The sequence below is a fragment of the Brumimicrobium glaciale genome (assembly GCF_004152935.1).
Classification (GTDB): domain Bacteria; phylum Bacteroidota; class Bacteroidia; order Flavobacteriales_D; family Crocinitomicaceae; genus Brumimicrobium; species Brumimicrobium glaciale.
The window spans coordinates 346,029-394,738 of sequence record NZ_SETE01000006.1; the positions used below are offsets into that span (position 1 = coordinate 346,029).

Annotated in this window: 35 protein-coding genes, 4 tRNA genes and 3 rRNA genes (1 of these 42 only partly in view); 28 read left to right on the plus strand and 14 right to left on the minus strand. The window is 35.1% G+C overall.

What is annotated here, in order from left to right; genetic code table 11:
• The 13 genes from ERX46_RS14965 to ERX46_RS15025 all read left to right on the plus strand — a co-directional run.
• On the plus strand, nt 1–1,200 hold the 3' portion of the coding sequence (locus ERX46_RS14965) for a bifunctional folylpolyglutamate synthase/dihydrofolate synthase (protein ID WP_130094671.1). 3 nt of this gene lie to the left of the window's left edge; the window shows 1,200 of its 1,203 coding nt (coding positions 4–1,203); its start codon lies off the left edge, out of view; it ends in the stop codon at nt 1,198–1,200.
• 94 nt (nt 1,201–1,294) lie between these two features.
• Nucleotides 1,295–1,369, plus strand: a tRNA-Val gene (locus tag ERX46_RS14970).
• An 83-nt stretch (nt 1,370–1,452) separates the two neighbouring features.
• A tRNA-Val gene (locus ERX46_RS14975) sits at nt 1,453–1,527 on the plus strand.
• 502 nt (nt 1,528–2,029) lie between these two features.
• Entirely contained in the window at nt 2,030–4,759 is a 2,730-nt protein-coding gene (locus ERX46_RS14980) for a GEVED domain-containing protein (RefSeq protein ID WP_130094672.1), read from the plus strand.
• 838 nt (nt 4,760–5,597) lie between these two features.
• Nucleotides 5,598–6,419 (plus strand): alpha/beta fold hydrolase, encoded by an 822-nt coding sequence (locus tag ERX46_RS14985; RefSeq protein WP_130094673.1) that lies wholly within the window; start codon nt 5,598–5,600, stop codon nt 6,417–6,419.
• Nucleotides 6,416–7,141, plus strand: coding sequence for a LuxR C-terminal-related transcriptional regulator (locus ERX46_RS14990; protein ID WP_130094674.1), 726 nt, complete (start codon nt 6,416–6,418; stop codon nt 7,139–7,141). The genes ERX46_RS14985 and ERX46_RS14990 overlap by 4 nt, the downstream gene beginning before the upstream one ends.
• A 1,279-nt stretch (nt 7,142–8,420) precedes the next feature.
• Nucleotides 8,421–9,940, plus strand: a 16S ribosomal RNA gene (locus tag ERX46_RS14995).
• A gap of 103 nt (nt 9,941–10,043) precedes the next feature.
• Nucleotides 10,044–10,117, plus strand: a tRNA-Ile gene (locus ERX46_RS15000).
• A gap of 141 nt (nt 10,118–10,258) precedes the next feature.
• Nucleotides 10,259–10,332 (plus strand) — tRNA-Ala (locus ERX46_RS15005).
• Nucleotides 10,333–10,561: 229 nt separating this feature from the next.
• Nucleotides 10,562–13,449: ribosomal RNA gene (locus ERX46_RS15010) — 23S ribosomal RNA — on the plus strand.
• A 231-nt stretch (nt 13,450–13,680) separates the two neighbouring features.
• A 5S ribosomal RNA gene (gene rrf / locus ERX46_RS15015) occupies nt 13,681–13,794 on the plus strand.
• The 16S, 23S and 5S rRNA genes sit together here with 2 tRNA genes alongside, the layout of an rRNA operon.
• A 1,210-nt stretch (nt 13,795–15,004) precedes the next feature.
• The gene (locus tag ERX46_RS15020; protein WP_130094675.1) at nt 15,005–16,810 is read left to right on the plus strand and encodes an HYR domain-containing protein; all 1,806 of its coding nucleotides are present in this window, start codon (nt 15,005–15,007) and stop codon (nt 16,808–16,810) included.
• Between the two features lie 475 nt (nt 16,811–17,285).
• Nucleotides 17,286–17,708 carry a hypothetical protein gene (locus ERX46_RS15025; protein ID WP_130094676.1) on the plus strand — a complete coding sequence of 141 codons (423 nt, stop codon included), beginning with the start codon at nt 17,286–17,288 and terminating at the stop codon, nt 17,706–17,708.
• Nucleotides 17,709–18,027: 319 nt separating this feature from the next.
• On the opposite strand, the gene ERX46_RS15030 is transcribed toward ERX46_RS15025, so the two are convergent.
• The 3 genes from ERX46_RS15030 to ERX46_RS15040 all read right to left on the minus strand — a co-directional run bounded on the left by ERX46_RS15030 (nt 18,028) and on the right by ERX46_RS15040 (nt 24,032).
• The gene (locus ERX46_RS15030; RefSeq protein ID WP_130094677.1) at nt 18,028–18,732 is read right to left on the minus strand and encodes an SDR family oxidoreductase; all 705 of its coding nucleotides are present in this window, start codon (nt 18,730–18,732) and stop codon (nt 18,028–18,030) included.
• Nucleotides 18,733–19,064: 332 nt separating this feature from the next.
• Complete coding sequence (sucD, locus tag ERX46_RS15035; RefSeq protein WP_130094678.1) at nt 19,065–19,934, minus strand: succinate--CoA ligase subunit alpha; 870 nt, start codon at nt 19,932–19,934, stop codon at nt 19,065–19,067.
• 642 nt (nt 19,935–20,576) lie between these two features.
• The gene (locus ERX46_RS15040) at nt 20,577–24,032 is read right to left on the minus strand and encodes a S8 family serine peptidase (RefSeq protein ID WP_130094679.1); all 3,456 of its coding nucleotides are present in this window, start codon (nt 24,030–24,032) and stop codon (nt 20,577–20,579) included.
• A 529-nt stretch (nt 24,033–24,561) separates the two neighbouring features.
• Here ERX46_RS15040 and ERX46_RS15045 point away from each other — a divergent pair.
• From ERX46_RS15045 to ERX46_RS15090, 10 genes are all read left to right on the plus strand, one after another.
• Entirely contained in the window at nt 24,562–25,509 is a 948-nt protein-coding gene (locus tag ERX46_RS15045; RefSeq protein ID WP_130094715.1) for a glycosyltransferase family 2 protein, read from the plus strand.
• Between the two features lie 2 nt (nt 25,510–25,511).
• On the plus strand, nt 25,512–26,054 hold the full coding sequence (locus ERX46_RS15050) for a D-glycero-alpha-D-manno-heptose-1,7-bisphosphate 7-phosphatase (protein ID WP_130094680.1): 543 nt from the start codon (nt 25,512–25,514) through the stop codon (nt 26,052–26,054).
• Complete coding sequence (locus tag ERX46_RS15055) at nt 26,038–26,814, plus strand: toxin-antitoxin system YwqK family antitoxin (RefSeq protein WP_130094681.1); 777 nt, start codon at nt 26,038–26,040, stop codon at nt 26,812–26,814. Before ERX46_RS15050 ends, ERX46_RS15055 begins: the two co-directional genes overlap by 17 nt.
• A gap of 36 nt (nt 26,815–26,850) precedes the next feature.
• Nucleotides 26,851–27,522, plus strand: coding sequence for a hypothetical protein (locus tag ERX46_RS15060; protein WP_130094682.1), 672 nt, complete (start codon nt 26,851–26,853; stop codon nt 27,520–27,522).
• A 392-nt stretch (nt 27,523–27,914) separates the two neighbouring features.
• Complete coding sequence (rpmB, locus tag ERX46_RS15065) at nt 27,915–28,151, plus strand: 50S ribosomal protein L28 (RefSeq protein WP_130094683.1); 237 nt, start codon at nt 27,915–27,917, stop codon at nt 28,149–28,151.
• A 40-nt stretch (nt 28,152–28,191) separates the two neighbouring features.
• Entirely contained in the window at nt 28,192–28,374 is a 183-nt protein-coding gene (rpmG, locus tag ERX46_RS15070; protein WP_130094684.1) for a 50S ribosomal protein L33, read from the plus strand.
• A 7-nt stretch (nt 28,375–28,381) separates the two neighbouring features.
• Nucleotides 28,382–28,537 (plus strand): DUF4295 domain-containing protein, encoded by a 156-nt coding sequence (locus ERX46_RS15075; protein WP_130094685.1) that lies wholly within the window; start codon nt 28,382–28,384, stop codon nt 28,535–28,537.
• 79 nt (nt 28,538–28,616) lie between these two features.
• A complete protein-coding gene (ftsY, locus tag ERX46_RS15080) occupies nt 28,617–29,573 on the plus strand; it encodes a signal recognition particle-docking protein FtsY (RefSeq protein WP_130094686.1) in 957 nt (318 codons plus the stop codon).
• Between the two features lie 81 nt (nt 29,574–29,654).
• Nucleotides 29,655–31,085, plus strand: a complete 1,431-nt coding sequence (locus tag ERX46_RS15085; protein ID WP_130094687.1) for an FKBP-type peptidyl-prolyl cis-trans isomerase — start codon at nt 29,655–29,657, stop codon at nt 31,083–31,085.
• Between the two features lie 21 nt (nt 31,086–31,106).
• A complete protein-coding gene (locus tag ERX46_RS15090; protein ID WP_130094688.1) occupies nt 31,107–32,042 on the plus strand; it encodes a 1-aminocyclopropane-1-carboxylate deaminase/D-cysteine desulfhydrase in 936 nt (311 codons plus the stop codon).
• A gap of 601 nt (nt 32,043–32,643) precedes the next feature.
• Here the strand turns inward: ERX46_RS15090 and ERX46_RS15095 are convergent.
• The gene (locus ERX46_RS15095; RefSeq protein WP_130094689.1) at nt 32,644–33,057 is read right to left on the minus strand and encodes a hypothetical protein; all 414 of its coding nucleotides are present in this window, start codon (nt 33,055–33,057) and stop codon (nt 32,644–32,646) included.
• Between the two features lie 183 nt (nt 33,058–33,240).
• A complete protein-coding gene (locus ERX46_RS15100) occupies nt 33,241–33,675 on the minus strand; it encodes a peptidylprolyl isomerase (protein ID WP_130094690.1) in 435 nt (144 codons plus the stop codon).
• A 585-nt stretch (nt 33,676–34,260) separates the two neighbouring features.
• Here ERX46_RS15100 and bshC point away from each other — a divergent pair.
• Nucleotides 34,261–35,847 carry a bacillithiol biosynthesis cysteine-adding enzyme BshC gene (bshC, locus tag ERX46_RS15105; protein ID WP_165366249.1) on the plus strand — a complete coding sequence of 529 codons (1,587 nt, stop codon included), beginning with the start codon at nt 34,261–34,263 and terminating at the stop codon, nt 35,845–35,847.
• A 1,872-nt stretch (nt 35,848–37,719) separates the two neighbouring features.
• Here bshC and ERX46_RS15110 read toward each other — a convergent pair.
• From ERX46_RS15110 to htpG, 6 genes are all read right to left on the minus strand, one after another.
• Nucleotides 37,720–38,151: a tetratricopeptide repeat protein gene (locus ERX46_RS15110; RefSeq protein ID WP_130094716.1), complete on the minus strand. Its 432-nt coding sequence runs from the start codon at nt 38,149–38,151 to the stop codon at nt 37,720–37,722.
• 130 nt (nt 38,152–38,281) lie between these two features.
• Complete coding sequence (locus tag ERX46_RS15115; RefSeq protein ID WP_130094692.1) at nt 38,282–38,740, minus strand: tetratricopeptide repeat protein; 459 nt, start codon at nt 38,738–38,740, stop codon at nt 38,282–38,284.
• A gap of 96 nt (nt 38,741–38,836) precedes the next feature.
• On the minus strand, nt 38,837–39,262 hold the full coding sequence (locus tag ERX46_RS15120) for a hypothetical protein (RefSeq protein ID WP_130094693.1): 426 nt from the start codon (nt 39,260–39,262) through the stop codon (nt 38,837–38,839).
• Entirely contained in the window at nt 39,259–39,867 is a 609-nt protein-coding gene (locus tag ERX46_RS15125; RefSeq protein ID WP_130094694.1) for a hypothetical protein, read from the minus strand. Before ERX46_RS15125 ends, ERX46_RS15120 begins: the two co-directional genes overlap by 4 nt.
• Nucleotides 39,868–40,069: 202 nt before the next feature.
• On the minus strand, nt 40,070–40,873 hold the full coding sequence (locus ERX46_RS15130; protein ID WP_130094695.1) for a TerB family tellurite resistance protein: 804 nt from the start codon (nt 40,871–40,873) through the stop codon (nt 40,070–40,072).
• A 46-nt stretch (nt 40,874–40,919) separates the two neighbouring features.
• Nucleotides 40,920–42,806: a molecular chaperone HtpG gene (gene htpG / locus ERX46_RS15135; RefSeq protein WP_130094696.1), complete on the minus strand. Its 1,887-nt coding sequence runs from the start codon at nt 42,804–42,806 to the stop codon at nt 40,920–40,922.
• A 388-nt stretch (nt 42,807–43,194) separates the two neighbouring features.
• Here htpG and ERX46_RS15140 point away from each other — a divergent pair, with 388 nt between their 5' ends.
• Nucleotides 43,195–43,770 (plus strand): REP-associated tyrosine transposase, encoded by a 576-nt coding sequence (locus ERX46_RS15140; RefSeq protein WP_130094697.1) that lies wholly within the window; start codon nt 43,195–43,197, stop codon nt 43,768–43,770.
• A 233-nt stretch (nt 43,771–44,003) separates the two neighbouring features.
• Here the strand turns inward: ERX46_RS15140 and ERX46_RS15145 are convergent, their stop codons facing one another.
• The gene (locus ERX46_RS15145) at nt 44,004–44,753 is read right to left on the minus strand and encodes a thioredoxin family protein (protein WP_130094698.1); all 750 of its coding nucleotides are present in this window, start codon (nt 44,751–44,753) and stop codon (nt 44,004–44,006) included.
• Between the two features lie 734 nt (nt 44,754–45,487).
• On the opposite strand from ERX46_RS15145, the gene ERX46_RS15150 reads away from it, so the two are divergent.
• The 3 genes from ERX46_RS15150 to ERX46_RS15160 all read left to right on the plus strand — a co-directional run bounded on the left by ERX46_RS15150 (nt 45,488) and on the right by ERX46_RS15160 (nt 46,912).
• The gene (locus ERX46_RS15150; protein ID WP_130094699.1) at nt 45,488–45,796 is read left to right on the plus strand and encodes a hypothetical protein; all 309 of its coding nucleotides are present in this window, start codon (nt 45,488–45,490) and stop codon (nt 45,794–45,796) included.
• A 266-nt stretch (nt 45,797–46,062) separates the two neighbouring features.
• Nucleotides 46,063–46,302 (plus strand): hypothetical protein, encoded by a 240-nt coding sequence (locus tag ERX46_RS15155; RefSeq protein ID WP_130094700.1) that lies wholly within the window; start codon nt 46,063–46,065, stop codon nt 46,300–46,302.
• Nucleotides 46,303–46,672: 370 nt separating this feature from the next.
• On the plus strand, nt 46,673–46,912 hold the full coding sequence (locus tag ERX46_RS15160) for a hypothetical protein (protein WP_130094701.1): 240 nt from the start codon (nt 46,673–46,675) through the stop codon (nt 46,910–46,912).
• Nucleotides 46,913–47,450: 538 nt separating this feature from the next.
• Here ERX46_RS15160 and ERX46_RS15165 read toward each other — a convergent pair.
• Both ERX46_RS15165 and ERX46_RS15170 read right to left on the minus strand, forming a co-directional pair.
• Nucleotides 47,451–47,807, minus strand: a complete 357-nt coding sequence (locus ERX46_RS15165; protein ID WP_130094702.1) for a helix-turn-helix domain-containing protein — start codon at nt 47,805–47,807, stop codon at nt 47,451–47,453.
• A 5-nt stretch (nt 47,808–47,812) separates the two neighbouring features.
• Nucleotides 47,813–48,106, minus strand: a complete 294-nt coding sequence (locus ERX46_RS15170) for a type II toxin-antitoxin system HigB family toxin (protein ID WP_130094703.1) — start codon at nt 48,104–48,106, stop codon at nt 47,813–47,815.
• Between the last annotated feature and the right edge of the window lie 604 nt (nt 48,107–48,710).

The window sequence follows — 48,710 nt, forward strand, 5'->3', positions numbered from 1 at the left end:
ACATCTTCTCAATACACTGAAAAAGTTGATTGGCTATTTAATCAATTTCCAGTTTTTCAAAAAGTAGGCGTTTCAGCGTATAAACCAACGCTTGACAATACTTTATCTTTAATCCAATTCTTCAATGTTCCCATTGATCAAATGAAGTTTGTGCATGTAGCAGGAACGAATGGAAAAGGAACAACTTGTTCTGTTATTGCAAGTGCATTGACAGCTTCTGGAAAGAAAGTAGGATTATTCACCTCTCCACACATCAAAGATTTTAGAGAAAGAATTCGTGTCAATGGCGCAATGATTTCTGAAGAAAAAGTCGTTGATTATATAAACCGCATCCAAAATACAAATTTTGAATTCTCTCCATCGTTCTTCGAGATGACTTGGGTTATGGCTTTGGCTTATTTCTATGAACAGAAATGTGACATTGTTGTGGTAGAAACTGGGTTAGGAGGAAGGTTAGACGCTACGAATGTTATTGCGCCTGAATTATCTGTGATTACAAACATTGGATTAGATCACGTCGCGATTCTAGGAGACACAAGAGAGAAAATCGCTTCGGAAAAAGCTGGAATTATAAAACAGAATGTTCCAGTGATAATTGGAGAAAGCGATGACGAGATTTCCCATGTATTTATTGAAGCAGCAGAAAGTAAGCAAGCGCCTATTTCTTTTATGTCAGAGCACTTAGGAGAGAATACTTTTGAAGTCAATAAAAGATTAGCTTTTGAAGCTGTAGACTTCCTGTTGAAAGGGAATCCTGATTTAGCATTAATCAAATCGCTAGCGGTAAAAGATTTATATCAGAATACAGGGTTGTATGGACGAAATCAGATTTACAGCGAACAGCCTTTAGTTATATTAGATGCTGCGCATAATACGATGGGAATTCAGAGATTTATCCTAGACATTCAAAAAAGGTACAGTGATAAAAACGTTCGTGTTTTGTATGGAGCATCAAATGATAAAGATTTGTTTGAAATCTCAAACCTATTCCCACAAGAATGGGAGTATTATATAACCGAGTTCAATAGTCAAAGAACGACCAAAATCGAAGCTTTTAAGGCGATTGAAAAGATAACTCAACTAAAAATTAGATATTTTTCAGATGCAAAAGAAGCGTTTTTACAAGCTAAGAAACTTGATTATGAAATAGATATGCTGATTGTGTTCGGGAGTTTCTTTTTACTAGAAGAAATAATATAATTATTTTTTCAATAAAACACAATTAAATTTAAATATTGTACTTATATTTGCACCCGCTAAGAGATTTAACGAAGTCTCATTATTAGAATGAAAAGGGCCCTTAGCTCAGTTGGTTTAGAGCACCTGCCTTACAAGCAGGGGGTCACTGGTTCGAATCCAGTAGGGCCCACTTAAGAAATCTTGTTATTAGATTTCAATTTACTTAAACCCTTATTATTTTAATATTAGCTTTATAATACACCTACATTAGTAGGGCCCTTAGCTCAGTTGGTTTAGAGCACCTGCCTTACAAGCAGGGGGTCACTGGTTCGAATCCAGTAGGGCCCACAAGACAAAAAGCTTCACAGAAATGTGAGGCTTTTTTGCGTTTTACGACAGTTGGTTTAGAGCATCCCGACGAAGTAGGGAGGATCACTGGTTCGAATCCTTTAGGATCCGCAATTCGAAAAGCTTCACAGAAATGTTAGGTTTTTTGCGTTTACCATCCATGAAGTTTATATCACTTCAAATAATTAAGAAACTTTTCGAGTTTTTGTAGATGCCATTATTGTTATAAGATATTATAGAATTACTTTCATCAAAGTGTATTGATTTGTGATTTTTATTTAGAATAGGTTTAATCAAAAAGCCTCTAGAAAAGATTTTCACGGCAAATGGTTTTTTAATAGAAATCTGTTTAAGAATTAATATTACTTAATGCTGTTTGTTGTAGTAAATCATCTTAATCTATATGTGTGCCCTCTTTGTCTCCCTTTTGTCCCACCCCTGTTTACTGTGTTCATGGGTTTTATAATTAATTTTGTATAAATTATTAATAAAATCATATAAGATGCACAAAACTTTACTTGTTTTTTCAATACTATGGGTAAGCCTTTTTGGCTTTTCTCAATGTCCTCCACTTATTGGAAATGATGGAGATCATGGTGAGAACTTCACCATAACTAATGCAATTGGAAATTTCGTAGACAATAATAACACTGTAATCGCAGGAAGTTATTATGATTTATATAATACTTATGCAGTATTGCAAGATGCTGGTGCTTCGTTTGATTTCTCAGTTGATTTTAAGGGAACAACTGTTGATTACGCAGTATGGATAGACTGGAATCAAGACGGAACTTTTGATCTTTCAGAGCAAGTTTTTTATCAATTTTATCCTTCTTCAGTCCCAAATCCAATTATTACTGGATCAATTACAATTCCAACAGGAACTTTAGTTGGAGATTACCGTATGCGGGTAAGAGGAGCTTTTACTAATGGTGCTGGTGCAATAGATCCATGTAATACTTACGCTTGGGGAGAAAGTAGAGATTATAAATTAATTCTACCTACACCTTGTACTGGAGCACCAATTGCTGGGACTGTTACAGATATTTTAATATGTGAAGATGTAGCTTTTAATTTATCTACGAATGGTGCAACGTCTGGAAATTCAGGGTTAACTTACCAATGGGAAGAATCGCTTGATCAAACAACGTGGACTGATATTGCGGGTGCGACTAATGCAACATACGCAATGACTAGTGGTATTTCAATTACTACTTTTTATAGACTAAAAGTAACGTGTGCTAATGGAGCAACAACAACTACTTCAAATATATTAGAGGTAACATTACAATCTGCAAATCAGTGCTATTGTATTCCTGGAGGAAATCAAACAGGTCGATATATTAGCAGTTTTTCAACTACTGGAGGTTTGCAACAAATTAGTAATCCAAATTCTGGACAATCTGTAAATGTTTATGGAGATTTTACAAACTTGGTTGCGGAACAAATACATGGACAAGATGTTTCTTTTTCAGCTATTATTCAAGGAGGTTCAGCCGGAGGTAAAGTCTGGGTAGATTGGAATCAAAACGGGAGCTTTGAAGCTAGCGAAGTTGTATATGTAAGTAGTAGTTATCAATTTTCTCAGAGTGGTACTTTTACTGTACCAATGACTGCTGCCGTCGGAACTACGAGAATGAGAGTTGTAAGTGACTGGGGTACACAAACAGCTAATGTTGATCCTTGTGAAACTGGATATACGAATGGAGAATTTGAAGATTATACTTTTGAAGTGACCGCTCTTTCTAGTTGCTCTGGAACTCCAGATGCTGGAACAGTTGTTGACTTTTCAGTTTGTGCTGGAGAAGATTTTAATTTAACTACGACTGGAGCAAGTGCTGGAGAATCAGGACTTACCTATCAATGGCAAGAATCTCCTGATGGTTTAACATGGGTTGATATTGTAGGTGCAAATGCTATTACTTATACCGTTACTGGTGGTGTTTCTCAAGAAACTCAATATCAATTAATAGTGACATGTGCTAACAGTCTACAAATAGCAACTTCTGGAGCGATAATAGTGTCATTGAATCCTATTATTGATTGTTACTGTGTTCCAGTATTTACAGGTACTTGTAATGCCGATCAAGTAGATGATTTTGTTTTGGTAGGAGAAAATTCTACTTCGATTAGTGACCTAGGAACGGGATGTGCTCCAGCTGATGCTTATGACGATAGAACAACACTATTTACACCAGTTGATTTAGAGAAGGGCGTTTCTTATAATGTAGGAGTTAAAACAAATTCAAATTCAAATAATGCTGCAATTTGGATAGACTTTAACGATGATGGAAGCTTTGATGTTTCAGAAGGAGTTGGAACTGGAGCTCTTATAAGTGGAGTTTTAGAAGATGTAAACATCAATATTCCTTTGGCAGCGGCTATGGGTGTTCATAGAATGAGAGTTATTGTTGCTTTCAATGAAACTCCATCTGACGCTTGTGGTACTTATTCTTGGGGTGAAACACATGATTACCTTGTAAACATTGTCCAGGTTGGTGGTTTTGATTGTTCAACTTTCACATCAAATATCAGTGGAGATACAGATATTTGTGAAGGAGGAACCTCAACGCTTTCTGCAACTGCTTCAGCAGCAATTGACAATGTTGTGTGGGGAGGCGGTGAAACAGGAACTGATTTAATTGTTTCTGATGCTGGAGTCTATACTGCAACTGTAACTAGTGTAGATGGGTGTATCGAAACAGCATCTTTTGAGGTCATGAATGTTAATCCATTGCCGACAGTTAATGGAATCGATGTTGTTTATAACGGAGGAGGTTCTTATACTTTTTCACCAGTTGGTGCTACAAACGCAACAGACTATACTTGGGACTTTGAAGGCGGAGGAACTTCGAATGATCAAAGCCCAACCCGAGTTTATGCGGCAGAAGGGACGTATTTGGTTATTTTAACTGTATCTAACGCTTGTGGTGGAGATTCTACTGAAGTAACAGTTGTTTACGACTTAACTGGAGTTGATGAAAATGATTTAATTAGTCTTAAATTGTTCCCGAATCCAGCTGATGCTTACATTAATATTGTAAACGGAAGTTCATTCGATATGGAATCAATCTTAGTAATTAGTCCAATTGGAAAAGTAGTTTTCAACGATAAAGTAAACGGTTACAACTATCAATTAGATGTTACTCAATTTACGACTGGTTTATACCATGTGAACATTACCCTAAACAACGGAAATGTAGTTCAGCGTAAAATTGCAGTGATTAAATAATAAGATATTTAGTCTTTTAAAAAGGGCTGATCGGGAGATTAGCCCTTTTTTGTTAGCCATACTTAAATTATAATTTTAAGATTCAAATCTCCTATAATCGTTTTGATGAGGAGTTTTAAGTGAAGATAAGAGCGCCTAGAGCAAGGTAGAATTGAAGGAAGTCTCAAACAAATTTAGGTGTTATTAACAGGAGCTTTATATAATGCTAGCCGTTAGCTTGAGTTTTCAATAGACACCGAAAACCAATACCTAAACTTACAATCTGGATTTTAAGTAAATAAGAAGCTTAATTAAGAGTAATGCAGTTTGTAATGAGAAGGAATTCGATTTTAGTTAGATACTTAATCAATTCCAATAAATGTATCACAGGACTTTGAAGTCTTTCGTTTTGCAAAAAAAAAAATAAATTATCTCAACGAATTCGGGAGGTTAACTGTTGCGAATCAGATTTGGCTTATGGAATTGATCAGCTTTAAAGGAGTGTGAAGCTTTTTGCGTTTAAGGATATTTACAATTTGGCCATTATTCCGTTCCAACAGAATTTTATTTACTCTTTTTTAAATAATGATCGGTGCGTGTGGAAGTGATGGTTTGCAGCCGTCTACAGGAATCCACACAAACAAAACCCAATTCCATTATCAAACAATCACCGTTCACAATCATTCCAATAACCATTTCAATTAAATTAAACATTTTTTGAATAAAATACATGTTAAAGGATTGAATTATTTATCTTTAGAGAATAAGTATCTTTGGAATCTATTGATTCTGTGTGTATTGCTAGTCATTCTTTTAGAAGTCTAGTATTTGCATATTTCAGCAACATTATTACAACATTATGAAAGCGAATTCTCTTAAAGTAGTAGGACACACCATCTCCTTTTTTGATGTAAACCCTGATGAAAAAACGACACTCCTTTTTATTCATGGAAACTCAATGTCGAAACAGCTTTTTCAGAATCAATTAAAAAGTAAGGTATTCTGCAATTTTAGAATGATTTCTTTTGATTTAATCGGTTTCGGTGAATCATCACATTCAAATCAGCCTTCAGAAGAGTACAACGTTCCATATTACGCTGAATTAACCAGTCATTTCATTAAAAAGCTGAATCTTGAAAACGTATTCTTAATCGGACATTCATTAGGAGGACACATTGCTGTTGAGTTTTCAGGCCGATATGAGGATGAGATAAAGGGGTTTCTTGCAGTTGCGACTCCTCCTCTTGGTATTCCAGCTGATATTCCAGCTGCATTTCTTCCCAATCCAGTAGCCAATTTATTATTCAAAGCAGCGCTTACTAAAGACGAGGTAATTGAATTCTCAAATAATGTAGCCAATTCTATTCATCAAGATATAGTTGTTGCTTCCATTGATTCTTCTCATCCAATTGTCCGTGAAAAAATAGGGGAGTCTATTATCAATCAAAACTACTTAGATGAAATAGCAGTGTTGAATGATATTGAAATGCCTTACGCACTTGTTCTTGGATCCAAGGATAAACTTTGTAATCAAGATTATTTTAAAAAATATCCTTTCAATAATCAGTGGCGCGGTAAGTTGAATATAATTAAACGAGGCTCACATAATCCATTTATAGATCAACCAGACGAAATCAATGAGGTTATCCTTGCATTCTTAAAAGAAAATAGCGTTCTATGAATTCAGAATTATTAAATTTTTTCAGGAAAATAAAAGGTGACGTTAATCCAGTTGATTTTTCGTCTGATGATATTCAAAAATTTGATGCTATTCCAATTCTGAATACACAATGCTTATATGTCTATGATTTTCCTCGAAATAAAATCGTTTACTGCAGGAATACTCATGTTTTAGGATTTAATAATGAAGAGTTCACCATTGATCACTCATCGAATTATCATCCAGACGATAGGGTCTTAGTAAATGTAGTAACACAATCCTCTGTTAAACATGGCGTTGAACATAATATGATGAATCATAACTGTTGTCTTGAACTTACTTTTAGATTAAAAAGGAAAGATGGTACGTATGCACAAGTTTTAAAACAAACGACTATTTATCATTTAGATGATAATCAGCGAATGTCTACAAACATTACTATTTTAAGTGATATCAGCTTTATTCAAACTCCAGGGTATGTAAATTGGTCTTTTAAAATGAATAACTTAAACAGTGACTTTTTTGAAGATAAAATCTGTGGAGATATAAAAAACATCTTTTCAAAAAAGGAGTTAGAGTTAATCCCTTGCTTTGTTAGAGGAGCCTCAAGCAAAGAAATAGCTGATCAGTTTTTTATTAGTAAGCATACCGTAGATACACACAGAAGGAATATCAAAAGTAAATCTGGTTGTAAAAGCATGTACGATTTACTGACCTTTTCGAGCCGGAATAAGTTGATCTAGTTTTGTTGTCTTTCTATTTTGGGGCATACATTATTAATTTACTCACTTTTAAGTATTGACAGTACTGCTATTCCTTAGTATTTTTGTGTAAAATCGTATACACTTATGGAATTCAATTGTACTTGTTTCAATTATAGTTGTTCTTGAAAAATATATTTTACTTTTAATAAGCATAGATTTCCTTTATCTACTCCCTAACCACCATGTAGGAAGTTTTCGAATTTATCAAGGGTGTCTGATTGTTAAGGGTGCGTTTGTATGCCCTTGGTATCTTTGAGAATTACGTATGGTTTATTTATGCTATGTATCAGCGCTTATCTTATCTACGATTTAGTTGTGAAAACTTGATTTTCCTCTGGGTTATGTGGTTCTATTTGTTAGAGTAGTTAGTATTCTATTCATTGGTATGCCTAGCCTTCAATTAAATCATTGTCCCCAATACATTTTGATTTCACTCCTTTAGAATTAATTAGTGATTTCAGAAAGCTCAATCTTTCCAAGGTGTATAACTGCTTTATTGTATTAATCTTACTACAAATACTTAATTGTATTGCAATTTATGACGTTGTTTGCGAGAATTAGTGTTTTAGCTACCTATACCTTATATATAGGTCAGTATTTTTCTATACTCTAACTATTAAAGTCTATTCTCAATAAATCCAAAAATAATGAAAGATTCAAAGAGTAGGTTTTAAGAGACTTAAGAATTAATTTAAAAATAGTTTAATATTACTTTAATAAAAGTCGGTTTAATGAAAAAAAGCTCAGTACATTTGCCCACCGCAAACGAGCGGCGAATAGGTTAAAAAGGAATTTTACTTCGGATTAACATTGAAAGAAAAAAGATTTAATTTATTATTGACAATTACTTGTTAATGTAAAAAGTCTAAGTATCTTTGCACCCCGCAAACGAGCAGGGAAAAATTTGAAAGCCTTTTAGTACTAACAAATAGAGTTAGAAAAAGTTTTAAAATAAATTTAAATAAAGCTTGTCAGTTAAAATAAAGCAAGTAACTTTGCACCCCGCAAACGAGTTGGGAAATCATTTAACAAGCAAGGAAAACTTTTTAAAATTACTTTAAAATAAAGCTTGCAGGTTAAAATTAATTACTAATTTTGTCGACCCGAAACAAACGTGTTAAGGGAACCAAAATTTGAGAAGTAGATAGAGTTATTGAGTTAACGATTTACAACAATGAAGTTCTTTGATAGATTGAGAAATAAGGAAACAGCGAAATAAACAAAATTAATGAGCCACAACAAATATTCAAAGTCTTTTACAACGGAGAGTTTGATCCTGGCTCAGGATGAACGCTAGCGGCAGGCCTAACACATGCAAGTCGAGGGGTAACATTGAGCTTGCTCAGATGACGACCGGCGCACGGGTGAGTAACGCGTATGCAACCTACCTTCTACAGGGGGATAGCCCGGAGAAATCCGGATTAATACCCCATACGATTATTGAGACACAAGTTTCAGTAAAGAAAGCTTCGGCGGTAGAAGATGGGCATGCGTTCTATTAGTTAGTTGGTAAGGTAACGGCTTACCAAGACCGCGATAGATAGGGGGCCTGAGAGGGTGACCCCCCACACTGGTACTGAGACACGGACCAGACTCCTACGGGAGGCAGCAGTGAGGAATATTGGACAATGGAGGCAACTCTGATCCAGCCATGCCGCGTGCAGGAAGAATGCCCTATGGGTTGTAAACTGCTTTTATTTAGGAAGAATCGCAAGTACGTGTACTTGTTTGACGGTACTAAACGAATAAGGACCGGCTAACTCCGTGCCAGCAGCCGCGGTAATACGGAGGGTCCAAGCGTTATCCGGAATCATTGGGTTTAAAGGGTCCGCAGGCGGGCTATTAAGTCAGTGGTGAAATCTCTTGGCTTAACCAAGAAATTGCCATTGAAACTACTAGTCTTGAATTCGGTCGAAGTGGGCGGAATGTGTCATGTAGCGGTGAAATGCATAGATATGACACAGAACACCGATAGCGAAGGCAGCTCACTAGGCCTGAATTGACGCTCAGGGACGAAAGCGTGGGGAGCGAACAGGATTAGATACCCTGGTAGTCCACGCCGTAAACGATCATTACTCGATATCAGCGATATACAGTTGGTGTCTAAGCGAAAGTGATAAGTAATGCACCTGGGGAGTACGATCGCAAGGTTGAAACTCAAAGGAATTGACGGGGGCCCGCACAAGCGGTGGAGCATGTGGTTTAATTCGATGATACGCGAGGAACCTTACCAGGGCTTAAATGCATTATGACAGGGGTGGAAACACCTTTTTCTTCGGACATTTTGCAAGGTGCTGCATGGCTGTCGTCAGCTCGTGCCGTGAGGTGTTGGGTTAAGTCCCGCAACGAGCGCAACCCCTATCTTTAGTTGCTAGCAGGTAATGCTGAGGACTCTAGAGAAACTGCCAGCGCAAGCTGTGAGGAAGGCGGGGACGACGTCAAGTCATCACGGCCCTTACGTCCTGGGCTACACACGTGCTACAATGGTCGGTACAGAGGGCAGCTACCACGTGAGTGGATGCGAATCTCGAAAGCCGATCTCAGTTCGGATTGGAGTCTGCAACTCGACTCCATGAAGCTGGAATCGCTAGTAATCGCGCATCAGCCATGGCGCGGTGAATACGTTCCCGGGCCTTGTACACACCGCCCGTCAAGCCATGGAAGCTGGGGGTACCTGAAGTCGGTAACCGCAAGGAGCTGCCTAGGGTAAATCTGGTAACTGGGGCTAAGTCGTAACAAGGTAGCCGTACCGGAAGGTGCGGCTGGAACATCTCCTTTCTAGAGGGCCATTGACGAGTTTTTTCGTTGTTTTCCATTTCTTAATCATTAAATATCTCTCCCACCACGTGGAGCAAAGCAATTGAGGTGGGATTATTAATTTAGTCCCGTAGCTCAGTTGGTTAGAGCACTACACTGATAATGTAGGGGTCAGCAGTTCAAATCTGCTCGGGACTACTATATTAGAGTGAAGGTAGAGAGTTATAAAGTTCAAAGTTATAAAGTAGAAAGTTTTTTTATTTAAATAAAAAATACTTTTACACTTTAAAAACTTTTTAACTTGATAACTCTTCAACTTGAAAACTCACCCTTTAAAATGGGGGATTAGCTCAGCTGGCTAGAGCGCCTGCCTTGCACGCAGGAGGTCAACGGTTCGACTCCGTTATTCTCCACTTATTTCTCAAACTGTCATAAATTTTATGATAATTAGAGTAAGGAGCACAAAAAAGACGGTCTATGGCCGTGGGTTTTACATATTTTCATCAAACGAGATGAGAATTATTAATTAAAAGAGGTATTTACAATTTTTATGAAGGTTATAAGCATTGATTTGCTGTAATTAACAATAAAAGTTCTTTGAAATGTTGGAATTGATTGAAATAGTAATAGAATAAAGAAAACTAATAAGTTATTAAGGGCACACAGGGAATGCCTTGGATTTGAGAGGCTATGAAAGACGTGATACGCTGCGATAAGCTACGGGGAGAAGCAAATATTTATTGATCCGTAGATTTCTGAATGGGGAAACCCGTTATGTTGAAGACATAACATCTGTCGTAAGATAGAAGCTAACCTGGAGAACTGAAACATCTAAGTACCCAGAGGAAGAGAAAACAATAGTGATTTTGAGAGTAGCGGCGAGCGAAATCGAAATAGCCCAAACCAGAGTTGTTTCGGCAGCTTTGGGGTTGTAGGACTACAATGTGGACTTATGTATTATAATTGAATAGAGTTGGAAAGCTCAACCGTAGAGGGTGATAGTCCCGTAAATGAAATAGTATATATACCTAGTAGTATCCTGAGTAGGGCGGGACATGTGAAATCCTGTCTGAATCTACCAGAACCATCTGGTAAGGCTAAATACTCCTCAAATACCGATAGTGAACCAGTACCGTGAGGGAAAGGTGAAAAGAACCCTGAATAAGGGAGTGAAAAAGATCCTGAAACTGTGTGCCTACAAGCGGTCGGAGCCTTCGGGTGACGGCGTGCCTTTTGCATAATGATCCTACGAGTTACTCCTCATTAGCAAGGTTAAGGTTCTCAGAACCGTAGCCGAAGCGAAAGCAAGTCTGAATAGGGCGATTTAGTTAATGGGGGTAGACGCGAAACCTTGTGATCTATCCATGGTCAGGTTGAAGTTCCGGTAACACGGAATGGAGGACCGAACTGATATACGTTGAAAAGTGTTCAGATGAACTGTGGATAGGGGTGAAAGGCCAATCAAACTAGGAAATAGCTCGTACTCCCCGAAATGCATTTAGGTGCAGCGTTCAGGTTGAGTCTTATAGAGGTAGAGCTACTGATTGGGCTAGGGGGCTTCACCGCCTACCAAACCCAGACAAACTCCGAATGCTATAAGATATACTGAGCAGTGAGGGCATGGGTGCTAAGGTCCATGTCCGAGAGGGAAAGAACCCAGACCATCGGCTAAGGTCCCAAAATATACGCTAAGTTGAACTAACGTGGTTCGATTGCATTGACAGCTAGGATGTTGGCTTGGAAGCAGCCATTCATTTAAAGAGTGCGTAACAGCTCACTAGTCGAGCGATCGAGCGTGGATAATAATCGGGCATAAGCGTATTACCGAAGCTGTGGATTTGTTAATTAAATTTAACGAGTGGTAGGGGAGCATTCTATATGCGTTGAATGTGTACTTTGAGGTATGCTGGAGCGTATAGAAAAGCAAATGTAGGAATGAGTAACGATAAAGCAGGCGAGAAACCTGCTCACCGATAGACTAAGGTTTCCTGAGCGACGCTAATCGGCTCAGGGTTAGTCGGGACCTAACGCGAACCCGAGAGGGGTAGTGGATGGACAATGGGTTAATATTCCCATACTAATTGTAACTGCGATGGGGTGACGGAGTGATGAAAGATCTGCGAACTGACGGAATAGTTCGTTAAAGCGTGTAGCTATATTTTGTATAGGCAAATCCGTACAGAATGGCGAATGTGATAGTACTACAAGTCTACGGATGAGTAGATAATGATCCTAAGTGCTTCCAAGAAAAACCTCTAAGCTTCAGGTTACAATTACTCGTACCGCAAACCGACACAGGTAGTCAAGGAGAGAATCCTAAGGTGCTCGAGTGAATCATGGCTAAGGAACTAGGCAAAATCGTCTCGTAACTTCGGGAGAAGAGACGCCACTCTTCGGAGTGGCCGCAGTGAATAGGCCCAGGCGACTGTTTATCAAAAACACATGGCTTTGCGAAAACGAAAGTTGAAGTATAAGGCCTGACACCTGCCCGGTGCCGGAAGGTTAAGAGGAGATGTCATCCGCAAGGAGAAGCATTGAATTGAAGCCCCGGTAAACGGCGGCCGTAACTATAACGGTCCTAAGGTAGCGAAATTCCTTGTCGGGTAAGTTCCGACCTGCACGAATGGTGCAACGATCTGGGCACTGTCTCAGCCATGAGCTCGGTGAAATTGTAGTATCGGTGAAGATGCCGATTACCCGCAACGGGACGGAAAGACCCCGTGAACCTTTACTATAGCTTCACATTGACATTGGACACTTTATGTGTAGGATAGGTGGGAGACTTTGATGCTGCGTCGCTAGGCGTAGAGTAGTCGTTGTTGAAATACCACCCTTAAATTGTCTGGTGTCTAACCTGTTTTTAATGGGGACATTGTGTGGTGGGTAGTTTGACTGGGGTGGTCGCCTCCAAAAGAGTAACGGAGGCTCCTAAAGGTACCCTCAACACGGTTGGTAATCGTGTGTAGAGTGTAATGGCATAAGGGTGCTTGACTGAGAGACCTACAAGTCGATCAGGTAGGAAACTAGAGCATAGTGATCCGGTGGTTCCGCATGGAAGGGCCATCGCTCAAAGGATAAAAGGTACTCCGGGGATAACAGGCTTATCACTCCCAAGAGCTCATATCGACGGAGTGGTTTGGCACCTCGATGTCGGCTCGTCACATCCTGGGGCTGGAGAAGGTCCCAAGGGTTGGGCTGTTCGCCCATTAAAGTGGCACGCGAGCTGGGTTCAGAACGTCGTGAGACAGTTCGGTCCCTATCTGTTGTGGGCGTTAGATTTTTGAGAGGACCTTCCTCTAGTACGAGAGGACCGGGGAGGACATACCTCTGGTGTACCTGTTGTGGCGCCAGCTGCATCGCAGGGTAGCTACGTATGGATGAGATAAGCGCTGAAAGCATCTAAGCACGAAACTCACCTCAAGATGAGAAATCTTTTAAGGGCCGTGGAAGACTACCACGTTGATAGGCTATAGGTGTAAAGACAGTAATGTCAAAGCCAAGTAGTACTAATAACCCGTAAACTTATAGTTATCTACTGTTACTATTTCAATCACCCAATATTTTCTTTCTAGATGTTAGACTTCTAGACATTAGATATTAGACAAAAAACGTAAATGTTTTTGATCTATTATCAATGTTCTAAAAGCTATACTCTAGTTTATAGACTTAAGAAATTAAGGAGATAGACTAACAACAAAAGATAAAACAAGCCTCGCTTGTCTAATGTCTTTTGTCTTATAAGTCTAAAATCTCCAATGATTTTCGGTGTCTATTGCAGCAGGGTCCACCTCTTCCCATTCCGAACAGAGAAGTTAAGACTGCTTGCGCTGATGGTACTGCCCTTTTAAGGGTGGGAGAGTAAGACGACGCCACTTTTAATAAAAAACCTCATACATTAACTTGTGTGAGGTTTTTTTTTGGTTAAAAGTTTTTTTAATCTCGAGCAGATTGTTCTGTCCGTCAGGTGACGGAGGAGGGAATAAGATGCCGCCACTTTTAATAAAGAACCTCATACATTAACTTGTGTGTGTTTTTTTTTGGTTAAAGTTTTTTTTAATCTTGAGTATATTGTTCTGTCCGTCGGGTGACGGATGGGAGAGTAAGATGCCGCCACTTTTAATAAAGAACCTCATACATTAACTTGTGTGAGGTTTTTTTTGTTGGCGGCTGAGCGGAGCCGAAGACCCAACAAATATTGAAAATGTTAAGGTTGGCTTATTCATCGGTAAATATTTATTAAATTCTCAACCAATCTTTCGAACACCCCGAATATCGATTTACCGATCACTATTGTAATATATTAATACTACCAAAATTTCATTTTCAAAAATCTAATTCCCTTTTTTTGTAAACTAAATTATCTTTCAATTAAGCAGTATTTTTAAAGATTTAGAAGAAAATAATCAAGTATTTATAGACTTAAAGTTTCATTTTGTCGACTTCTATGCAATACTGAGTGAAGAAAGGTTTTCAGTATCACGTATTTTTCACCTTTCTTAATGAAAAGAATCTAATCTTTATAATTTTCTTTTGTGGCTATATATGGTAAGGCTAATTAGAAATTGTTCAATGCAAGAATATCTTTGTGTTAAATCGTGCTATATATGTGTCATTCCATATTTATCTGATAAAGAATTGAACTTAAATAAGTTTAGCATTCGATATATGATGAGAGAATTAGTTTAAACGATAAGTGTAGAATTGAAATATTTCTCATCAACCCTAACTATAAAAATAGTGTCATTCCAATGAGCACAGCGGCGAGGAATCTTTTTTGCTTATTTGAAGTGTCAATATCATTCAAAATTCATATTATCCATATAAAAGGGAACACAGTTTAATACCTTCGTGTAAGAATTATAATAAAAATTGCACAATTTCAAATATAATCAGGATTAAGGATTTGAATTTATCTGTACAAAATCATATCGAACTATAAATCTAAATATCGTTAAAAATGTAATTTTTGTTAAAGTCATTAAATTAATTTTACCTTTAACTATAAATAATTTAGAAAGCTGAAAGGGTTCTTGCTTTTTGAAATAATAATAAAAACTAATCTTTAGGACTCAACTACTAGAAACTATGAAAAACTTAACATTAAAATTAGCGTTAGGAATTGCTGTAAGCTTTTTCACGTTGAAGTCAAATGCTCAATGCCCAACAATTTTATGTCCATCGGACACCACATTAACGAATGATTTAGGACAATGTGGCGCAGTATTTAATTATACGACTCCGATTGGAGCTGATCCTTGTGCTAGTCAACAAAGTATTACATTTACAAACTGCGGAGCCTCAGGAATGTTTGGACCAACCCAATTACAAGTTAATACAGAGTACAGCGGAGGAGCACTTAGTGGACAGGTGACTGTTAATACCCAAGGTGTTCAGGAATGGACAGTCCCAACTACTGGATCTTATACTATTGAAGTTGCTGGTGCTAAAGGTGGTGATGCAAATGCAACATATCAAGGTGGACTCGGTGCATCAATGATTGGAGATTTATTTTTAACAGCGGGCGATCAATTAGAAATAATTGTGGGTCATAAAGGACAGGATGTTGTCTATGCTGGTGGCGGCGGAGGTAGTGCTGTTTCGTTAAACAATAGTCCACTTATCGTTTCAGGTGGTGGCGGTGGCGGTAATAGCGTAACTAATAATAATAGTGGTTACGACGCTGTAACTGGAATAGATGGTGTTGCTTCTTTTACAGCAGGTGGAATTGGTGGAAATGGATCAGATGGAGGTTTCGCTCAAGGTGGTGCCGGTTATTTTTCTAACGGTCAGAATTTAGGACTTGTGGGAGATATAGTTCCTCAATCATTTCAAAATGGAGCAGTTGGAGGTGATGGATATCAACAAAGTTATTGGGGAAGTTTCGGTGGTGGTGGTTCTGGTTTTGGCGGCGGCGGCGGTGGCGGAGGTTACTCAGGAGGAAGCGGAGGTACTTATAATTGTTGTACTTCAGTTGAAGCTTCTGGTGGAGGAGGTGGTTCTTTTAATTCTGGAATCAATCAATTAAATACTGCTGCCGCAAACTCAAGTAATGGTTACGTTACAATTACTTGGGTAGGTTCTGCTGCAAGCACTATTCAAACAGGCGGTTTAGCTAGTGGTTCTGTATTTCCTGTAGGAATAACAACTAATACTTTTGAAGCAAGTGACGGAAGTGGTAACACTATACAATGTTCATTTGATGTTATTATTGTGGATGGAGAATCTCCTGAGCCAGACTCTTCATCATTAGTAGATTTGGAATCAGAATGTGAATTCACTTCATTAGTAGATCCAACAGCAACAGATAACTGCGATGGAACTATAGTTGGAATACACAATGCAACGTTCCCAATAACATCTACCACAACAGTGATGTGGACGTTTGTAGATGCTGTTGGAAATACGACTACCCAAACACAAGAAGTTATAATCTCAGGTCTAAATGTTGATGTAACAGTTAACGATCCTATTTTAATAGCTGATAACTCCAAAACTGGAACGACCTACCAATGGTTAGATTGTGATAATGGAAACGCTGTAATCGCTGGAGCAACTAGTCAATCGTTCACCCCAGATATGAATGGAAATTATGCTGTGGTTATCACTTTAGGTTCTTGTGCAGATACAAGCGTTTGTAAAAAAGTAACTACAGTAAGTTTAAATCAGTTATCATTGTCTGGATTTGAATTGTATCCAAATCCAAACAATGGTCAATTCACAGTGACATCTGTAGAATTTGTAGAAAGCTATTCTGTTGTTGATGGAAGTGGGAGAAAAGTTTTAGACGGAAATCCTAGAGCAACTTCATTTGAAGTTAATTTAGATGTTTTCGACACTGGAATATATTATTTACATGTAAATCAAAAAGTTTTAAAAGTGATTAGAAAATAAATTTCAATTGATAAAATTTTAAACATCCCTGTATGATTTTCATATAGGGATGTTTTACATTAAAGATTTACCATAATAGTAAACAGTTTATTCCTATCGTTTATATCTTTTTGACTGACAACAGTTGATTATCGTGGAATCTTTTAAAATGTAATACAATTTATATTTCAAGAACATTTCAATTGTCGCACTAGATTCAGCTTGTACAGGACAAGAGAAATATTTGGATAAATTCTATTTATATCAAAGTGAGATGAAAACAAGATATCTCAGAAATTAATTTGTGAAGATTATTTATCGTGAACAAGTTCCTCGACGCATTGACTTCTCATAAAACGAAGTCGAATCTCAAAATGCTCTCCAATTTCAGCCAATACACTTTATTAATCATCTATTATGTATTGTTGTTTACCTAAAGGCTTTCTAATATAAACAATAACCTGCTTTTGATTGTCTTATAAATAAATAACAGATTATGCTTTATACCACATCAATCCGTAATAAAGAAGAAGAGAAAGAGATAAATTCATTAGTTGGATCACGTTATAATGTCATTGATATGTTCTATCGTAAAATTGGCGCAATAGGATGTTCTAGAATGGAAGTACTTGAATACAGTAAGCTTTTCAATGGTATTATGGATAGACGCAAACAAGCGGTTTTTGCAAATATTGCTTTAAGGCCTAATGGAATCATTGTTGTGGTTAATATTAGATTAAGTGATTACTCCTGGGTTATTCCATACCATTATCTCTCTATTTTTAAAACCGATATACTCGTAATACATGGTCAAGGTGAGTTTCTTAAATTGAAAATTACAGGAGATCAAAACAAGAAGTTTATTGCAAAGGTTTTGAAGTTGAAGAATGAACAGTCTAGTCAGGATTATTATGGATGATTCGTCAGCCTGTGGTGGAAACATCAAATGGTCAAATTGGTTGTGAATTGATTTCAGATTCCTACATTTATGTTGTGACTCACATTTTTTTTGTCAATTTTGGGCTGCTATCAATTCACAATAAGGATTATTCCGTTGTGAAAACATTTAAGCTGCCTCGACTTTCTTCGGGGCATTTTTTTGCCTAAAACTTTTTTTTTGAAAATTAAAATATAATTTCTCCACCTTTATTTTCCCAACCAAAAAAAAGCCAAACTACTTTCATAGTCTGGCTTCATCAAATAGGGGAGTGCCCTCCTAAAACACAACTCTCAAAATCCTAAAAAGGATTTGTAGCATGAACCGTCACTTCAGGAACATACGCTCTATTGTCCATTTCTAATGCATGTACTATTGTAACTGCTATATCTTCTGGCGCTAATTTATTTTCTTCTAGTGGTCTTTCAGTTCTGTTTTCTTCGTCGCCGAATGCTGTAGGAACTTCGCTTGGGTTAACTTGAATTACACGAATGTTATTCTTTCTTAATTCAGCTTGCCAACATTGTGACATTCCTCTGAGTGCAAATTTTGATGTTGAATAAATTGATCCAGTTGCATAACCTTTCAATGAAGCAGTAGAAGCAATGTTAACTATGTTTCCTTCGTTTTGTTTGATGAAAATTCTTGCAGCTCCTTGGGCTACCATTGCAGCTCCGAAAACATTTACTTCATAAACTTGTCTTAATTCATCACGGGTTAAATCAATCAAATTCTTTTTAATTCCTATTCCAGCATTGTTAACTAGTACATCTAGTCCTTTGAATTCTTTTTCAATGAAAGCATATAAAGCATCAATTTCTTCATCTTTTGTTACATCACAATTGAATGGAGTTGCTCCAATTTCTTTTGCAACACTTTTTGTCTTATCGTTATCTCTTCCTGTGATAATTACTTTTGCACCTTTTTCAACACATAATTGTGCGGTTGCTTTTCCTAAACCTGAATTCCCTCCGGTGATTAAAACTATTTTGTTTTTTAGATTCATTTTTATGTTGTTATGAGTTTACTTTAAATATAAGGATTTGATATGGATTTTGTTTAGAATTCAATTCGAAGATTAATTCAAGGATTGCAAAATTCCAATATTCAGCCAATTGGACAAACATTAATCGGAGATACAATGATGTAGGGACGATTTGAAAATCGTCCGCAAACATTGTTGATATATGTTTTATTCAAGGATTTAAAAATTAATTGAAAAAAATGTAATCACGGCGACTGAGCGGAGTCGAAGGCACCGTATATGTCGAAGCCAAAACTATAAAAACAAAAAAAGGGAACCAATTGGTTCCCTTTTAAATATTTATGTGTTGAATGTTATGCTAACAATTCAGCCATTTTCTCACCGATCTTCGCTGGAGAGTCAACAACGTGAATTCCACATTCTCTTAAAATTGCTTTTTTAGCTTGCGCTGTATCTTCATCACCACCTACAATTGCACCTGCGTGACCCATTGTACGTCCTGCTGGAGCAGTTTCACCTGCGATAAATCCAACAACTGGTTTAGTACCATGTTCTTTGATCCATCTTGCAGCGTTTGCCTCCAAGTTACCACCAATTTCACCAATCATAACGATTCCTTTTGTTTCAGGGTCGTTCATTAGTAATTCAACAGCTTCTTGTGTAGTTGTTCCAATAATTGGGTCACCACCGATTCCGATTGCAGTTGTAATTCCTAAACCTGCTTTCACTACTTGATCAGCAGCTTCATACGTTAAAGTTCCTGATTTAGAAACAATACCTACAGTTCCTTTTTTGAAGACAAAACCTGGCATAATACCAACTTTAGCTTCTCCCGCAGTGATAACACCTGGGCAGTTAGGTCCGATTAATCTAGTGTCATAAGCAGAGATATACTCTTTTGCTTTGATCATGTCGTTAACTGGAATACCTTCTGTAATACAGATAATCACTTTAATTCCCGCGTTAGCAGCCTCCATAATTGCATCAGCAGCAAAAGCTGGTGGAACAAAAATGATAGATACATCAGCAGCTGTTTTATCAACTGCCTCTTGAACTGTGTTAAATACTGGTTTGTCTAAGTGCTTTTGCCCTCCTTTTCCAGGTGTAACACCTCCTACAACGTTGGTTCCAAATTCAATCATTTGGCCTGCGTGGAATGTTCCTTCACTTCCTGTGAATCCTTGGACAATAACTTTTGATTCTTTATTTACTAATACGCTCATGTTCGCGAGATTTTCTACTTTGGTTAATGTCGCCAAAAGTAGAGTTTACAATAGTCAATGACAAGTAAAAACAGATAAATGTTTCTACTAAATAGTCTTATATGTCAATCGTTATTAATAAATGTTAAAATTGTATATTTATACATTCCATATTGAAATAAATCCCTACATTTGCTGAACGGTTATTTTAGTGTAAATAAAGTAATCTGGTTTTATAGTTTTAGCATGGTTTAGCAAAAAGAGGAATAAATGTAACGCATTTATTCCTCTTTTTCTTTTATATATAATTCAAGGATTTAAGAATTCAAATATTCAAAGATTCAAGGATTCAAAAAAATACGGATCTAGTTATTTCCAAATTCTTTTCTGAGTGTTTTCGTAGTCTTCGACAAACTAATCACCGAAGAGCAAACCGTTGACTAGCCTGCAGAAGGCAACATTCGAAGTGTGTGTGTGATTCGTTGACTGAGCCTGCCGAAGGCAATGATTCCGAAGATGATTCCGTCGCCTTCGACAAGCTCAGTCACCGAAGTGTAATCCGTTGACTAGCCTGTCGAAAACAACCCCAGAATATTGATTAAAAACCTAATTAATAACGCGTTAAACATTAATAATTTACAATTAATAATTAAACACTACCAATTATTTGACCACGCTCAGTCTCTTAGAGAACACAAACTCTTCATTTTTATTCATAAAGTGAAGAAAGTAGATTCCAGAATTCCAGTTGTGAATTGACACTTGTGTTTTTTCAGTTGAAAGTTTTAGTTCAGCTACTTTTTTACCATTTGCTGAATAAATCACAGCATTAGAAATAGCATCGTTTTGTCTATCAATTGTTATTACTCCTGAGGCTGGGTTCGGATAGATATTGATTCCTAAATCTAAAGTTTCATTATTTAAGCTGACATCATTTTTCTCAACAGTTATAGATTTACATTTTACAATTGTATCACAAGTTCCAAAAGCAGTTAAACATACATTATAAACTCCTTCGTTGATGTAGGTGTGTGTAGGTTCGAAATCTGTGGATGTATTTCCATCATCAAAATCCCATTCATAAGAAATAGCATTCTGAGAATTGTTGTTGAATTCAATCGCTAAAAAGAAATTGTCTGTCGTGAAATTTGGATTTGGTACCGGTACATTAGGATCAATTATTTTGAAAGATTCTGTAATCTTACAACCGTCAATATCTGTTGCTGTAACCTGATAATTTCCTGCTCCAATATTCGACCAACTATTAGTATTAGGTCCATTATTCCATTGGTAATTAAAATTGCTTCCACCAGTTGCGTTGGTAGTAATTGAACCGTCTAGCGCATCTGGACATGTTGGTGGAATTATTGTTCCACTTAAAGATAATTGTGTGTCATAGCTTAGTGGGAAGTACAAAGTAGTGTCGCAGCCTGTAATATCTTGAATAATTACAGAATAATTATTGGTATTTAGATTTGAAATATTATCACTTGTCATTCCATTATTCCAATTGAAAGTATAGCCTGGACTTCCTCCAGAAACATTCAATACAATTGTACCATCTTGAACCTCGTTACATGTTGGATTCGTTGCCGTTGATGTAATATTTAAGTTACATTGAATTCCAGATTTAATTTCTAAACAATAATCCTCCACTTCTCCAGAAGTAAAGTCATTACATACATTTGGAAGAGCAGAAGATCCAAATCCTTGGTACGCCATTTGAATTCTCATTCTTGTTTTACCTAAAGTCGCGGTTGCTGGAATAATTAAATTACCATTCACAATTCCTGAAGAAGCTGCACCTTGATCATAAATTAATTCAGAAGAAGTAAAAGCACCATCTTGATTTAAATCTATCCATATTCTAGCATATTCATCAAGGGCTTGACCATCAAAACCGGGAGTTAACGTAAATGGATAATTCTGACCTGCATTCAAAACAAAAGAATTATCGTTAAATAGATATCCGTTATTGTCGCCACTTGTAAAAACGTTTCCAGCAATTTGAAATTCTTCAATCCATTCGTTTTGAATTCCCAATAAAGCTTGAGGTTGATCACCATTGTTGATGCTGGCTAATAATGTGTTTCCATCTGCTTGAGAAATCATTACCGCTGGAATAGTTACATTAATGTCTGTACCGGCCATGTCGATTGTTCCAGCGACGTTGTTAATTACGATAACAGCTGTTGCACCAGCATTTTGTGCATTTAGCGCTTTCGTTGTAAAGTTACAGCCACCTCTTTGAACAACAGCTATATTTCCACTAACATCAGCGAAGTTAATTAAGAGATTACAGCCTCGAGAAGAATTTGCACTTCCATCATCCACCAATACTAATTCGCCAAATACATATCCACTTTCAACATTGCCGCCAAAGTTGGTTGTTGCTTGATAAGTATAGCTTCCAGAAATTGCAGTAGGAGAATGAACAGTAAGTGTTGATGCAGGATTACTAAGCGTTCCTGTTTCACAATAAGGAAGGTCAATGCAGTTCCCACATCCGGTTGTAGTGAAAGTGTTTATGATAGAAGGATTGCTAAAATCACCATTACAAATAGATGAAACAGAATACTCATAAGTTGTACAACTTGTTAACCCAGTAAAAATATATGTGGTATCACTTGTTGTATAATTAGACCAATTTCCTGATCCAGCAACTTGAATGTTTACCTTATATTCGTTGATTGGGTCTGTCTCGTTATAAATAATTTCAGCACCGTAATCGTTAACTGTTTCAGTCGATATTGTGCTTGGTGGCATACAAGAATTACAAATTGCTGCCATCAAATTATCTATGGAGTTTTTGGCATTTATTCTTCCTCCAGTTATTGTTTTTGCTTGTAAATGCGGAGTTTGATCCACACCATCGAAAAGTGCTTGTCTTACAATATCTGCAGTTGATGCAGGACTAGAAATTGCTGATTGTTCAAGGCTTGCACAAGGAATACTGTACATTAAACCAATTAATCCCGCAGTTAAAGGACAGGCAAATGAAGTTCCTGAAGTAGAAGTATATGAATTGTTTTGTGCTGTAGTATAAATTGAAGAACCTGGTGCTGCAACATCGATTGTTTGGTCACCGTATCCTGCAAAGTCAATTATATCTGAGCTATTTGAGGCCGTAACACTAATCATGTATTCGCTAGCACAAGTTGTAGGAACGTCGCCAAAAGTATCTACATCTTGATTTTGATTTGTTGTTGCTCCAATACTTAAAATTCCAGCTTGACCTAAATCGTCATAAAAGCTACACCATATTGGGTAATTTGCAGGGTTTCCGCCATCAACTCCCCAAGATGAGCTAGTTGCAACAACAAAAGCACCTTGTGCACCATTTGTTTGATTCCAAAGTAAACGTGCATTTAAAGCATAATCATAAGAAGCTACAATATTTGCTTCAGTAAAAGGATTGGCATATCCTGCGATATCCATGATTTTTAAATCCCAATTAATTCCTGAAACACCAAGGTCATTATTTCCTTTTGCGCCCATCATTCCAGCACAACTTGTTCCATGAGATCCTGTTCCAATATTGTCATTATTACTCGAAACATTCCATCCATTATAATCATCAATGTATCCGTTTCCATCATCATCTATTCCATTGTTTGGAATTTCGGCTGTGTTCACCCATTGATTTTCCTGAAGATCATTGTGATTCATCAAATCGGCGCTTTCAATTAATGCAACAACTATTTCTTTACCGTTTGGAGTTGTTCCTCCAGTAGTAATGTCCCAAGCCAATTGAGAATCCATATTATCATGGTGCCATTGACTTCCAAAAAGAGGATCATTTGGAGCTGCTCTCAACTCAACTTTTCTATTCGGTTGTGCGTAAAGTATGGTTGATTGTCTATCTAATATTGATAAAACTTCGTTTAAATCAGTTTGGGTATCATTAAAGTTCAAAAGCCATATATCTGCATGTTTCGATAACATACTTTCAACTGACAATTCAAAATGAACAGGTACATTTTTAAGCATGGTATGCGGATCTTGATTCATCTGCATTCTAATCAATACTTGATTACTAATTGCATTTTCATTTTGACTAAACAATTGTGGTACTGCTAGTAAAAAAGAAAGAAAACCGCTTAAAAGTATGTTTTTCATAAGTGTAATTTTGAATAACTTAAAATTATTGAATGCAATATAATTGAAAAAATAAATAACTACAGCGTTTTTTTATCTCTAATATCTATATAAAGGTATAAGTGGTATTTAAGTCTTATAAACCTTATGTTTTAGTCATTTTTTAGACAAAATTTAAAGTTTTTATACTAGGAACGAGATTTGAATTTTATTTATCCATGGATTAACGAATTTGATTAATTGTCATTTATAGATGTTAGATAAAAGACATTAGATATTAGAATTTTTGTCTTTTGTCTACCGTCTATCGTCTAACATCTACATATCTCATTTGAACCTATCTTTCTTTCCACTCATTGGCCTTTTTGATTGCATCGCAGAGTTTTAATTCTGACCAGAGAATAAGAATGCGAGGAATCTCTTTTTTTTAAGCTCCAGGCGGATAGTTAAAGTTATTATTATCTCTTTTAAAGATTTATCCAGCTAAAACATTCATAAAACTCTTTCAAGAAGAAGAAATTTTTATATTTGTTCACTCATGGATAAAAAAATCGAAATATCTATTGTTGTTCCACTTTATAACGAAGTTGAATCACTACCAGAACTGCATGAATGGATCGTTTCTGTGATGCACAAAAACAATTTTACGTACGAAATCATCTTTGTAGATGATGGAAGTAAGGATGGTTCATGGAAAATTGTAGAAGCCCTCAAAAGCAAAGATAATTGTGTTCGAGGAATTAAGTTTCAACGTAATTATGGAAAGTCTGCTGCACTTCAAAAAGGTTTTGAAGCTGTAGAAGGTGAATTTGTAATAACAATGGATGCTGATTTACAAGATTCTCCAGAAGAAATTCCTGAGATGGTTCGCATGCTTAAAGAAGATGATTTCGATATGGTTTCTGGATGGAAAAAGAAGAGATTTGATCCATTGTCGAAAACTATTCCAACGAAATTATACAATTGGACAGCACGAAAATTAACAGGTATTTATCTGCATGATTTCAACTGTGGACTAAAAGCTTATCGTACAATTGTGGTGAAAAGTATTGAAATCTATGGTGACATGCACCGTTATATTCCAGCATTGGCAAAATATGCTGGATTCAATAAAATAGGAGAGAAGGTTGTTCAGCATCAAGCAAGAAAGTTTGGAACGACAAAATTTGGATTAAATAGATTTGTAAATGGTCCTCTTGATTTATTGTCAGTTGTATTTATAGGTAAGTTTGGCAAAAAGCCAATGCATTTCTTTGGAGCAATTGGAACATTATTATTCTTGATAGGATTTGCTTTTGCTCTGTATTTAGGAATTGATAAAATTGTGAGCCTATTCTCTGATCATCTGTCTCCACTAATAGCACAAAGAACAGAATTCTATATTGCATTAACAGCGATGATTATTGGAAGTCAATTTTTTCTAGCAGGTTTCATAGCAGAATTAATAGGAAGAAATTCATCTTCTAGAAATGTTTATCTCATAGAAACGGAAATATAAGAATGTCTGAAATAAAGATAGATTCTTCTTGGACGCTTTTTTTAGATCGCGATGGAGTAATAAATGAGCGTAATTTTGAAGGGTACATAACTTCGATTAAAGATTTTATTTTCTTACCCTACGTTAAAGAAGGTTTAAAGATTATTTCCAAGCAATTTTCTCGAATAATAGTCGTTACTAATCAGCAAGGAATAGGAAAAAGCACAATGTCAGAAAATACCCTGAATGAGATTCATAACTATATGGTAGAATCTTTGAAAGTAGAAGGAGTAATTATTGATTATGTGTTTTTCGCTTCTAACCTGAGAGGAGCTCAAATAGATAGAAGGAAGCCAAGAAGTGCTATGGCCAATGAGGCTCAAGCATTGTTTCCTGAAATTGATTTTAGCAAATCCATAATGGTTGGTGATACAGGTTCTGATATTGAATTTGGAATGAATCTTGGAATGAAAACAGTGCTCATAACTTCAGCTGAAAAAGTTAGTGTGGAGTCAGACATTAAAGTAAATAATCTAAAAGAGCTTTCGGATGTACTTAAATTTTAAAACAACTGTACTTAGTTTAACACTCTCGTTAAGTTTAAGCATTTTTTCATTTTCCCAAATTAATCAAGTAGATGCAAGTGGGAAAAAGCAGGGGGAATGGGCCAAAACTTATGATGATTCAGATGACTTACGTTATAAAGGTCAATTCAAAAATGATAAACCAGTAGGAAAGTTTGTTTATTATTATCCAAATAGCAAGGTTCGCTCTATCATTACGCATGATGAAAATAGTAATCGTTCAGAAGCATTTTTCTATCATCCAGGAGAGCAATTAATTGCCCATGGCATATATCGAGGTGAAAAGAAAGACAGTGTTTGGACGCATTTCTTGACTTCTGGTCATTATAGTTATTCCGAAACATACTTAAATGGTGAACTCAATGGTGAGCGCATCACTTATTATGGTGCCGAAGCGGTTGAAGATCCAAGAATAAAACTGGTTTTACGAAAATCAAATTTTGTAAATGGAAGACAACATGGAGATTTTATAGAATACTTTCCTGATGGAGTAGTTAAAGCAGAAGGAAGTTATGTAAATGGTATTTTAGATGGAATGATTTTAAGAAATCATCCAAATGGAAAAATGATGATCAAAGAACGTTGGAAAAACCAAGAGAAACATGGTTGGTGGGTAACTTACGATGAATCTGAAAAAGAATTGGGACGTATTTATTTTAAAGAAGGAGTTCAATTAGAAGGAGAAGACCTTAATAATTATATTCAAAAGTTAAAAAAGGAAGGTAAAAGTCCAAATAATTAGATTACTTTAAATGGATAAATGATTTAATCGGAATCAATGAAAAAAACTATTTTCTTAAGTGTATTGTTTTTTGGGTTTTTTGGATGCAAGGAATCAGAAGGTGTTGACTTTGGTTTTGATTATTTCCCGATGGAAGAAGGAATATTTGCTGAATACGAAGTACTCGAAGTTTTTCATGATGTTAATATTAATCCACAGCATGACACTACACGCTACATCTTAAAAACGAAAATAGGCGAGGAGGTTCCAGATAATATAGGTAGACCGGTTCGCAAGTTCTTTCAGTTAAAATACGACATTCAAACGGGTGATTTAATCGATGAACGTGTTTGGACATTAATTTTAGATGGGAGTAGAGGAGAAGTTGTAGAAGAAAATCAGCGCATCATTAAAATGGTTTTTGCCGTTAAGAATGAAGAGGAGTGGAATGTTAATGCATTTAATATGCTGCCACCACAGGAAGTTTATTATTCCAACGTAAATGAAAGTCAGACAATCAACAATTTTACTTTTGAAGAAACTGCTAAGGTAAATTATGAAGATTTTTTCTCATTAGTAGATTATCGTAAAAAGTATGAAGTCTACGCTAAAGGAATTGGACTAGTTGAAAGGAAGTTTAAAGATTTCACAATTCAAAATTTCGATACCATCGATATACAAAAAGGAACAGAAGTTCATTATCAATTGATCAATTACGGCAAAGAGTAAGCGATTTATTGTTTTGGTCAGACTGAATTCATCTTATTTTATATTTTATTCATTTTTTTTAAAACTATTAATTCTTTCATTTAGGTAAATGGTAAAAATGAATATTAGTCTTAATCTTTTTGTTTTCAATGAAGTATCTTTTGTATTGGTTTATTATTTGATGTGAAATAATATGTTTTTAATACCTGACAGCGAACTTTAAAATAAAATGCATGTGTAATTTAGATTAATGCTTGCATATTTTATAGGAATATCTTATATTTGCAGACCATAAAAAATGGGGATTGGTTTTTTGCAGAAATGTAAAATAAAATCTTTAAAACCTTGGCTAATTCAGAAAAATTATATTTCTTTGCAGCCGCTTTTGTAATTAGCATAAACTATTTTAAAATATGTCACGAGTTTGTCAGTTAACAGGGAAAAGAGTAATGGTTGGGAACAATGTTTCTCACTCCAACCAAAAAACGAAACGTAAGTTTTACCCTAATTTAGTAAAGAAGAGATTTTATCTTCCGGAAGAGAAAGAGTTTATAACCCTTCGAGTTTCAACGTCAGCGTTGCGTACTATCAATAAAAATGGTATTACTGCGTGTGTTAAAGAAGCAAAAGCGAAAGGATATTTAAAATAGTCAATAACCATAGAGTTATTACTAGGAAAAATTAAATAAGATGGCAAGAAAAGGAAATAGAGTTCAAGTTATACTAGAGTGTACTGAACATAAAGAATCAGGAAAACCTGGTACTTCAAGATATATTAGTACAAAGAATAGAAAAAATACGCCTGAGCGTTTGGAATTGAAGAAATTCAACCCTATTCTTAAGAAGATGACAATTCACAAAGAAATTAAATAGTTAAGTTATGGCAAAGAAATCAGTAGCATCTATTCAAACTGGAGGTGGTAAAGCCCACACGAAAGTGATCAAGATGGTGAAAAACGAAAGAGGATCTTACTCATTTAATGAGCAAATGGTTCTAAATGGAGAAGTTAAGGATTGGTTCGCAAAAGGCAAATAATTTTAGCTTTCTCAATTTAAAATAAATACTAATAATTAGCTTCTTGCCTCTGGTAGGGAGCTTTTCTTTTTTATATGATATGGCATTATTTGGATTGTTTGGAAAAGATAAAAAAAAGAAGCTTGACGAAGGACTAGAAAAGACTAAGGAAAGCTTTTTATCTAAAATCACGCGAACTGTTGTAGGGAAATCTAAGGTAGACGATGAAGTTTTAGACGAACTTGAAGAAGTCCTTATCACTTCCGATGTAGGCGTGAACACAACCATTAAAATCATACAACGTATAGAAGAACGTGTAGGAAGAGAAAAATACGTCAATACTTCTGAACTTCAGGGTATTTTACGTAGCGAAATTGCAGCTCTTTTAGAAGAGAACAATACAAGTGATATAGATTACGATATTCCTAAACATCCAGACAATAATCCACATGTTATTATGGTGGTTGGTGTAAATGGTGTTGGAAAAACTACAACAATCGGAAAGCTTGCTTATCAGTTTAAGGATATGGGTAAGAAAGTTGTTCTTGGAGCAGCGGATACTTTCCGTGCGGCAGCTGTTGATCAATTAATTATTTGGGCAGAACGTGTCGGAGTTCCTATCGTTGAACAAGGAATGCAAGCCGATCCTGCTTCTGTAGCTTATGAAACATTAGAAGTTGGAAAAGCACAAGGTGCAGATGTTGTGATTATTGATACTGCTGGAAGACTTCATAACAAGGTAAACTTGATGAATGAATTGACAAAAATCAAACGTGTAATGGAAAAAGTTGTTCCAGGAGCACCGCACGAGATTTTATTAGTTCTAGATGGTTCTACAGGTCAAAATGCCTTTGAACAAGCCAAACAATTTTCACTTGCAACTGAGATTAATGCTTTAGCAATTACAAAACTAGATGGAACAGCAAAAGGTGGTGTTGTCATTGGTATTTCAGATCAAATGAAGATTCCAGTTAAGTATATTGGAGTTGGTGAACAAATGACAGATTTGCAACCATTTAACAAAAAAGCATTTGTTGATTCTTTATTTGGAGAATAGTCCATAAATTTTTGGGTTATTTCGAATATACTTTTTTACTTTGCATAGAATTAAATTTAAAAATAAAACAGAAAGTTATATATGAAAAAATTGTTTTTTATCCCGTTAATGGCGCTATTCGTAGCATGTGAGTCTTCACCGAAAGACGCTTCTGAAATTGATTTAGAAGATTTCAAACATAGAATTTCTTATGCACTTGGTGCGGATATGGGAACTAACTTCACAAATGTTCCTGAAGAAATTTTCAGTATGTTGAATAAAAAAGAACTTGAGAATGGATTTTATGAATACCTAACTAAAAAGGATCTTAAAAGCATTGAATGTAGAGGTATTTTGGAAGAAGCATTATCTAGTCCTTCAGGAATAGATACTTCTAAATATGATATGAAAAGGATCTCACATTGTTACGGATCTATTTTTGGAGAAATGTTGAGAAATTCATTGACTTCTAAAGATGCAATGGGTGAAATAAATCCTGATGTTGCTAGAATTGGTTTTGCTAGTTCTTTGACTAAAACGGATACACTTATTCCAATTGAAGAACGTCAGCAAATGATTATGAACTTTAATAATGACCTGAATAATTTTGCAGGTGAGGAGTTTATGAGAAAAATGTCAAAAAAGCACAAACATGATGTTAAAGAAGAAGGTTATATTTTAATCGAAAATGAAGAAGGTGGTGAAACTCCAATTGATTTATCAGGTGAATACAATATCGTTTATACAATGACGAATATTTCAGGAGATACAATTATTTCTACTTTGAAAGATCCAAAATTATCTGATGCAGAAAATGCACAAATTGTGAATGTAGATGATATAGTGTTTCCAGAAGCATGGAAATTAGCTGCTAAACACATGAAAGTTGGAGCAGAATATACTATTTATACTTCAAATGAATTGGCTTATGGAGAAGAAGGTTTGAAAGCACCAAATTCGCCAAACTATGTTATTCAACCATTTGCTGCAGTTACAATTTACTCAAAAGTTCTTTCACAAGGAGAACGTTTTGGCGAAATTAAAGCAAAAGGAAAACAAGTTATTGAACAAGCTAAGAAACGTCCAAATACAATAGTTGATCCATCAGGCTTTATCTTGACAACACTTGAAGAAGGAAAAGGTCCTCAAGTAAAAGAAGGAGCAGACGTGCAAGCACACTACATTTTGAGTAATTCAAATGGGGAAGTAATTGAAAATAGTTACATGGCGTCTTCACAGAATAACCAACCAGCTCCGTCTTTCTCTCTTAATGGAGTAGTTAAAGGATGGCAATTAGGAATTCCTAAAATGAAAGAAGGTGGACGTTACAAATTAGTTCTTCCTTATGATTTAGCTTATGGTGAACAAGGAAATCAAAGTATTCAGCCTTACGAAACTTTAACTTTCGAAATTGAAGTAATTAAGTCAGGCGCAGCTGGAACTTTGGTTAAACCTCGTCAACAACAGGAGCAACCTCAGTTTTCTGAAGAGCAAATGAGACAACTTCAAGAGCAGTTGCAAAATCAACAATAACATTTATTAAAATATGCTGAAGTGATTAATACTTCAAAATCAATTATAGAAAAGGTTCGTCTTCCAATTGGAAAGGGCGAACCTTTTTCTTTTGACGTTAAACGAGATGATTTGATTGATCCTGTTATTTCAGGTAACAAATGGAGAAAATTAAAATACAACTTACTGAACGCTGCCGATAGAAAAAATGAAGGGGTAATAACATTTGGTGGACCTTTTTCAAATCATTTGATAGCTACTGCGAAAGCTGCTTCTGAGGCGAATTTGGGATCGATAGGCATAGTCCGCGGCGAAGAATTAAATGCAGAAAGTAATGAAACATTAAAAGCTTGTCATTCACTAGGAATGAAATTGGTTTTTATATCTCGTTCTAGTTATAGAGAAAAGGAAGAGCCAATTTTTTTAAAACAGCTCCATAACGATTTTCCAAACTACTTTTTAATTCCAGAAGGAGGAAGAAATTATTATGGTGTAATAGGTTGTCAAGAAATTATTTCAGAAACTGATAATGATTATGATCACATCTATTTAGCCGGTGGAACTGGCACAACAGGAGCAGGATTGTTATTGGGAGCATCTAAAAATACACGTGTAAACGTTGTTTCCGCTTTAAAAGGAAGTTTTTTGGAAAAAGAAATAAATCAACTTTTATATTTAGTATTGAATGACCATGAATTTGTTGAGACTTATCTAGATCGATTAGTCGTTCACAATGATTCCCATTTTGGTGGTTATGCAAAAGTACCTACTGAACTTTTGAGTTATGTTAACGAATTCTTCAAGGCAACAGATTTAAAGTTAGACCCTATTTATACAGCGAAAGCAATGTTTCAAATGGAATCTGATTATAGAAATGGTGTGATTCAACATAAAGATAAAGTTCTATTTATTCATACAGGAGGGCTACAAGGAGCACTATCGTGGAAGGAATCAATAACATATCTTCAAAATTTATAGAAAAGAAAAGAGGCCAGTATTGCAATACTAGCCTCTAACTTGCTAAACTATACTAATTCCTACTTTTAAACTCTTTTAGAGTTAAAGGTGCAGGTACCTCATGTGTTATAAAACACCTCAATTTGATTTAGGCAAGGTATATCTTATAATTATTTTTTGATATTAGTTTCATATGTCTAATACAAATATACTGTATAATAATTTATTTATCTATAAATTTTGAGTATTCATGGGGGTAAATTATCGAGTGGTCGATTTAGGTATGAAAACATGTTGATTGAAGCGGTGAGTGGTAATTTGTAAGAAACTCCGATTTTAGGTGTGTTTGTAGGGTATTTATAGGTGTTTTGGATGTTAAACTATTTAAGGTCAAACATTTGTTTCTATTTATAGCTGGTTTTAGATATTAGTTACTAATTCTAATAAATTTGTGCTTAATAGTTGAAAACTGAAGAATTCAAACATTTTATTCTTTACAGCTAGGAATTGTTTTAATAGTTTTAAAATTTTTCGGTAAAGTAATCTATTGTATTGCTGAAAGTTGATTAGATGTAAAAAGCTGCCCTTTGAAGAGCAGCTTTTCATTTATAGGTTAATGTTTTCAGAAGCCATTAATCATACTTGTAGCAAAAGAAGCAGCAAAAATAACAGCGAAAATGCTCAATACAATTCCAACGATTGTCATAATTGCTATGATTTTATAGTATTTTAAAAAGTTTTCGGCGAAAGCATCCATGTTTAAAGATCCTCTTTCAATGCTTTTCGAAACATTTAGAAGAAGCATTGATACATATATAAATAGCGCATAAAAGGCAAGATTGAAAATTACTGTTGCTGGAGAAGTGAATATAAGTATTAATGAAAATATAGCACCGATACCAGATCCTACTATTCCAACAATAGCTATTATTTTTACCCAAACGGCAGAATTATGAAGATTTTCTTTTGCAGTTGGTGAAAGATTTCCATTGTTTATTAATTCGTTGTCTTGGTTGTATTCATCTAAGTTCTCCATATATTTTTTTTTGAGTAATATAATAATTTTTTCTTATTCGAATTTTAAACTATTTGTTGATCTCTTTTTATTTCAAAATCAATAGCTATTTTATTTGAACTGCTAGGGTTTAAAAAAGTAGAAATAAAAAAAAGACCATTTATCAAATGACAAATGGTCTTTAAATATTTTAATGACCCTAAATTAGTCTTCTAAAATTGTGATTTTTTCAATTTTATCACCTTCTTTGATTTGGTCAATTACATCTAATCCTTCAGTAACGATACCGAAACAAGTGTGATTTCCATCTAAGTGAGCAGTATTGTTTCTGCTGTGACAAACGAAAAATTGTGATCCACCAGTATTTCTACCAGCGTGAGCCATTGATAAAACTCCTCTTTCATGGTGTTGGTTACCACCATCTAATTCACAATCGATAGAATATCCAGGTCCACCAGAACCAGTTCCTTTAGGACATCCTCCTTGAATTACGAAGTCAGGAAGAACACGGTGCCATGTTAAACCATCATAATATCCGTCTTTAGATAATTTCACGAAGTTCTCCACTGTTTTTGGAGCATCTTTATCGTAAAAATCAACTTTCATCTCTCCACGATTTGTTTTTATAATACCTTTCATAATCTTCAAATTTTTCAGCAAAGATAAGGAATGAAATACTATATTCTAATTTATGGGAGGAATTTTGTTAAGTAAGAGAGACGCAGAGAAAGAATAAGAAAGAATAAGAATTACGCAGAGATGCGCAGAGGAGCAGGGATTGGCAGAGCAGAGAAAAAAAGAGAAACAAAGAATAAGAATTACGCGGAGATACGCAGAGAAGCGGAGATTCGCAGAGAAGAATAAAAGTAAAAGTAGAAGAAGTAGAAGAAGAAAGGAGGGAAGATTTGGAGCGCCTTGGGTATTTGACGGTTTTACATGGAGATGCACGGAGGTTTTCACACTTGTGCATAGCTTGTCGAAGTAGAGTTTCATAGAAAAAGAAAGAAGAAGATTTCGCAGAGATTTCGCAAAGGAAAGCATCTGTGTCATTCGCTTGTAATTACAACACACAATTATCAATCTAGGTGGTCATCTTTCGTTCGGTTTTACCTTGTATTTTCATTTTTATCAAAACCACTTTTAAAATCTATGATGTTAAGCTTCTTTTCGAAACATTATCCTTATATCTTTGTCATTATACAAAGTCAGACGATAGAAATCAATATGAAAAGAATTACATTTAACCGAAGAGAGACAGCATATTTTAGTGATTTAGCGAATCAAATAAATGACAATCAAAGTGCGTTACAGAAATATATTCAAGTACCATTTAGTTTAGCTAATTTCGAGCAACAAATTGAACTGAAAAAGAAAAGTTTTTCTAATGCTCAACGGGAATTATTGTACACTGTTGTTTCAAAACAAATGTCGGCTTATTCTAATTTCGAGAAAGTAAATCACAATGTTGAATTATTAAAAGAAGATAACACTTTTACAATTACAGCCGGACATCAGTTGAATATGTTTGGGGGACCACTTTATGTGATCTATAAAGTAATGGATGCTATTCGTTTGGCTGAAGAATTGACAAAAAAATATCCATCACAAAATTTCGTTCCAGTTTTTTGGATTGCCACTGAAGATCATGATTTTGAGGAAATCAATCATTTGCATTTATTTCATGACACTTTCTCATGGGAATCAGAGCAAAAAGGTCCTGTAGGAAGATTTTCTTTGAATGGAATTGAAGGTTTTAAAAATGACATTAAAAGTAAGTTTGATAATAACCCTGAATTCTCTGAGTTTTTGGATCAGTTTTACAAGAATCATAATCTTTCGGAAGCTACCACAGAATTTATGATGAATTTATTTGGAGATTATGGAATTATTATTCTTGATGCAGATGATAGATCTTTAAAATCTTCATTTGCACCAATCATGAAACGTGAATTAGAATCTCACTTTTCTGAAATAGAAGTTGGTAAAACTACGGCACAATTAGAAGAAGAAGGTTTTCACGGACAGGCAATGGCAAGACCTGTGAATCTTTTCTATATTAAAGATCAATTCAGAGCGCGCATTATTCCAACAGAAAATGGTGATTTTGAAGTCGGTGAAGAAACGATCTCGAAAGTAGAATTGTTAAAAGATTTAGAGAATCATCCAGAACGTTTTTCTCCAAATGTCATTTTACGTCCATTGTACCAGGAATTCATTTTACCAAATCTTTGTTATTTAGGTGGAGGAGGAGAGATGGCTTATTGGTTGCAATTTAAAGGAATGTTTGACCAAACGGAAGTACCTTTTCCAATAATTAAAGTGCGTAATTCAGTTCAATGGTTCGATAAATCAACAAGTAAGAAGATCGAGAAATTGAATCTAAAATACACTGATGTTTTTGAATCGATCCATGAAGTAAAAAAGCAGTTTGTAATTGATAACGCAGAAGAAGAATTAGATTTTTCTAAACTAGAGGAAAAAGCAAACACTTTCATTCAGGAATTAGAGAATTCCATTGTCGTATTAGATAAAGGATTAGAAGGATATGCTAAAAGTGAATCTACAAAAATTCAAAAGCAATTGGACGGAATTCAGCAAAAGTTAATACGTCACCAAAAGAAAAAGCATGAAGATGCAATGAATCAAATTGATGGGATTTATAGTCGATTATTTCCAAATAACGGATTACAAGAAAGGTATGACAACATGATTCCATTTTTGGGGAAATATGGACCAAAAGAGTTTGTTGGGATGGTTTATGATTTGATTGATCCGGAAGAGGAAGGTTTGATATTGGCTATTGAAGAGTAGGTTTTTAATTGTTAATTATCAATGGTTAACGTGTTGAGATCTAAAAGTGATTGTTTAATCTAAATATCATTAACGATTATTCTTTGGGGTCTACTAACGGTTAAAAACGACTAGCGTTAAAAGGTTGATTTTATTGAGTTGTAGTAGGAATTGTTTGGATAATTTCTCTAAATCTCTTTAACGGTTATTTCTTGAAGTCTACTAACGGTTAAAAACGACTAGCGTTAAAAGGTTGGTTTTATTGAGTTGTAGTAGGAATTTTTTGGATAATCACACTAAATCTTTGTAACGGTTATGCCTTGAAGTCTACTAACGGTTAAAAACGACTAGCGTTAAAAGGTTGGTTTTATTGAGTTGTAGTAGGAATTTTTTGGATAATCACACTAAATCTTTGTAAGGGTTATGCCTTGAAGTCTACTAACGGTTAAAAACGACTAGCTTTAAAAGGTTGATTTTATTGAGTTGTAGTAGGAATTGTTTGAGAAATCACTCTAAATCTCTCTAACGGTTATTCTTTGAAATCCACTAACGGTTAAAAACGACTAGCTTTAAAAGGTTGGTTTTATTGAGATGTAGAAGGAATTATTTGGAAAATTTCTCTAAATATTTGTAACGGTTATTCTTGAATTCTGATAACGGTTAAAAACGGCTAGCTTTAAAGTGTTGGTTTTATTGGGATGCAGAAAGAATTGTCTGGATAATTTCTCTAAATGTTTGTAACGGTTATTCTTTAAATTCTAGTAACGGTTAAAAACGACTGGCTTTAAAGTGTTAATTTTATTGAGATGCAGAAGGAATTGTTTGGAAAATCACGCTAAATCTTTGTAACGGTTATTCTTGAATTCTGCTAACGGTTAAAAACGACTAGCTTCAAAGTGTTGGTTTTATTGAAATACAGAAGGAATTATTTGGAAAATTTCTCTAAATCTCTTTAACGGTTATTCTTTGAAATCTACTAACGGTTAAAAACGACTAGCGTTATAGTGTTGGTTTTATTGAGTTGTAGAAGGGATTATTTGGAAAATCACGCTAAATCTTTGTAACGGTTATTCTTTGAATTCTACTAACGGTTAAAAACGACTAGCTTCAAAGTGTTGGTTTTATTGAGATGCAGAAGGAGTTGTTTGGAAAATCACGCTAAATATTTGTAACGGTTATTCTTTGAAATCTACTAACGGTTAAAAACGACTAGCTTTAAAGTGTTGGTTTTATTGAGTTGTAGAAGGAATTATTTGGAAAATCACACTAAATCTCTGTAAAGGTTATTCTTTATAATCCAATAACGGTTAAAAACAACTAGCTTGAAAGTGTTGGTTTTATTGAAATACAGAAGGAATTATTTGGAAAATTTCTCTAAATGTTTGTAACGGTTATTCTTTGAATTCTGCTAACGGTTAAAAACGACTAGCGTTAAAGTGTTGGTTTTATTGAGATGCAGAAGGAATTGTTTGGGAAATCACGCTAAATCTTTGTAACGGTTATTCTTTGAAATCTACGAACGGTTAAAAACGGCTAGCTTTAAAGTGTTGTTTTTATTGGGATGCAGAAGGAATTGTCTGGATAATTTCTCTAAATGTTTGTAACGGTTATTCTTTAAATTCTAGTAACGGTTAAAAACGACTAGCTTTAAAGTGTTGGTTTTATTGAGATGCAGAAGGAATTGTTTGGATAATTTCTCTAAATATTTGTAACGGTTATTCTTTAAATTCTGCTAACGGTTAAAAACGACTAAGTTTTACATTCTGATTAATAGTTCTTATTTTAAAAGTTTTTGATTAACACCCATTTTTTTTCTTATAAACCTTCTGATTTTTCAATATCTCTATCAAAGCTCTTAATGTCGCCATTCATAAAATGGAGATGTCCTCTCATTTATAAAAGCTGTTTGTCTTCTCCTTCATTTTTAATTATCAAGTTAATATCTGAAATGGCTTCACTGTATTTTTTTAAAAACTGAAAAGCTTTTGCACGATTGTAATAGGCATTAGCATCATATTTTAAATTGATAATTTCAGTAAGATAATAAACAGCCTTATCATACTCTTTTTCAATATTTAAATAATGAAAACCAAGATTATTTAATGCTGATGTATGAGTTGGATCAAGGATTATTACTTGTTCAAGATCTTTTAACATTTTATCTATTTCACCAATGTTGCTATACAATACAGAACGATTATAATAAAATTGAGCTATTTCAGGATTAATTTCGATTGACTTATTAAACGCTTTTTTAGATTCTGCTATATTTCCATAAGAAATTCCCAGATAACTGTATGTAGTGTCCGCAAGAAAACTAGACATTTTTAAGTCTTTGATAAGAAAACTTCAAAGACAAGGCTTGTGAAGCTTCTAATTGTTAGGAGTTTATCTTTTATAAATGACTGCAATTAAAAACAAGCATAACGCAGTATTTGGAGTTTTCTTGCAAAGACTATGTGTAAGGATTGTTTGGGTTAATAGTAATTGATTTTTCAAAATCATTTATAGCATAAGAATATTGATGTGTGGCGTTATAAACTAAACCTCTGTTGTAAAGGAAATTAGGATTTAATGAATCAAGTTCTAGCGCTTTAGTGTAATCGATTAATGCATTATAAAAGTCTTGTTTTTCGAAATATACCCCTCCACGATTTGAATATATTTTTGGAATTCCAGCATGCAAGTTTATTCCATTATTGAAATGCCCTAAAGCTCCATCAAAATCATTTTCTCGGAAAGCTCTGATTCCTTTATTTGATTCATTAAGTGCTTCTTGAAATTCGATACTTGCAGAATCTAAATATTCTATTTCCCAAACAATACCAAATTTTTTAGAGGCGCTATCGACTTCTTTTTGAGCTGAAAGAGTTAAAGATAAGGAGATGAATAGTGTGTTTATGGTTTTATACATAATGTCTAAAAGCTATTTTATTACAGAGAGAAAGATAAAAACTATTTGACGAAATTATTTAGCATAAAGTCTACCGCATAAATCTCAAACCCAATTTTATTCCACCAATTTCAAATCTAACACAAGCTCTTCATCCCAATCATAGCAAGTTTCCTCACAATTTTCATACGAGATTGAAGTTAAACGATCGCTATCTAATACAAGAATATTATCTCCATCTTTCTTATATTTTGCTGTCGCTGTATATCTTTTTCCAACGGGTACTAAATAATAAACTGTACTTTCTGTGGTGAAAAACGAATCATATAACTCACCATCATCTAGGTAATCTTCATACAAACTAATTTCAATTGGTTCTGAGGAAGGATTCGTTGATAATTCAAGTTTTATGTAAAGTTCATCAGGTTTTGATGTGTAACATATTTGATCAGGATCGCAAATGTCATCTTTGCTTTTGTTACAAGAAGCGGTCATTGCGATGAATCCCAATGCAAGAATCGAATATTTTAGTTGCTTTCTCATTGTTGTTGGTCTTTATTAATGAATATGCTTAATTTGAGATTGATCATGTGTGGACTAGCAAAAGGGTTTTGGTTGAAGTATAAATATCCTAAATTAACACGACTAACCTTTGAAAACTGCCATGACAATCCTGCTCCTGGTGTAAGTGCAAAAGTATTGTTTCTATTCTCCTTTAATCCTTTATATGTTCCGTAGAAATAACCGAATTTCATCATTGCATAAAGGCCAATCTTACTTGAATTCATGAATTGTATAAAATAAAATCTTTTTTCTGCATCAATGGAAAACTGAAGTACCTTTTCTTGTACTTGATAATACAAATTATCAGTTTCTTTAAAGATTACTTTTTTATAATAAGGGCGGAAACTGCCATTAAAGGTAACACTGTAATCATAACCTAGTTCTTCAAACCCCAAACCGAAGTCAAAAAGGAAATCTTCATGATTAAAAAATGTCCCCATGTTAATTCCGAAACTAGGCTGGAAATAGCTACCAACTAAAGGATTTGTTAAAATAGGTTGACTATTAGATTTAAATGGATTAATCAATAAAAAGCATAAAATAAAAATACTCAAAATTGCTTTTCGAGAGTTGTAGAGAATCATATCAATAGTATTATAAAAAGTTTCAAAATGTAAAAATAGATAAAAGAATTCTATTGCACCATAAGCAAAGAGTATTCCATTTCTGAAAAAGCTTGATTTCTTGAGGTATAATGAGTTTTTAGTTAAGAATATTCTACAAATTTCACTTTTTAAATTTGATATAAATTGCTGGAAATCTCAATTAAAGTACATTTAAATGGTATTAAACCATTCCTCTTTCCTTCTTGATATTCTCGTAAGCTTCATTAATTCGTTGGAACTTTTCTTTAGCTCCTTTTTGATATTCCTCACCCATAGTAGCAACTTTATCTGGATGATAACGAACAGCCATTTTACGATAAGCTTTTTTGATTTCCGTATCTTCCGCGTCCTTTGTAGTTCCTAAAACTTTGTAATCGCTTTCAGTGTCTCGTTGGAACATATTCTGAACGCTGGTAAAGTCCATATTTGGAACTCCCATCATTGTAGCAATACGCTGTAAAACTTGCATTTCAGCTGCTGAAACAGTTCCATCTGCTTTTGCTATTCCGAATAAATAATGCAACAATTGAACACGTACTTCTGGTTGAGTTCTCGTGCGAACATCATTACAAATGTCCTGAATTGGTAACGCTTGGGGTTGATCTAAGAATGTTTTAAGCGTTTGTAAATGTGAGGTAGTAAATTGATTTCCAAATTGTTGTTGTAGAAATGCTTTAACATATTCTAATTCGGATTTCATGACCCTATCATCTGCTTTCATTACGGCAGCAGAAAGTGCCAATAACATGGTTGGGAAGTCGTAACGTTGTGTTTGACGTTGATAAAAATCAAAAATATCCTGAGACGAACGAAAGCTTTGTTGTCTTCCTTGTCCTCCTTTTTGGTTTTCATTTAAAAAACTAGCCGCGCGAGAAAAATTATCGATAAACGTTCCAATTAGGAACCCAAAAAAAGCACCGTAAAGTCTAAATCCTGTTAGGTAAAACCCTAATCCTGCTCCAATCCACTTAAAATATCCTGTCATAACACTAAAAAAAGGAGCAGGAATTAATGTCCTGCTCCTCTGAAATTTATACTAATTCTATACTTCTATTTACGAAGTTTGTCAGCGCTTCACCTTTTAACATGCCTTGTGAAAGCATTGCTAAATCGGTTAATTGCTTCGCCTTTTGTGAACGTTCTTCACCTTTGGCCGCTAAAATACTTGAAATTTTTGGATGGTTGCTATTCACAATCATATTATAAGTTTCAGGAAATGCTCCGAAGAATCCTGCACCGCCCATTGCTTGTTGTTCCTTCATTCTTCTAATGAACTCAGGTTGAGTCACCATGATTGGAGCATCAGTTTCTGACATGCTTTCAAACTGAACTTTATACTTGTCTTTGTTTACAGTTCCTTCAAAAATTGGTTGTAATTCTTTTTGCTCATCTTCACTTAATTTAGAAGGGATATTCTCCTCTTTCTGAATTAATTTATCCAAAGTATCAGCATCAACTCTAGCAAAACTTACATTATCTAGAGAAGATTCCATTTTTTGAATCCAGTGAGAAACAAGTGGTCCTTGCAATTCAATTACTTTGTAACCTCTGTCATTTGCAGATTTCACAAAACTGTATTGCTCATCTTTGCTATTTGTATAAAGGAAAACTGTTTTTCCGTCTTTATCCGTTTGTGTAGCTTTTACTGCTTCTTTAAATTCTTCTGGTGTGTAGAATTTACCATCTGTACATTCCATCAAGTGGAAAGCCTTTGCTCTATCAGCAAATTTGTCATCAGACAACATTCCATACTCAGAGAAGATACGTAAATCGCCCCATTTCTCTTCAAAGTCCTTGCGGTCTTTGTTGAACATTTCTTTCAATTTGTCAGAAACTTTTTTAGAAATGTGAGCACTGATTTTCTTAACATTGCTATCACTTTGCAAGTAAGAACGAGAAACGTTTAATGGAATATCTGGAGAATCAATAACACCATGTAAAAGCGTTAAAAATTCTGGTACAATTTCCTCAACACTATCCGTAATGAATACTTGGTTCGAGTACAATTGAATTTTATTCTTCTGAACTTCTACATTTTCCTTAATCTTAGGGAAATATAAAATTCCTGTAAGGTTAAATGGATAATCTACGTTCAAGTGAATGTGGAACAAAGGATCATCAACCGTTGTAGGATATAACTCTCTGTAAAATTTAGTGTAATCTTCTTTTGATAACTCAGCTGGCATTTTCGTCCATGCTGGAGTTGGATTGTTGATTTGATTAGGAACGTCAATTGAAACTTTCTTTACATTTCCTTCCTCATCTTTTTCTCCTTTTGGGTCATCGATTTTTTCTGAATATGTTCCGAAAATCACAGGAACAGGCAAGAATTTACAGTATTTATCCAAAATTCCACGAACTCTAGATTCTTCTAGAAATTCTGCAGACTCTTCGTTGATATGTAAAATGATATCAGTACCGCGCGTTGCTTTTTCAGTATCTTGAATTGTATATTCAGTCGTTCCCGTACTTTCCCATTTCACTGGAGTAGCATCATCGTAACGACCTAAAGTAATGATCTCAACCTTTTCAGCTACCATGAATGCAGAATAAAATCCTAATCCAAAGTGACCAATAATTGATTCTTTACTGTCTGAATCTTTATATTTCTGAACGAATTCTTCCGCTCCAGAGAATGCGATTTGGTTGATGTATTTATCAATTTCGTCAGCAGTCATTCCAATACCATTATCTCTAATAGTTAATGTCTTTGCTGCTTTATCTAAAATAACTTCAACTTTTAATTCACCAACTTCTTTATCATATTCTCCATTCTTGGATAAAACTTTTAGTTTCTGAGATGCATCTACAGCATTCGATACCAATTCACGCAAGAATATTTCGTGATCTGAATACAAAAACTTTTTTATGATCGGGAATATATTTTCCGTCTCTACATTAATATGACCTTTTTTCATTCTATTTTATTTTTTGTTGACGATTGTGATAGGTCAATCTTTGTGCCATGTGGTTTGGTCTGTCAAAATGTCGCGTAGCTGTGCAACTGCAGCGCAACATCCTGACTCGGGAGCGCTATAGTTTTTATTTTCTAAGCATTATTGCTTTCGCATGGCAGCGCTTCAGTTGTATTTTTGTAGCTAATATCTCGAAGCCCAATTTTTTTCGCACGGCTGCGCTTTGGCCACCTTGCAGTTTGTTTTCGGAGTTTAATTCTCTTCGCTTGGCCGCGCTGCAGTTGCACTGCTGCGCCTTATCTTACGAAGCCTAAACTTTTTGTTTTTATGTCTTAGATTATTCAAACTTTTACTTATCTTCATATAACCATCTTAAATCAAATCAAATCAAATGAAACAAGGTTTCAAACACACAATTAAAAAGAATGTTTACTATTACCTAACACTTACCGTTGTTAATTGGGTAGATGTTTTTACACGAAAGAATCACAAGAAAGTTGTCGTAGACTCTTTGCGATATTGTATCAAAAATAAAGGACTCAATGTTTATTCTTGGTGTTTAATGTCAAATCATTTACACATGGTCGTTAATTGTGATGAACCGTTTCAGCTTAGTGACGTAATTAGAGATTTGAAAAGACATATCGTAAAACAAGTTCTATTTCAAATAATGAACGAACCTGAAAGTAGGAGGGATTGGATGCTCGAAAATTTCAGAAATGAAGCAATGAAAACTACACGAAACGAAGATTACAAATTTTGGAAAGTTGGAAGTCACGCAATAGAGCTTTTTAGTGAAGATTTTGTTTGGCAAAAAATCAATTATATTCACAATAATCCTGTTGAAGCTATGCTTGTAAGAAATCCAGAAGATTGGATTCACTCATCAGCTTCTAATTACTTGAATGGAAATGGGATTCTGAAAGAAGTTCATTGTTTAGTTCCGCCTTTGAGGAGTGTGAGATAAATATAGCGCTGCTCCCAAAAGCTTTGGGAGCAGCGCTACATTTATCTTACGGCATTTTGATTCTTTTTGAGCTTAACAAAATTTCAATTTCATCTTTTTTAATCCTAAATATATTCTCGAAGTTTGATTTATTTCGCTGAGCAGCGCTGCAGTTGCACTGCAGCGCCTGATATAGCGAAGCCTAATTCTCTCCGCTTGGCAGCGCTGTTTTTTAACATCGAATATCCGATTGATTATTCCTTGACTGTTACAGGACAACCAACGGCCCTTGTGACGTCAATAAAGGGTGTTTTTCCTTTTTCTAAAGCTACAATAGCCTCTTCAATGTAGCTAACTTTTACAGCGTTGGGTGACTTCGCATTATCGTCTAATGTCCCAATGTATTGCACTTTCATTTCGCTATCCAACAAAAATACATGCGGTGTTCTAACTGCGCCAAATTCAGGAGATATTTTTTGGTCTTCATCAGCCAAATACACAAAAGGAAACGCTTTATCTTCGGCTCTTTTTTGCATGGCTGCCAGGTTTTCTTTTTCATTCGACTCACTAAAATTGGGATTGATGGCTATAACGGAATAACCTTTTGAGGCGTATTTCTGGTGAAGGGTAATGAGCCGATCTTCATAGATTTTTGCATATTGACATTCGTTACACGTAAATACCACGACATATCCTTTTGCTCCTTCAATATCGGACATAGAAAATAGCTCCCCATCCACATTTTTCAGTTCAAAATCGCGAGCAGCATCTCCAATCTTATATCCACCAATTTCTTCAAGTGTTTTTGTTTGAACAAAGCCAAGGTCATCATTTTGAATTGAGTTGACTTTTTCTTTTTGTGGTCGTTCACTTCTTTCTCCGCCACCTCTTTCTCCGCCACCTCTTCCGCCACCGCCGCCTCGTCCTTGGGCGTTAGCTGTTACGCTTGTAAATAAGCAGCTTGTCAGAATAATTGCCGTTATAAATACATTTTGTCTTGTCATATTAATTGATTTTAAAAGGTAATGATTTCATTTTCTCAAATATTCAAAGTCAACAGAAAGCCTTTCATGAAGACCCTTGCTTTCGTCATAAAAAATTAAACAATAGAGTAGTGCGCCAGAAAAGTTCCATGGAATTCTCGCGTGTGCGAAGATTTTTCACAAACATTATGTTGAACAAACAAGGTGATACTTTCATTTTTTTCTAATTAGAAAAACAAAGATACATGCGATCCACCAAGAAATAAATTAAAATAGATGTTAGGGTATTTTCAATCTACCAGTTCTCGTATTTTATCTATGACTTGAATGTGGTTGAATTAAATAAGTTGTTAAATAGTTTTTAAAGGACTTGGCTGGTAGGGTAGTTTTTTTTGGAGGATTAGCTTCGCTGTTCCTATTTTGTTCCGAATTCCGAAAATGAAAGCCAAATTCATTCTGAATTTTTCGTCTTTTTCCGTTAAGCAATTTTTTCGTTCAAGGTTAAATATCAAGTTAAACCGTTTTGCGCGCACGTTGGGCTAATATTCTTAGCACAAAAACGTCCGATTCTTTGGTTAAAACGATAGTGCACGCACGTTAAGAGTTGTTTTAAACAAAACCCGTTAAACAACTGAAAAAAAGCGGAAATGAACGTCCAAATGCGCAAACTAAACTAACCACAAAATATTTAAGTAAATCGTGAGGTTTACCAGTGATATTTAATGGATGAGGCTTTGAGGCGGCCTGTTTGCTAAATGTTTTATCGAAGATACAAACCTGAAAGTAAGAGGGATTGGATACTTGAAAATTTCAGAAGTGAAGCAAGGAAAACTTCACGAAACGAAGATTACAAATTTTGGAAAGTTGGAAGTCACGCAATAGAGCTTTTTAGTGAAGATCTTGTTTGGCAAAAAATCAATTATATTCACAATAATCCTGTTGAAGCTATGCTTGTAAGAAATCCATCAGATTGGATTCATTCATCAGCCTCGAATTATAGGAATGGAGAAGGGATTTTGAAAGAGATTCATCGTTTAGTTCCGCCTTTAAGGACTGTAAGATAAATGTAGCGCAGCTCCCAAAAGCTTTGGTTTTTATTTTCGAAGTATAATTTCTTTCGCTGAGCAGCGCTGCAGTTGCACTGCTGCGCTTAATTTTGCGAAGCCTAAAGTTTTTCTTTCGTGATGTATTTGTAACGCCGAGGAAGGTTTTGGATATAATTAGGCTTCTACGCGCCTAGAATTCAGTAGAAGTCATAGTACTTTGGAGATACGAGCCGATGAATGAAGCGGAGGTCTCAATTGGTTACTCGAAAATTTCAAATGAAGCAATGAAAACTACACGAAACGAAGATTACAAATTTTGGAAAGTTGGAAGTCACGCAATAGAGCTTTTTAGTGAAGATTTTGTTTGGCAGAAAATCAATTATATTCACAATAATCCAGTTACGGCAATGCTTGTAAGGAATCCAAAAGATTGGATTCACTCATCAGCCTCGAATTACTTGAATGGAAATGGGATTTTGAAAGAAGTACATTGTTTGGTTCCGCCCTTGAGGAGTGCAAGATAAATATAGCGCAGCAGTGCAACTGCAGCGCGACATTTATCTTACGGCATTTTGATTCTTCGTAAGATATACAAAATCTCAATTTTATCTTTTTTAATCCTAAATATAGTCTCGAAGCTTGATTTTCCTCGTGTAGTAGCAGTTTTTATTTTCGAAGTATAATTTCTTTCGCTGAGCAGCGCTGCAGTTGCACTGCTGCGCTTAATTTTGCGAAGCCTAAAGTTTTTCTTTCGTGATGTATTTGTAAGGCCGAGGAAGGTCTTGGATATAATTAGGCTTCTACGCGCCTAGAAGTCATAGTACTTTGGAGATACGAGCCGATGAATGAAGCAGAGGTCTCAATTGGTTACTCGAAAATTTTAGAAATGAAGGAATGAAAAGCGGACGAAATGAAGATTACAAATTTTGGAAAGTAGGAAGTCATGCAATTGAGCTTTTTAGTGAGGATTTCGTATGGCAAAAAATCAATTATATTCACAATAATCCTGTTGAAGCTATGCTTGTAAGAAATCCAGAAGATTGGATTCACTCATCAGCTTCTAATTACTTGAATGGAAATGGGATTCTGAAAGAAGTTCATTGTTTAGTTCCGCCTTTGAGGAGTGTGAGATAAATATAGCGCTGCTCCCAAAAGCTTTGGGAGCAGCGCGACATTTATCTTACGGCATTTCGATTCTTTTTGAGCTTAACAAAATCTCAATTTCATCTTTTTTAATCCTAAATATATTCTCGAAGTTTGATTTTCCTCGTGTAGTAGCAGTTTTTATTTTCGAAGTATAATTTCTTTCGCTGAGCAGCGCTGCAGTTGCACTGCTGCGCTTAATTTTGCGAAGTCTAAAGTTTTTCTTTCGTGATGTATTTGTAACGCCGAGGAAGGTCTTGGATATAATTAGGCTTCTACGCGCCTAGAAGTCAGTAGAAGTCATAGTACTTTGGAGATACGAGCCGATGAATGAAGCAGAGGTCTCACAACTAAAGGAAGGACTGAACGTTAGTTTTTTTTGAAATTAGAATGAGAAAGTTTTTGCTTAGCTCATTTCTAAAGTAAGAAATAGTTGCGGTTGGTTTAAAGGGTTGTTGTGGAGTTGATTAGTGGGTTGAAGTATGCGAGACCCGCACGTTAGGAGGTTTAAGATATGTTATTATATATTTTAATAATTTCCAATTAGAGATTCATATGGAATATTCAACTTTTCATGTAGGTTTCTTATCATATTTAGAGAAAGTTTTCTTTTTTTACTTAAAATTTCAGACACACGGCTTTTGTAGCCTATGATTTCAGCTAATTCTTTATTTGACATTTGCATTTGTTCCATTCTGAACTTGATTGCTTCAATTGGATCAGGGGCTTCGATTGGATAAAGTTCTTCCTCATATTTCTCTATCAATAAGGACAACAGCTCTGCTTCGTCTCCGTCTTTTGTATTAGCAGGAGCGTGAAAAATTTTTTCAAATCTATTTAAAGCTTGATTGTAATCTTCTTCTGTTTTAATAATTTTTACTTTCATAGTTTCTAAATTTTTTCTGCGTCAATGTTATCATATTGATTATGTGTTCCAATAAATCTGATAAAAGCCCATTGTCTTTCGTAGTTGATTTCAACAACAAGTCTGTAATTGTTGCCACAAATGTCAAATACAACTCTACCGCTTTTTAAAATACTTGCTTTTGCATATTCGGATTTAATATCCGCTGGGTTTTTCCAATTTGCTTTAGAAGCTTCCTTGTACCAAGTTTTAAGTTGTTGTTCAGCATCATTGTGTTTTTCCCAAAACTCGCGTAATATCTTTTTTGCAAAAACTCTCATTAATTATCAAATTTACAACAAATATACCGAAAAGTTACCAATATGGTAAAATTAATTATATAGTCTTTTATGTAGGATATTCTCTAATAGAACCCTCTTTTTGTGTACTATTAACTCAACATTTATTAGGGTAATGGCTGGAATGAATAAAGTCAGAATTTTTTAGTCTAAAGACTTTTGTTTTTTTATTATATATTAAAGCTAAACACATGTAATATCTCTTAATTAAATATAAAGAGTTCCCTGAATTAATCGCCCTTCTCTTCCGAAAATTGGTATAAAGGTGAAGGAGATAAGGAGTGTTATTATTACAAGGCTAGAAATGATTGGTGTGGTTTATTGGTTTTTCTATTTAATGCCATAACGTTTGAGCCTTTGCGGGGGCCTGTTTGCTAAATGTTTTATCGAAGATACAAACTTTTAGATTTACATGAATGTAAAAATCGAAGGTTTTTACAGGCTGACCGTCAAAGGCTGTGTGTGTGCCTTGAATGGTAAATATAAAGAAATTCTCACAACTTGTTGAGAGAAAGTCCAGAGAGTGTAAGTCTCTCATGTGCTGGGGTAACGCCTGGAAACATTAGTAAGTCGCAAGCTGGTTTGG

Coding starts and splice junctions, on each gene's coding strand:
- ERX46_RS15160 (WP_130094701.1), top strand. CDS start 46,673: ATGAAAAGCGGACGAAATGAAGATTACAAATTTTGGAAAGTAGGAAGT.
- sucD (WP_130094678.1), bottom strand. CDS start 19,934: ATGAGCGTATTAGTAAATAAAGAATCAAAAGTTATTGTCCAAGGATTC.
- ERX46_RS15055 (WP_130094681.1), top strand. CDS start 26,038: ATGTACTTAAATTTTAAAACAACTGTACTTAGTTTAACACTCTCGTTA.
- ERX46_RS15145 (WP_130094698.1), bottom strand. CDS start 44,753: ATGACAAGACAAAATGTATTTATAACGGCAATTATTCTGACAAGCTGC.
- ERX46_RS15050 (WP_130094680.1), top strand. CDS start 25,512: ATGTCTGAAATAAAGATAGATTCTTCTTGGACGCTTTTTTTAGATCGC.
- ERX46_RS14985 (WP_130094673.1), top strand. CDS start 5,598: ATGAAAGCGAATTCTCTTAAAGTAGTAGGACACACCATCTCCTTTTTT.
- ERX46_RS15115 (WP_130094692.1), bottom strand. CDS start 38,740: ATGTATAAAACCATAAACACACTATTCATCTCCTTATCTTTAACTCTT.
- ERX46_RS15165 (WP_130094702.1), bottom strand. CDS start 47,807: ATGAAAGTAAAAATTATTAAAACAGAAGAAGATTACAATCAAGCTTTA.
- ERX46_RS15100 (WP_130094690.1), bottom strand. CDS start 33,675: ATGAAAGGTATTATAAAAACAAATCGTGGAGAGATGAAAGTTGATTTT.
- ERX46_RS15150 (WP_130094699.1), top strand. CDS start 45,488: ATGTTTTATCGAAGATACAAACCTGAAAGTAAGAGGGATTGGATACTT.
- ERX46_RS15155 (WP_130094700.1), top strand. CDS start 46,063: ATGAAAACTACACGAAACGAAGATTACAAATTTTGGAAAGTTGGAAGT.
- ERX46_RS14990 (WP_130094674.1), top strand. CDS start 6,416: ATGAATTCAGAATTATTAAATTTTTTCAGGAAAATAAAAGGTGACGTT.
- ERX46_RS15075 (WP_130094685.1), top strand. CDS start 28,382: ATGGCAAAGAAATCAGTAGCATCTATTCAAACTGGAGGTGGTAAAGCC.
- ERX46_RS15125 (WP_130094694.1), bottom strand. CDS start 39,867: ATGATTCTCTACAACTCTCGAAAAGCAATTTTGAGTATTTTTATTTTA.
- ERX46_RS15095 (WP_130094689.1), bottom strand. CDS start 33,057: ATGGAGAACTTAGATGAATACAACCAAGACAACGAATTAATAAACAAT.
- rpmB (WP_130094683.1), top strand. CDS start 27,915: ATGTCACGAGTTTGTCAGTTAACAGGGAAAAGAGTAATGGTTGGGAAC.
- ERX46_RS15030 (WP_130094677.1), bottom strand. CDS start 18,732: ATGAATCTAAAAAACAAAATAGTTTTAATCACCGGAGGGAATTCAGGT.
- ERX46_RS15140 (WP_130094697.1), top strand. CDS start 43,195: ATGAAACAAGGTTTCAAACACACAATTAAAAAGAATGTTTACTATTAC.
- ERX46_RS14980 (WP_130094672.1), top strand. CDS start 2,030: ATGCACAAAACTTTACTTGTTTTTTCAATACTATGGGTAAGCCTTTTT.
- htpG (WP_130094696.1), bottom strand. CDS start 42,806: ATGAAAAAAGGTCATATTAATGTAGAGACGGAAAATATATTCCCGATC.
- ERX46_RS15170 (WP_130094703.1), bottom strand. CDS start 48,106: ATGAGAGTTTTTGCAAAAAAGATATTACGCGAGTTTTGGGAAAAACAC.
- ERX46_RS15110 (WP_130094716.1), bottom strand. CDS start 38,151: ATGTCTAGTTTTCTTGCGGACACTACATACAGTTATCTGGGAATTTCT.
- ftsY (WP_130094686.1), top strand. CDS start 28,617: ATGGCATTATTTGGATTGTTTGGAAAAGATAAAAAAAAGAAGCTTGAC.
- ERX46_RS15040 (WP_130094679.1), bottom strand. CDS start 24,032: ATGAAAAACATACTTTTAAGCGGTTTTCTTTCTTTTTTACTAGCAGTA.
- ERX46_RS15060 (WP_130094682.1), top strand. CDS start 26,851: ATGAAAAAAACTATTTTCTTAAGTGTATTGTTTTTTGGGTTTTTTGGA.
- ERX46_RS15020 (WP_130094675.1), top strand. CDS start 15,005: ATGAAAAACTTAACATTAAAATTAGCGTTAGGAATTGCTGTAAGCTTT.
- ERX46_RS15130 (WP_130094695.1), bottom strand. CDS start 40,873: ATGACAGGATATTTTAAGTGGATTGGAGCAGGATTAGGGTTTTACCTA.
- ERX46_RS15120 (WP_130094693.1), bottom strand. CDS start 39,262: ATGAGAAAGCAACTAAAATATTCGATTCTTGCATTGGGATTCATCGCA.
- rpmG (WP_130094684.1), top strand. CDS start 28,192: ATGGCAAGAAAAGGAAATAGAGTTCAAGTTATACTAGAGTGTACTGAA.
- ERX46_RS15085 (WP_130094687.1), top strand. CDS start 29,655: ATGAAAAAATTGTTTTTTATCCCGTTAATGGCGCTATTCGTAGCATGT.
- bshC (WP_165366249.1), top strand. CDS start 34,261: ATGAAAAGAATTACATTTAACCGAAGAGAGACAGCATATTTTAGTGAT.
- ERX46_RS15025 (WP_130094676.1), top strand. CDS start 17,286: ATGCTTTATACCACATCAATCCGTAATAAAGAAGAAGAGAAAGAGATA.